Source organism: Planktothrix mougeotii LEGE 06226, assembly GCF_015207485.1.
GTDB lineage: Bacteria > Cyanobacteriota > Cyanobacteriia > Cyanobacteriales > Microcoleaceae > Planktothrix.
In genome coordinates, this window is the sequence record NZ_JADEWU010000006.1 from 1 (window position 1) to 57,671 (window position 57,671).

The following is a 57,671-nucleotide window of genomic DNA, read 5'->3' on the forward strand; positions in this document are numbered from 1 at the left end:
AATGCCTGTTGGCAGAGGGGTTCGGCTTCCGAGTAGCGTCCTTGGGAGTCGTAGAGTGTTGCCAAGTTATTCAGACTGCTTGCCACATGGGGATGGTCGCCCTGAAATAGGCGTTGCCACATCTCTAATGCTTCTAGGTAGAGAGGTTCGGCTTTCTCGTCGCGTCCTTGGGAGTTGTACAGAGATGCCAAGTTATTCAGACTGCCTGCCACATCAGGATGGTCGCCCTTAAATAGGCGTTTTCTCATCTCTAATGCCTGTAGGTGGAGGGGTTCCGCTTCTGAGTAGCGTCCTTGGGACTTGTAGAGTTCTGCCAAGTTATTCAGACTGAGTGCCACATCAGGATGGTCGCCCTGAAATAGGCGTTGCCACATCTCTAATGCCTGTTGATAGAGGAGTTCGGCTTTTTCGTGGCGTCCTTGGGAGTTATGGAGATGTGCTAAGTTATTCAGACTGGTTGCTACATAAGGATGATCGCCCTTAAATAGGCGTTGTGTCATCTCTAATGCCTGTTGGTAGAGGGGTTCGGCTTTCTCATAATATCCTTGGTTGTCGTAGACTATTGCCAAGTTATTTAGACTGGTTGCCATACGACGGTGATCACCTGGGTAAAGGGATTGAGCTAAAGTTAAGCTTTCTTCAGCAATCTCTATCGCTTCATTAGATTTGCCTTCGTTACAAAGCTGTTTAAATTGTTGATTTAGCTGTTCCCAAGTATTTTGTTGTTTGTTTGACTGAGCAACTGGATCGGATTGAGATAATTTATCCTTCAGTTGAATAACTAACTTAACAAAACGATCTGCTGCGTCTCGTTCTCCTCGGTTTGCTAAAACAACAATAGCTTGTTTCATTATGATAATCAAATTTTCATCAATTAAATGAGGAAATTGATTTAAAATTTGCCATTCCTCACCAAGTGGAGAATCCTTAACTGCCTTAATTAACTGAGTATAGAGTGCAATTTGTTCATCATTCATATTGTGTAAATTCCTTTTCACCCTCTAGTATTCTTCATAAGTCATAAAAGACATCTTGTTGCATCATGTTTCGCTGATAAAGCCAGTTCACTGAGCAAAAAGCAAATTACTGTTTTATGCCTTAGCAATCACTAAATATTCCGTATATAACACATCAGCGTTAGGTTGCTGCTGCAAATAGTCCAACACTTCTGCTAAATGGTCTGGACTCAGTTCTAACGCTTCTTGGCGGCTATCCTCCAACCACTGCAACGGGGGTAACTCAGGCGTAATCACCGCAACCAGTTGTTCCCAGCCTAGCTCATCGGAGCCAAAATATTGATATTCGGAGTTGGGATGGGGTAACTTCGTCTCTTTCCCCGGATACTCGGACTCTGGGGCAAACTCGGAAGGACACAAACAAACAATGGTTCCGTTCGGTTCCCGTTCAAATAACATTAAATGCCCTAGTTTCGGAAAATCAACCCGATAAATTAAATTGCTATTAACCGGAATTTCGTGGCGTTTGCGGTTGGGTCTAGCCCCCATATTTCCTAAAGCGGGTATTTCGACGGTTAATCCTTTTGGATGAGCAACTTTTTCCTTTAATTCCTGCCAACATTCATCAATGGATTTCGGTTTGATTAAACCCTGTTCTTTTGCCCATTGCGGAAACATAACCTCCCGTAACCAGCATCGGCAATTTTTCCAGCGCTCCGCACCTTTACTGGCTGGACATCCGATTTCTTCAAGTTTATCACAAATTGCAGCTAAGGTTTGCCGAAAAATTTGACCTGGATCTTGTTTTTCCTGATCAATTAAATATTTTGTCAATTTATCAGCAAGTTTCTGATGAAGGCAGCCATCATTATCTTTAATAAAGCGTTTGCGAAAAACTACTTCTTGTTTCCCCGAAAACTTAAAGCGATTAACCATCCCATCAATAAAATCGCCTTCATATTCATCATACAATTGCGTTAACGTTTTCATTGTTTTCAATTCCTTTGTAAATACCCATTAACCGTAGCAGATAACCTCAGAGAAACCGGGTTTCTCTTGGAGATTGATTGTATCCCTTTAAGATTTGTTCAGAAACCCGGTTTCTGGGAGCGATCGCACATAATCAAGAAACCGGGTTTCTCTTGGAGATTGATTGTATCCCTTCAAGATTTGTTCAGAAACCCGGTTTCTGTGTTCCCATCTGTCCGAGAATTAAATTGTTATTCTTTTTATAGCATTTAGCTTTTCAAGTATCAAGGATAATTACAAAAACCGACAAAAATCGACATCGACAAAAATCGACAAAAACAGATGCTTTAAACTTGCTATTTCAAGTTAAGAACGCTAGATTAAAAGTGCCTCGAAAATATAGATTCGTAGGTCAAAGTTATTAATACAATCAACGGAGGAATCCCCATGTCTGGTAACTTTAACTATTGTCCAACTCATGGATTAAACCACTGTCACGGTCATCACCACCGGCACTATCCCCATCCCCATATTCACGTTCATCAACCGACGTGGGTAATAGTAACAAAATGGGGTATTGTGGGTGCTGCTCTTGTTTGTACAGTGACGGGTTTTGCTCCTGGTGCTGCCATTGCTGCGGGAATTGCAAGTGCTTTAGGGGGTGGAAAACAGTAGGTTTACTGTTGTTTAAACCGACTGACTTTCCGATTGATTTTACCTATTTAATATGATGCTTTATAGCTAAAAATAAACGAATTATCGTAGAGGCTATAAAAGCATCATCACCTCAAGTTTTTGCTACTACACAGAGCTATAAATTCAGGAGAAACATATTATGCAACATCATCTCGTACATCAAGATCCTCATACGGCTGCGGTTCAAACTGCATTTTTCGGGCCGATTAAACTAGGGGCTTGGGCTGGTTCTGCTGTTGGTGGCCCTGTTGGAGCGACTGTTGGAGGAATTTTGGGCGGTGTCATCGGCGCTGTGATGGTTTCCTCTATGTTTGAAAATCACCAACACTCTTACTATCAGAAAAAATTCCATTAGGGCGATCGCCAAGACTCAAGAAACCGGGTTTCTCCTTGAGATTAATTCTATCAAATCCAGATGGTTTTAGAAACCCGGTTTCTGGAAGCGATCGCATTATCCTAACTATAATTTGTAGGGTGCGTAAGCAACGCGCACGCACCATCTACTATCATTTTAAAATTAAGATGGCACTAAAGTGCAACAACTAGGATCTTAAAATTAAGATGGCACTAAAGTGCAACAACGGGGTTAGGGTTTTATAGCAATAATTGTCCGATGGCGAGGGTCACTGGGAACTGTTATTTTATAATCAAACCCAACCTCTTTTAAGGTATTTTCTACATCAAAAGTGTAATATTCATCACTCCAGGGTTCGGTACTTTTCATCAGAATAAATAACGCTGGTGGTAAATTTTGAATCACTTCTGATTTCGGATTATTATCGACAATGGCTAAACACCCCCCCGGACGTAAAATTCTGAGTGCTTCTTGAAAAATATCTCGACTGGGTTTATTCGGGAGTTCATGTAATAGAAATTGCAGGGTAACAATATCAAAACTATTATCGGGGAAACTCGTATTTTCAGCGAGTTCCTGTCTCCATTCGGCAATTTCTCCCTGTTGATCTCGAACTTTTGCAACTGCTAACATATAAGGGGATAAATCTAACCCCACTGTTCTAATATTATCACCATATTTCTGTACTAAATAACGATGTAATGGCAGAGTTGACATCCCCACAGAACAACCAATATCTAACACATTTTCCACCTTTTCAGGACAATATTTGCCTAGGATTTCATGGAAGCTAGACCGTAACCGATGTTCTGCGGTTTCCCAGGTAATTTGTTCCTTTGGCCAGACTCGTAACCCCATTGCTTTTGTTGCAGGTTCAGCTTCATAAGCGGCTAACCAGCATAGATTTCCTTCATCATAAGCATGAAAGGGAACTTGATAATAATCGGGATATTTAATATTAGGATTTGTGACACTTTTTAACAGTTCTTTTGCTCCTGATGTGTCTAATTCTTGACAAGTTTTCCGCCACTGAACCCCATTTTTTTCGGCGGTTTTAATTAAAACTTGTCTCGCTTGAAGTTTCATTAAACTGTAAAGCGGTTTGGTTTGGATTAAAACGTTAACAATTTTAGACAGAAAATCTTCTCCTGCCCAGTCTGGTTTGAGTTTGGCGTTAATCATGGTTTGAAAATGATTGAAAACAAGGGATTAATTTATCATAAAATAGAATGAGATCAGAAAAAGTTACAGGCTATCCCATTTTTTTAGGGTAATTTGCTGGCCTAAAATATCTTCAACCTCTCGAATCATAATTCGCAACTGAGGAACAGAATATTCATCATTAGAGGGAACAGTAAGACGATGGTTTTCATAAATCATAAACTGATGTTTACTTCCTGAAAAAGGGCCAGAAAAGCCAAGCTTCTGTAATTTCTGAATAAACTCCCGTCGTTTAGAAGGTTTCCATCGGCTCAAGTTGAGGCTCCTGATTCAAATCAATATTATTAATAATGGGTAATGGATGCCCCAATTTGATCCCCAATAAAATCCAATCTTCTAAAGTTGAACGCAATTCTTGTTCACATTGTTTTAAGGTTGAACCAAAAGCAATAACTCCTTTACAAATAGGGATTTTTCCAACAAAACTCTGATCTTCCAGTTTGTCATAAACTGCTTCAGCCATTGCCTGTTCAACATAATCACTGAGGATATACTGTACAGCCATTGCTCATCCTAAATTGATTGCATTTTTCTTATTATAGAATATCTGAGTCAATGTATTTATGAAGTTTTATTCCATGTATCCTGTCTTTTTCAACCATTGGCGAAGTTCAGTAAAAAATTGGTTTCTATCGGGGGTTTGATACATTTCCTCAATAGTTTTCCAGCCTGCGTCTGCTTGACCGAGTAAATACTGTTGCGCTAAATAAGCAGCTAAAACTGCTTTTAAATCTTGTTTGAGGCGACGACGTTTATTAATTTCTTGCAATAAAACAGCGTTATGTTCTTCGAGGAATTCAGAATATTGTTGGGTGACATCTTGAAATTCTCCAAACTGATATTGAAAAATCTGTAAAGGTAATTGTTCAGGAGTATAGACTTGAAATTCTTTGCTAAATCGTTGATCATAATGAATCAAAATCGGGGTTTCTAGGTTCTCTGTATTCAGTCGATAGGACGTTAAACCCCATTTTTGTTGCACATCTCTATATTCTTTTTTTATGGGGCTATATCGATAAATAACCGAAGAGTAACTTTTACGATTGTTATCCTCATCAATTAATAAATCTACTAAAATTTCAGGTTCTTTATCATTATCTAAATCTAACACTTTAAAATCAAGGACTCTCCCCGTTTTAACGGTTTTAACCCCCGGTGCTGCTAAAGTTGCCATTGACACAACATCTTCAGAAACTAAATCTCCTTTTCGGCTAATTTTAATTTGCATTAACTGAATTGTACTCTCGGAATCTGCTAATAATTCAGCTTTAATATCCCCTAATTTTGCTATTTTTTGCACCTTTAAATCCTTAATTTCGGGATAGGATTCCGGTCTGGATTCAATGGGAGGGGTTGTTTGGGGTTGCATTGTAACCGCAGGGGTTGATGGTTTGGGTTTGGGTTCTGACTGGGCTTGTGAAGGTTCAGAAATTGCTACTCTAGCAATATATTGAGTGGGAACTAAAGCTTGTTTTTGATCTGCGGAAATGGCTTGACAAACGAAAGTCGCAACTTCTGCACGAGTCGCAGGTTTATTGGGGTTTAATCGTCGAACATTGGGATAATTAACGACTAACCAATTTTCTGTTGCTGTTGCGATCGCTTTTTTTGCATATTCAGGAATATCTGACCCATCCTCAAATATTTGGGTTAATTGTTGAGAGGAAACTTGACTGGGTTTATAATCTAAACCATTAACTAAGGCGACTAAGGCTTGTACTCTAGGGATATTTAATAACGGATTAAAAATACTGCCTAAATATCCTGACATAAACCCTCTTTGATTAACATTTTGGATGGCTTTATAAGCCCAATAATCCGTAGGAACATCCACAAAATCAATGGCTTTTTCAGTTTTAGGAATTTTAGGAAAAGCTTGACTGATAATCGCAGCAAATTCTGCTCGATTTACGGGTTCGTCAGGGCGGAAAGTATCATCTTCATAATAGCCTTTAACAATATTTTTTTGAGCTAATTCTTCAATACAGTTTTGCGCCCAATGACCTTTTATATCCTCAAAGGTTTTAGGATTTTGGGCTAAAACGGGATAAACTAAGGGTAAAGATTTATGAGTTAAGATGACTCCTAAAACAACAACAATAAATAATTTAAGCTGGGGAAGGTAAAATTTTCTGTTCATATTACTCCTAATTTAAACAAATTGATAAACAGCACCGACACTCGCCAAGGTTGTATCCAAACCCGGAACACCCACCAATATAAGATTACCAACACTGGTAACAGATGCTCCAAAATTCAAGTCTGTATCGGAATTATCCGTAACGGGACTTAAATAAGTTTGGAGTAAATTTCCGGTTCTTAATTCATAGCGGAATGTTCCTCCTAAATTTGCTAATCCATAACCTGGGGAACCGATTAAAACATCATTTCCGATTAAGGATAAAGCTTGACCAAATTGATTATTATCCTCTATTTGAGGCGCATTATAGGTTTGTAAAACCGCCCCTGTTATACCATCCAATAAAAACGTTGTTCCGGTATTAATTCCTCCTGAGTCATCTCCAGGTGCACCGATTAAAATATCTCGACCAATTCCCGACCAAGCGACGGAATAACCAAAATTATCTAACCCTAGATTAGGATTTCTAAAGGTTTGTAAAAGTTGTCCGGTAACACTATCAAAAATATAAGCTTCACCGGGTTGCTGACCTCCTCCTGGTGTTAAACTAGCAGGTGCGCCAATTAATATTCTATCTCCACCCACCGCAGCAACAGAAGCTCCAAAAAAGTCATTCGGTTGAGGGTTAGGATTGAAAAAAGTTTGTAATAATTGACCCGTATTTCCCTGAAATAAATAAACTGTTCCTCCTCCGGGGACTAATGTGGAATCATTGGGTGCTCCGACTATAATATTATTACCGATAGTGGCAACGGAATAGCCAAATAAATCAAAGACATCTGGGGTCGGATTATTTAAGGCTAAATAGGGCGTTCCTGTGGCGGTACTAAAGGCATAAACCGCCCCTGAATTGGGTGCTAAACTATTATCTTGAGGAGCGCCAATAATGACATTATCTTCTAATGTTGTCGTAACAGATTGACCCAAAAATGAATTACCAGCGCTGGGGGAAGGGTTACGAAAGGTTAATGTGGGTTGTTGAGTCGTCAGATCAAATAAATAAGCAATTCCTTGATTATTAGTTTGACCCGGTGCACCGACTACCGCAAAATTATTACTAACTCTGGATAAAGCCGAACCAAATTCAGCAGAGGTTTCAGGAATGGGATTGATTAAAGTTCCTACAGAAGCAGGGGGAATTTCATCATCAATAATGTTTAACAAAGCTTGATTAGGGGTTCCCAGTTGAGCAAAATTTGTGGGATTTTCTAAGGTTAAACGAACATTGGCTGCATAATTAGGAACAGTATTATTAGCAATGGGAATCGTAATAATTTTGGGGGTATTATCTCCATTTCCAAACTTAACAACAATGGGATTTGTATTAATTTGATGATCAGGGGGTGTTAAGGGAGTACGAACCGGAACAACGGTGACGCTAATTTCTCCATCATTTCCACTATTTCTAACAACAGTAACGGGAGTGATCGCTGTCCCATTTTCATTAACCGCAAATTCATTAGAACTAAATTCTACAACTCCAGGAATAATAAAGTTAGATCGATTAATTTGATCCGGTTTAATACCTTGTAATACCGCAACAATTCCTCCAGATTTTGCTTCTAAAATAGTGCTATTTTCCGTTCGAGGGTCAGGTTTAGGAGTTAAATCTTCAAATCCTAAATCCCCCGTTAAAAAAATAATATCTTCTCCGGGTTTATAATCTACAATTATTTCCGATGATTCCGGGTTATTACCTAATTGACTACTCTCTATAACAAAAATATCTTTGCCATCTCCACCCATTAAAGTATCAATTCCTTCATCCCCAGACAGGCGATCATCTCCTGCATCTCCGGTCAATTGATCATTCCCTTGACCCCCAAATAAAGTATCATTTTCTGTTCCCCCCGATAGCTGATCATCTCCAGTATTTCCTGTCACTAAATCATTTCCCGCATCCCCTCGAACCTGATCATTTCCATTCCCTCCAGAAACTGTATCATCCCCATCTTCTCCTCCAATAAAATCATTACCGTCATTACCTTCAATGATATCATTTTCTAACCCCGCTCTTAATTCATCATCGCCTTGACCTCCGAATATTAAATCCTTGCCTTCATTCTCTCGAATTTGATCATCTCCTGACCCCGCATAAATGGTATCATCTCCTTCAAGACCTGCTAATTGAGAAGGATTATCTGGATTTACAAACCCAAAAAATTGATCATTTCCATCTTCTCCAAATAGGAGATCATTACCCAGATTTCCTAAAATTTGATCGTTTCCCTGACCTCCAAAAAGGGTATCATTTCCCCCTTCTCCAAATAAAAGATCATTATCTCTATTTCCATAAATTCGTTCAGGATCAGATGACCCTCGAACGGTATCATCTCCTCCTAATAAAAAAGCACCTAATGGAAATACTGCTAATTCTCCAGGGAAGAATCTCACATCTTCGGGGGTATTATCTCCAACTAAGCGAAGTTGACCTGTTGTAAGATCGGTTTCCGGTTTTAGCACCATGATATCATTGGGTGAACTGAAATTAAAACACTAACATTGCTGATCATATCACTGGTTTTGCTGACTGCCAAAATTTAGGAATTGTTACAAATCGATAGTTTTGTTCTAACAATTTAGGAATAATTTTTTCAGCCGTTTTTGCGACATCTTTTCCCCCGTAATCCCCATCATGGAGGACAATAATTGACCCATTTCGGGTTTGTTTGATCACGCGATGAGTCACCACATCAACCCCAGGATGCACCCAATCTTCGGGTACAACACTCCACATCACCGGACGATATCCCCAGCTTGTTAATAAAGTCAATGTTTGCGGTAAAAATAATCCGTTGGGAGGACGAACATCTAAGACCAATTCAGGCTCAAGACCACAGGCTTTTAAAATAGCATCTTGGGTTTTTTCTAAGCTATTTTTTAATTCTATTTCTGTTAAGAAAGGGAAGGATTGATGTTGATAACCATGTAATCCAATCCAATGACCGCGTTGATAAACCGCTTGGGCAATTTTAGGATAGCGCTCTACCGATTGTCCTAACCAAAAAAAACTGGCTGGAATCTGATAGGAATCTAAAACTTTTAATAATTCTAAAGTATAGTCTGGATGGGGCCCATCATCAAAGGTTAAGCAAATTTCAGGTTGAGATAAATCCCCCGTCCATAAACAACGGGGAAAAGTTGGGGTTAAAAGCGGATGTAAATAGGGAAAAAAGGGAGCCAATTGCAGTTTAAAATGGAAAGGATGTTTCATGGTAATTAAAGTTTACAAAACTTTGCATAAATAAACTCGAATAGAGTTACAAAAAATGTACGATATTGATCAGCAATTTATGGACAAATTTAACCATGAAAAAGTATGTTTGTACAGTCTGTGGCTATACCTACGATCCCGGATACGGTGATCCAGATGGCGGTATTGATCCAGATACACCGTTTGAAGAGATCCCCGAAGATTGGATTTGTCCGCTTTGCCAAGCTGAAAAAAAAGATTTTGAAGTAATAGAAGAATAGAGGATTAATTTGTCTAGTTTACATCCGGTAAAAGTGATTGTAATTGGCGGCGGGGCGGCTGGTTTTTTTGGCGCCATTACTTGTGCAACTTACCACCCCCATACTCAAGTCATTTTGCTAGAAGCCGGACAGCAACCCCTTGCCAAAGTTAGAATTTCTGGAGGGGGGCGCTGTAATGTCACCCATGCTTGTTTTGAACCGACTCAATTTGTGCAGAATTACCCCAGAGGAAGTAAAGCATTACGGGGGGCTTTTAGTCGATTTCAAGCTAAAAATACTGTTGAATGGTTTACTCGTCAGGGGGTGCAATTAAAAACAGAATCTGATGGGCGAATGTTTCCGACAACGGATGATTCTGCTACAATTGTTAATTGTTTAATGCGGGTTGCAGAACAGGCAGGCGTTAGGATTAAAACTCAAGTTCCTGTTACTGCTATTTCTCATCATAATTCTAACACTTATCCCTTTAAAATTCAACTGAAAACCGGAGAAATTTTAGAAAGCGATCGCCTCTTATTAGCAACGGGAAATAACCCCTCTGGTTATCGCTTTGCCCAAGCTTTAGGACATACAATTATTCCTCCCGTTCCTTCTTTATTTACCTTTAATATTAAAGATCAAAGGCTGCAAGATTTAGCCGGAGTTTCCGTTAGTTCAGTGCGGGTTAAATTGCCTCAAGCGAAACTAGAACAAACGGGGCCGTTATTAATTACCCACTGGGGATTAAGTGGGCCAGCAATCTTAAAATTATCAGCTTGGGGGGCACGGGTTTTATATGATTGTGGTTATAAATCTCCGCTACAAATTAATTGGCTACCCCAGGAACATCCCGAACAATTAAAAGAGCAATTATTAGGTTTAAAATCTGAATTTCCTAAGCGGTTAATTGCTGCAAATTGTCCTGTTGATTTACCCCGTCGTTTGTGGAAACAATTAGTTAATTATATTGGTATTGATGAAGAAAAACGCTGGTCTGAAATTTCTAATAAATCTTTAAATCAACTGATTCAAGAATTAACCCAAGGAAGCTATAAGATTACAGGAAAAGGTGTGTTTAAAGAAGAATTTGTTACCTGTGGCGGTGTAAACTTAAAAGAAGTTGACTTTAAAACGATGGAAAGTCGTTGTTGTCCAGGGTTATATTTAGCCGGAGAAGTGTTAGATATTGATGGAATTACCGGAGGATTTAACTTTCAAAGTGCTTGGACAACCGGATGGTTAGCCGGACAATCTATAGGCAAATTAAAGGACATTTAATCATGATTCAACATCTCGTTTTGCTCAAGTTTAAACCCGAAGTTAGTCCCGATCAAATTGATCAGATATTTACTCATTTAGCTGAACTTAAAAACTTAATTCCGGGGATAATTGAGTTTAATGGTGGCTCCTATTCTAGTCCTGAAGGATTAAATCAAGGCTACACTCATGGATTTATTATGACCTTTGAAACAGCCGACCATCGAGATGCTTATTTACCCCATCCTGAACATGAGAAAGTTAAAGCAATGGTCTTAAATTATTTAGATGATTTGATCGCTTTTGATTTTGATGTTTACCCCTAATTCTCATCAAGTTAGGAGGGGCTTTAGCTATCATAAATCCCTATATAGCAATCCCCAATAGGTTGTAATATTTTATTGTAGGGGTTTGGTTTCCAAACCCTCTTTGCGCCTAGGTTTGGAGGGACATCACCCCTACAGAACTTTTTCATAAATCCTACACGGATTGCTATATCTGTCCATTAAAAATTTAGGTATTATGACTAGGTTAAGCTCATCCTAGATTAAAGTTGAGGCTTTCCATCCTGTTTTTCAGGAAGATTGGGACAGGAATTGGAGGTTTTTAACTGATAACCTTGTTTTTCCATTGTCTCTACAAAATGAGTCGGATTAAGATCCTCGTTAACGGCTAAGACTTCAGGAGGATTGTTTTTTAAATCTTGTCGTTTTTGTTTGAGTTTAGATTGTTTTCCCATGAATTTATCTCCTCAAAATTTTTATGAATCTGGCTTTAGATTAACCTATTTTTGAAGTTTAATTCTACGATCAATAATTTTCAAAATCAATAGGACGATAATAATACTAAACGCTAGACTTACCCCCAAATTATACAGGATTTCAGGACTTTGATCCAGCGCCCAACCGCATTAATAGAAAACGGCTATCTATTTGATACTATTAAGCGTGACTTTGAGACACAGGAATTGTAATCATAAATTCTGTTCCCACTCCTGTTTCCGATAAACATTGTAATTGACCTCGATGTTTTTCCGTAATAATTTGATAACTAATGGATAATCCTAATCCCGTTCCTTTTCCTAACGGTTTTGTTGTAAAGAAGGGATCAAAAAGCCGTTTTTGAGTGGATTCACAAATTCCGGGGCCATTATCTTTAATTCTAATTCTAATACTATCCTCAGCTACCCTTTGAAAGCGGTTAAATCGAGAATATAATCCTGAAGAAGCTAAAGGTTGACCTTGAATAAATTCCGTTTTAATTTTAATCCATGAGGGGTGTTCCTGAAGTTCTAATTCTGAACGGTGGCTATTATATTCTTCCGTTGCATCAATGGCATTAACTAAAATATTCATAAAAACTTGATTTAATAACCCAGCATAACATTCCACTTTCGGAAGATTACCATAATCTTTAATAATTTCAATGGGAGCTTTCTCAACCGAATTTTTTAGGCGACTTTGCAAAATCAATAACGTGTTTTCTAAACCTTCATGAATATCAATATTTTTAATCGGTGATTCATCTAAACGAGAAAAATTTCTTAAGGATTTAACAATACACTGAATTCGATCTGCACCCATTTTCATAGAATCAATTAATTTAGGAAAATCCTGTAATAAATACTCTAAATCAATGGCTTCAGTTTTTTCAATTACTTCTGGGTTGGGTTGATAACTGTGTTTATAAATCTCAATCAATTCAATTAAATTTTCGGCATATTCTTTAGCAAAAATAATATTACCATAAATAAAACTCACCGGATTATTAATTTCATGGGCAATTCCAGCCACTAACTGACCTAAACTTGACATTTTTTCACTTTGAATCAAATGCGCTTGGGTTTTTTGAAGTTCTTCTAAGGTTTGTTCAAGTTGCTGGGTTTTTTGTTTTAATTCCGCTTCCGAATTTTTGAGTGCTTTTTCTGCTAATTTTCGTTCGCTAATATCCATAACTGTTCCCAACAATCGAATTGTTTTTCCTTGGGAATTAACGGTTGGTTGACCTTTTCCATAGACATATCGAATCGACCCATCTATCCTCATCATCCGATAATCTAATTCAAAGCTATATCCTTCTTCAATGGCTTGATGAATCATCTCTTGATAGGTGTATTGATCATCAGGATGAATGAGTTGATAATAGTGATGAAATGTTAAATCATTATCTTCTTGTCCTAAAATTCTTAATAACTCATCAGAACAAGTAAAATTGTGGGTTCTTAAATCCCATTCCCAACTTCCAATATGAGCTAATTTTTGAGCTTCAGTTAGATTCGCTTCTCTTTGTTTTAACGCAGCAAAAGAAAGCTGTAATTGCTTCGCCATTGTATTAAAAAGTTGAGCTAAATTAAATAATTCCTTGGTTCTTCCGATAACAATTTTATTCCAGTCCCCTTGAGAAATTGCTGAAGCGGCTTGACTCATAGATTGAATTGATTGGGTTACCCAACGAGACGTAATTGAACCCAATAAAATGGCAACAAATAAAGCTGTAATACAGAGTAAAATCGTAATTCGAGTATTTTCATAGATTTTATCCATAAAATCTGATTCAGGAATGACCACGACGATTAACCATTGCAGTCCAGAGGAATCATTAAAAGGGACAACCTGAACAAATTGTTGTTCTCCATTTAATTTAAAATTCAGATTTTGAGTGGTTTTAATCTTGTGGAAATCTCTAAAGTTATTAAATAAAAATCGCATTGTCGATTGAATTAAATCCTGTTGATAACTTACAGAATTTGGAGACTGAAATAAAGCATTTTTGTCAGGAATAGAACTTGCAATTAATTTTCCACTTTGATCTAAAATAAAAGTCTGTCCTGATTGACCAATTTTTAAATTTTGTAAAAAGTGATTAATATGATTTAAAGAAATTTTAACCCCTGTAATTCCTAATAGATTTTGGTTCTCATCATAAAGGGCAATTCCTTGTATGATTGCTAATTGATCCTCAAACTCTAAATCTTCAGAAACTTGACTCCAAACGGTTTTACCTTTTCCATTAATAATATTTTTGTACCATAATTCTTGACGGGGATCAAGATTATCTATCATTTTATAACTCTTGATTTTATTCCACTTAGAATCCAAGTTATAGTAAAATAAAGAAAAATTAGTATCTGAGCTTGAACTAAAGAGAACGATCTGCTGATCAGATAGCTTTCTGGCTTCTATAAATACTTTTTCCTCGGAAGCGAATAAGATTGAATTAACGTTGGGAAATAATTGAAGATAATTCAATAAATGTTCTTCAATGAGAGCAGGTTCATTAATATTAAAACGAGGGTAATAAATGGCTTCGGAATTAATTTTATTAATCAGAGTAGGAAATTGAAGATAATAATCAAGATGTTGTTCTATTTTATTACTAATTTCCTGGCGAAGTTGAGTTGCGACTTCATTAACGGCTTCTTGACCATTTCGCAGGGATAACCATCCTGTTAAACCCACTGCAATAAAGGTTTGTAGAACAAAAGGAACGACAAGAATTGCTCGCAGAGGAACACCTCTAGCAATTTGATTTACCCATCTTTTCAGTAATCTTTTTGACATCTGAAAACAGCATAATGAGTGAGAATAATGTATAATACACCCTTACACTGAATTCATCGGGTCAATGCCCTTAGAATAGAGAATACTTGATTTGGACAACGGCTCAACTTCTAATTCCTATTACGGAGTCAAGCTTGAACCCAATCAACATCCAGATCTTGAATCTGCCTCTAATTTTAACTGAATTTTCAGCTAAAAATGTTTAGTTCATCGGCATTATTTTATTATTTTATATGATTGGCTCTCTCACAGGGATCATCGCAGATATTCAGAAAGGAAATGGAAATCGAGTTACGTTATTACTGGAGGTTAATAACGTCGGATACGAACTGCAAATTTTACCTCGTATGAGAATGGAATTACCCCCCTTGGGCGAGACCACACAAATCTTCACTCACCTACAAGTTCGAGAAGATCAAATGGTTTTGTATGGTTTTTCTAGTATGGCTGAACGAGATTTATTTCGCCAATTAATTAGCGTTAGCGGGATTGGAACTCAACTGGCCATCGCCCTTCTGGATACTCTGGGACTTCAAGATCTCATTCAAGCCATTGTTGGGGGTAATACTCGCGTTTTAGCTAAAACCCCAGGCGTCGGAAACAAAACCGCAGAACGCATCGCCCTGGAACTGAAAACCAAACTCTCGGAATGGCGAAATCAAGCGGGACTCCTTTCTGCTCCCTCTGGAATAGCCCCCCACATTCAGGAAGAAGTCGAAATGACCTTACTCGCCCTCGGTTATACTGGTGCTGAAGTCATGCAAGCGTTACAAGCGATTAGTCAAGATTCTAGCTTAGTTAAACAAACAAATTCTGACGAATGGATCAGGAGTGCGATCGCTTGGTTAAGTCAAGGGACTTGAAGATTTTTGTGTCTTTGTGTGTTTGGGGCTAGGATTATTATTAGCATGAAGACACAAGGACATAAAGAAATAAGTCTGTAATCAATTATAGTTGAAAAGCTATAACAATATCTCTTTTTTTACTACCATTTAATTTCCTCTCCATCTTCTAAGGTATATAGATCAGGTTCATGATTAAGAAAGTTAAATGTCCCTTCTGAATCGGCTAAATGTGCGATTTCTTCTGGGGAAGGGGAAGAGAGATCAAGAAATAATTTTTGTTCAAGGAGAATCCGTTCTTCCTTAGAAAGTGACTCAATAATTGTAATTAGAGATTCAACCCGTTTTCTGAACCCATATCTGCATCTCCTCTAGCTTGTGAACCGAATAAAATCAGGGTAAATAAGCGGTTTTGATAGAGTTGCTCAAATTCGGTTTTGAGTTTTTGTATAATCTGTTGGATTTTGGGGTTCATTTTTTTCTTTATGGTATAGAAATTCCAGGTATTATTCAAGTTGTCGCTGTCTAGTTTGGGATAGCTGACGTAACTTGTCTAAAATCGCTTCTTCCCAATACTGACTAACCGGAATAATTTGTGAGGCGGCAACTTCAATGGTAATATGCAGGACATCAAACCCTTCTAAACTATACCCATCTTCTTGATTATCCATTGGATAATACTCAACAATGGTAGCAATATCGCCTCGTTTGAGTTGATATTCGGGTAAATCTTCAGTTAGGGCGACTTGGGAAAATAGAGGATATTGTTGTTTCATTGATTTTCTCCTTTGTCTGGCACTAGAGTTACAAATCGGGTTGTATAGTTGTTAACTATCCATATTGTTAAGGTCTTGAGTTCAACATTATTTTGACCTCGAAGTGTTGCACGAATTATATATTTTTGACCATAACGGTTAGTTTCGACAAGTTCAGCAGGTTGGGTCAGAATTTGGTTTCTTAGGTCTTGTTCAAGTTGTTGCCAATTGTCTAATGAGGGGGGATCGATCTTCTATTTCAAGTTCAAGAGTTCAAAACTTGATAAATATAAGCCGAATTCAATCGGCTAATTTGGGGTGGCATATAAGATAGCCTATGTTGGAGGGTTGTGAAAGTAGTGAATCCCGAATATCCTTACTGGCTAGTGTTTAGATCAACGATAAACTGTACCTCACAGGGCTCGAAAGCAATATAAATCCTTTGTGACATCTGTTGGGAAGGCAATTTCAGCGATGAGGGATGAATTTTCGGAGCAAGCCACACCCCTGCAAAATTCCCGTAGACGTGAATAGACGCAAATAGCCTTGACTCAACTCATCCAGCATCAGCAACACCTGACACCCATTAAAACTGATCAAAAGTATGGTATTCTAAATGATTGTGGCAAATTACGGATTAACTTGAGATTCAACAACTATGGCTCTCACACAGCAGCGTAAACAAGAAATCATGTCCGAGCACCAAACCCATGAAACCGATACCGGTTCCTGTGAGGTGCAAGTGGCAATGCTGACCGAACGCATTAATAAACTCAGCGAACACTTAAAAATCAATAAAAAAGATCACTCCTCTCGGCGTGGACTTTTACTGATGATTGGCCGTCGCAAGCGTCTGTTAAGCTTCTTACAAGGTCAAGATAGAGAACGCTATAAAGCCTTAATTGCACGTCTGGGTATTCGGGGTTAGAATTCTGCGACTGGCGTAACAACCGAAGCCTTAATCTGTGACCTTAGCTTTCCTCCTGCATTTCCAGACCCATCTTTTAAACCTATGTCCTCTGAACGTCCTCCCGCACGTCCCGCCTTTGAACCGAGGAAAAATCGCAAAAAAAATAATAAAGCGACTTCAAAACCTCCTGTTAAGGCGGCTTCAGACCCTAAATCGACAAAACCTGATCAAAAGGTCAAGGCGACTGCTTCCTCTTCCCAACCTCAACCCCAAAAAACGAAAGACACTAAGCGTCGTTATACTCGTGAAGAAACGGCAATTCCAGAGCAAGTCAGTCAACGGATGCTCTCTCGAATGGTCGTTTTAGCGGGACTACCTTTGCTGATGGGCTTAGGAACATTCATTGGGAGTTATTTTGTAATTACCCAAGACTTGTTTCTCTTTCCCCATAGCATTGTTGTGATGATTAGTATGGGTTTTTTTGGGTTAAGTGTCGTGGGTTTAAGCTATGGCGTTTTGTCAGCATCCTGGGATGAAGACGTCTCAGGAAGTGTTTTAGGCTGGCAAGAATTTAAACTCAATTTAGGGCGAATGCAGGACGGATGGAAAGCTGCACGGCAAAAAAATCAGAAAAATTAAGAATTCAAAACTTTACGTCCAAAGTTGAATTGTAATACGCTAAATTTAGTTTAACGTCCCTGTATTTTCTGAAACAATTCCAGTTTTTTAAGTTTGATCAACCGATCATTCCAGGATAAATGATTATAGTAATGAAAGTCGGCACACCGGAAGCCGAAATTGAACGTTTAAATGCAGATCTCAACACCAGTTGGGGATTATCACCGGAAAAAATTGTTGGTAAACACAAAGTGGTGATTGGGTTAGTCGGTGAAACGGCAGACCTTGACCCCTTGCAACTGCGGGAAATGAGTCCTTTCATTGAGGATGTCTTACGGGTCGAAAAACCCTATAAACGGGTCAGCCGCACCTATCGTCAAGGAGAAGCCAGCGAAGTTACCGTTCCAACTCCGGCTGGAGATGTTACCTTTAGCGAACACCATCCCCTCGTTGTCGTTGCTGGGCCTTGCTCAGTGGAAAACGAAGAGATGATTATTGAAACCGCTAAACGAGTGAAAGCCGCTGGTGCTAAATTTCTGCGGGGTGGGGCCTTTAAACCTCGTACCTCTCCTTATGCGTTTCAAGGACACGGTGAAAGCGCCCTAGGGTTATTAGCAGCGGCACGGGAAGCCACCGGACTCGGTATTATTACGGAGTTAATGGATGCTGAAGATTTGGAAAAATTAGGAGAAGTCGCCGATATTATTCAAATTGGCGCTCGCAATATGCAGAACTTCTCTTTGTTGAAAAAAGTGGGAGCCCAAGATAAACCTGTTCTGCTAAAACGGGGAATGTCTGCCACCATTGAAGAATGGTTAATGGCCGCAGAATATATTCTCGCAGGTGGAAACCCAAATGTGATTTTATGCGAACGGGGCGTTCGGGGTTTTGACCGTCAATATACCCGCAATACTCTGGATTTATCCGTGATTCCCGTATTGCGATCGCTGACTCACCTCCCGATTATGATCGATCCCAGTCATGGCATTGGTGTCGCAGAATACGTTCCCTCCATGGCGATGGCCTCCATTGCCGCCGGAACCGATTCTTTAATGATCGAAGTCCATCCCAACCCAGCAAAAGCCTTGTCCGATGGCCCTCAATCTCTAACCCCAGATCGGTTTGACCATTTAATGCAAGAACTGTCTATAATTGGTAAAGCTGTCGGTCGTTGGCCGAAAGAACTGGCTGTTGTCGGTTAATTCCTTGACCCGGATGCTCAGATGCTCAGGTTGACCATCCGGGTCAAATTTTGAGAGTGTTGTTACCTTAAATTGGTTTTGATTTTCCACAGTTTAAAACTAATACTATTTTATTGGTAATCAAAATAAGAGTTTTTATTTTTTACATCTGTCTAAAGATAGATTTTTAAGCAGCTTGTGACAGTTTCTCATCTGGAATAATCTCTGAAAACTATATATAATAATAATGTTAAATTTCCTGAAATAATTATTGGTTGAGGAGTGCAATTACCGATGCCCAATCTCCATACAACGGCTTTTATAGGAACTGCGATAGCACTCACCCTAAATGGGGGTGAACTTTTAGCTCAAGAACTTTCCTCTCCATCCTCCTTACAAAATATTGTTGGATCTTCAGTAGAAATTGCGTCTAAAACGCTCTCAGAAACAACGGATTCAAATCCTGAACAGTTAGCAGTTGAAAGTACAGAACTTAATAATAACTCCGAGGAAGTTATTCAACAGCAACCGCAAACTTTATCAGAAGCTAAAACCACATTTCCCTCCACACAAGCCGCCGATTTAAGTAATAATTGGATGGAGCGAGTTGAGTGGAATATTGCTCAAAATTCAGATCAATCCTTACCCGTTACTCAACAACCTGAAGCAAGAGAAGAGAAACCCGAAGATCCCCGGAAAGCCGCTGATGCGAATGGTCGTCGCTTAAGTAATAACTATAATTATGTTGGACTCGGAGGAAATATTGGAATTACAGGAGATGGTTCAGGTTTAGGAGGAGGAGGTTTAATGAGCCTCTCCAAAACCGGATTTTCAGAAAACTTTTCCCTACATTCGGGTGGAATTATCATCGGAAGCGATAGCGCCAGTTTAGTTCATCTGACGGCTGATTTTCCAGTCAGAAGTGAAACAAATGCGGTTCGGTTTTCACCCTTTGTAGGAGCAGGAATTATCTACAAAGATATCTTTAATAATGACTTTAGCGTTGGCCCTTCAGCCGTAGCCGGAATTGATATTCCCATTTCTTACAGTTTCTTAATTACAGGCCGTGCTAGTGTGGGATATATTCGAGATGAAACAGATTTTGGGATTCAAATTGGTTTCAGTTATATTTACACGAAAGGACTACTGGGTTTAATTTTTGATTAATCTTCAGATAGCTGACGGTTGGCTGTTGGTTGTTAACCGTCAACCCTCAACCCTCTAAGGAGTGGTATCTGAATCTTGACCTTTTTGAATTAACGCTTCTGATTGTTGAACCATTGTTTTCAAAAGTTGATTTAATAACCGTAAATTTTCTGAGGATAAAGGCGTTACAGCAAGGCGAGTGCTAAGTTCACTGAGTTTATTTTGAAGTTGCTGCGTTAGCCGTAAAGCATCTAAACTCAATTTGGATAACTGTTGTTTTTGATAAAACTTTAAAGCAGCCCCTCGTAAAACCTGTAAGTTAGCTTCTTCTCCTAAGCTTCCGGGAGTAACTCTTAACCGCAATAATAGATGGGTATTTTGATAAACTCGTTCAATCTCAACTTGTTGAGGCTTATCAACGGGAATTAAAGGAAATTCGACTAATAATTTCAACTCATTAATTACCCCCTGAAATTGTTGATCTTCTAACCCCGCAACAACGGATTGTAAAACGCCATCCTGACTCCATAATATTCGAGATGAATTGGCTTCTTGGCGTTCAAAATAAAGTCGCCCAATCCCCCCCTTTAACACTCTTCCTAACAATTCTTGTAACAAATCATGGGGAGATAATATTGCTAAATCCTCCATCGGATTTTCTAAATCAGTTGTTTTAATCTCTAAAACTGAGGGTAAATTTAAGGAACCTGGAGATGCTAATTCTATCGGTTCCAGGGAAAACTTTTCGACCTCAGAAGAAAAATTAGCAACCAGTGACGGTAAAGATTCAAGAGGTTCTGACGGGGTAATATTTTTAGACTTAACAGAAGAATGAACTGCTGAATTTTGTATAAAAGTTTGGGAAGAAGTTTGAGGTTCAGAAGATAAGGTTTGTTCAACACTTGTTGAAATTGGTTCAGTTTTTTGAGCCTGTTGCGTATAATATAAATACGAAGACAACACAGATCTTTCTTCTTCGGAGGAAATAATCTGAGTTACAATTGAGCAATTCATATAAGATACAATCTTTTGAACATATTCTAAGGCGGATTCATCTTCTGAATCAACAACGCCCAAATATAATTGATTATCTTTGAGACAGAGCGGCAAAATTTGGTAATGCAAGCAAACTTCTAACGGTAAAATACTGTCAATTAAACCGAAAATTTGCTGCGCGTCCAACGGAATTGTTCCAGTGGCTTGAGATTTAGCTAACATTTTCTATTAATAGTGTCTTAGTCTAATATTCCCAGGTTTAGAGCTAATTCAGACTGAATTAGCTTCTCTGAAAAAGGCACTCCAACTCAAATTCCAGATCTGCAACCCGGGGAAGTGAAGAAGAGTGGATAGGTAACGGTTATCTTTATAACTTCAGTTTAACAGCCTTTAAGGAAATTACCTATATTGGCTAGAACGACAAGCAAAGCACCGGGAACAGTGAGAGCTACTCAGTTTGTCAAAAGTAATGATGTCGTCTTAAAATTATTTTTTTGCTCAATATAAACAGTGCAATGGTTAGAAGAAAAGGTTTTCTGAAACATTTCATAGCCGTTATTCTGGGGACAACGGTACTTTTAGACAAAGCTCCAAAGCCCGTGCTGGCGGTATCTGTTACCCCTCAAAACCCCATCCCTCTAGCACCATCCCCGGTTAAATTTTTAACCCCCAGAACCCCTAAATTTGCCACTTCTACCTTATTCCCCCCATTAAAACAACCCAGTTCTGATTCCATTCAAGTTAATTTGCAACTGGTGATTAAATTAAATGAACGTCGGGTTTATGTCTATCGCAATCAACAATTACAAACCAGCTATCCTATCGCCGTCGGTCGAGAAGGTTGGGAAACTCCAGTCGGTCAATATCAAGTGATTCAAATGATTACCCGTCCGACTTGGGAACATCCCCTTACCGGAGAAATTATTCCTCCAGGGCCAGATAATCCGTTAGGTCAGCGTTGGATTGGGTTTTGGACAGATGGAAAAAACTATATTGGATTTCATGGAACTCCGAATACTGAAACTGTTGGACAAGCCGCATCTCATGGTTGTATTCGGATGTTTAATCAAGATGTTTTGGCTTTATTTGAGATGGTAAAAATCGGAACCCCTGTGATTGTTGAACCTTAGTTACAAATAATCGGGATTTTACAGATTTTAAAGTTTAATTGAAAAAATGCTGTAAACTGAATTCTGGTTATTGAAAAATCCATATTCATGACAAACCCTGCTGCACCTGAAATTCATCCCAATCTTTGGCCGGAGTTATTACAACAACTGTTAGACCGCCAATCCCTATCGATAACCCAAGCTTCACAATTGATGCGGGGATGGTTGGAAGAAGCAGTTCCTCCTGTGCTGTCTGGGGCTATTTTGGCAGCTATCCAAGCTAAAGGGGTATCCGCAGAAGAATTAGCAGGAATGGCATCGGTGTTACAGTCCTGTAGTAGAGACGTGCCATGGCGCGTCTCTACAGAATCCTCTGTTTCTTACCGTGTCATTGATACCTGTGGAACCGGAGGTGATGGTGCTTCAACCTTTAATATTTCCACAACCGTTGCCTTTGTGGCAGCAGCGGCTGGGGTTCCGGTAGCCAAACATGGAAATCGGTCTGCATCGAGTAAAGTCGGGTCTGCGGACGTTTTAGAAGCTTTGGGGGTTAACTTAAAAGCACCCGGAGAAAAAGTTACCCAGGCGTTATCGGCGGTTGGAATTACATTTTTATTTGCTCCGGGTTGGCATCCGGCGATGAAAGCGGTTGTTCCCCTGCGTCAAACCCTAAAAGTCCGAACGGTGTTTAATTTATTGGGGCCCTTGGTGAACCCTCTGCGCCCCACGGGACAAGTTATGGGGGTTTTTGACCCAAAATTGCTCCCCACCATTGCTCAAGCTTTAAATGAATTGGGGACAGAAGTGGCGATTGTGTTACATGGACGGGAAAGACTGGATGAAGCGGGGTTAGGCGATATAACTGACTTAGCGATTTTATCCCAAGGTCAGATTGAACAAACCACCCTCAACCCTCAAGATGTGGGGTTAACTTCAGCCTCTATCACGGCTCTTAAAGGGGGAGATGTGGAAGAAAATGCTGAAATTCTTCGCAATTTATTACAAGGAAAAGGTACACAAGCTCAACAAGATGTCGTGGCTCTGAATGCCTCTTTAGCATTACAAGTGGGGGGTGCTGTGCCTATGGGTTGCCATCAAAAAGGGATCTCTTTAGCTCAAGAGATTTTGCAAAGCGGTGCGGCGTGGTCAAAACTCGAACAATTGGTACAATTCCTCAAGGATTAAGATTAGGCACGGGGGCGAAATTCAATCACATCTTGTTTAATGGTGAGATCGTATGTTCCAAAAAAGCCCTGTCCTAATAATCCGATTTCTAAGACCGGAGAAATCGACACTTCCACATTGCTCATTTGTAATCCCCCGACATTAATAGAATCTACACGACCCACCTGTTGATTGACCAATTGATCACTGGCGGTGTTAATGGGTAGATTTCCATAAGGTTGCACCTTTAAAGCATCTGCCATTGCAGGCGTAATTACAACTCCAGTTGCTCCCGTATCTAATAACATTTCAAAGGTATTTTGACCATTAAAATTAACATCAATAACGGGAATTCCTCCTTGTCGGCGTTTAATCGGAATTTGAAAAACTCCGGGTGTTGTTGGATTTGCAGATAGGGGATTTGAGGTCGGAAATAAACCACAAACCGACTGCGTTAAATTCTCAACATTTCCAGAGGGTTCACGAATAAAACAACCCGGATATTCTTGAGCCTTAACGGGAATTTCACTGAGCAAAACTCCCATCAAAAGGACAGAAAAACTTAGTCTAAGGGAATAGACATCAATTAAAATTACTTGGCTCATAATCTTACCCTGCTATTTTAGTTTAAGGATTAGAGCGTTCAATCTCTTCATTCGGTCTGGTAGGTGATGATGACAATCTCAGAACCTTAATTCACGAAGCAGTTATTTATTCTTTTATTGCCTAGCTCGAAATTCAACAATATCTGCTTTAATCGTAACATCATATTCTCCAAAGAAATCTTGACCCAGTAAACCCACATCTAAAGTCGGAGCGATCGCAACGGTGAGATTATTTTTAATAGCCCCAGCTACCTCCAGTTTCTGAATAGTACCCAAATCAAATTCCACATTTTTTTGACTGGGTGTATCTGCTTTACCTCGACCGGAGGGAATGACCCCTAAAAGTTCTGCCATCAGTGGAGTAATGACTGTTCCACTGGCTCCGGTATCAACCATCATTTCAAAGGGTTGTTGACCATTAAATACAACTTGGATGACCGGGATTCCTCCATCTCTTCTAACAATTTTAGCTTGATAAATACCGGGTGTTGCTAGGGGAGAAATCGCTGTTTTTGCATCAGTTTGTGGAAAAATACAAACTTGATTTAAAGAAAGCATCTGTCCGGTTTTTGTTTTCATAAAGCAACCGGGGTATTCTTGAGCGATCGCACCGAGAGGATCACTCAAGATAAAGCCTGTGGTTGATAATAAAATCGAAAACAGAGGGATTAACCGAGATAAACCGTGCCTTTGGGCTTGTTCAGCCAAAACCTTTAGATAATACAGCCATAGAGTTGCAAAAGCTGATAAGGGATGTGACCGGACTAAAGACGGGGAAGTATTCATATTTTACTGATAGTCAAGCGTTAGCTTTAATCGTTACAGAGATCTTAGTCAGCGTCAATTTTCCCGATCAAAGATTACCTTTAGCTATGTTCTGTGTTCTATCTTAAATGGGGAGTATGTCAACCTTTCGCGCTATCGTAAACAGCAGATCTAAAGTCAGTTTGTTTAAGGCAGTCGTGAAATACTTTTTTTTAACCGATGGATGGACAGTAGGACGAGTCTGGGGAGTAGGAGGTCTGTGGGATCAAAGCCTACGTCGCCGTCCACCCGAAATTCAAAAAATGAACCTCTGTATTTGGAATCAAACTCAACAGGAAAAGATGTGGCTGTATCGGGTTGAAGATGCTGTTTTGATGTTAGAAGTCAAACCCGATATTACCCCAATTAACAACCCCTCTAGCACCATTGGTCAAGTTGTTCTGACTCGCTTAATTACAGCCGATCAAGTCCTAGAACGCTTGGCAAGTGCTTCCACAGAATGTCAAATGAATAATAGTCTGTAATCTCACGGTTGAGTCGTGGGGAGTCAGTGTTCAGCCCAAGAATCTCCCAACAATCTCCCGACACAGTGAAGCTTGTCGGTGAGAGTGTCAAAACTATTGCATTTGGTTCTAACAATCGATACACTTCTTTAAGATAAGCTTCATGTTCGTGGAGATCCCGTTAATGATCTAACCGAAATTGATGACTTTTCAATTGAGGGACGATCAATTCGGGCGTATTCATAGCAAAGTTATAAAAAAGTAGACCATTATCAACTAGGAGGAGCGTAGTCAATGGGACTACCCTGGTATCGTGTACACACAGTTGTTCTGAATGACCCAGGACGATTGATCTCTGTACACCTGATGCACACCGCTTTGGTGGCAGGTTGGGCTGGATCTATGGCCCTTTATGAACTCGCAATTTATGATCCTTCTGATCCCGTCCTCAACCCGATGTGGCGTCAAGGGATGTTTGTCATGCCCTTCATGGCCCGCTTAGGGGTTACTCAATCCTGGGGCGGTTGGAGTCTCACCGGAGAAGCCGTTACCAACCCTGGTGTTTGGTCTTTTGAAGGGGTGGCTGCCACTCATATCATTCTGTCTGGTTTACTCTTCCTGGCTGCCGTTTGGCACTGGGTTTTCTGGGATCTGGAGCTATTTACCGATCCCCGAACAGGCGAACCTGCCTTAGATTTGCCTAAAATGTTTGGCATTCACCTGTTCTTATCAGGTCTGCTTTGCTTTGGTTTTGGGGCTTTCCACCTAACGGGCTTATTTGGCCCTGGAATGTGGGTGTCCGATCCCTATGGCATCACCGGAAGTGTGCAACCCGTTGCACCTGCTTGGGGGCCTGAAGGATTTAACCCGTTCAATGCAGGTGGTATTGTCGCTCACCATATTGCCGCCGGTGTTGTTGGCATTATTGCGGGTCTGTTCCACCTTTCTGTTCGCCCGCCCCAACGCTTATACAAAGCTTTGCGGATGGGGAACATTGAAACGGTGTTATCCAGCAGTATTGCTGCGGTGTTCTTCTCCGCTTTCGTTGTCGCTGGAACCATGTGGTACGGTTCTGCGGCCACCCCCATCGAACTGTTTGGCCCGACTCGCTATCAATGGGATAGTGGTTACTTCCAACAGGAAATTCAACGCCGGGTACAAACCAGTGTTGCCCGTGGGGATAGCTACGCTGAAGCTTGGGAAAAAATTCCTGAAAAACTCGCCTTCTATGACTATGTGGGCAACAGCCCAGCTAAAGGCGGTTTATTCCGGGTTGGCCCGATGAACAATGGCGATGGCATTGCTAAAACTTGGTTAGGCCATCCGGTATTCAAAGATTCTGAAGGACGGGAATTATCAGTTCGCCGTCTTCCTAACTTCTTTGAAACCTTCCCAGTAGTCCTCACGGATAAAGACGGTGTGGTTCGCGCTGATATTCCCTTCCGTCGGGCTGAGTCTCGCTACAGCTTTGAACAAGCTGGAGTGACGGTCAGTTTCTATGGTGGTGAATTAGATGGCAAAACCTTTAAAGATGCCCCAACCGTTAAGAAATACGCCCGTTTAGCCCAACAAGGGGAACCCTTCGAGTTTGATCGGGAAACCTTGGGATCTGACGGGGTGTTCCGCACGAGTACCCGTGGCTGGTTTACCTACGCCCACGCTTGCTTTGCATTATTGTTCTTCTTTGGCCATATTTGGCACGGTTCTCGGACGATCTTCCGCGATGTGTTCGCTGGGGTGGAAGCCGATCTCGAAGAACAAGTGGAATGGGGTCTGTTCCAGAAAGTGGGTGACAAAACGACTCGCGTTAAGAAAACCGTCTAGGATACCCCTAGTTCAGGCTTTTGCAGTCTTTTTGTCAACCTAATTTTTAGAGAGTTGGAGCTTTGTTCATAAAGTTTCCAACTCTCTCTTTATTTAGACGGATTCCATCTTCCTTAATCGCTCAATGGTAGACTGTTAGAAAACAATAAGTTTAGGAAACATTAACATGGAAAGTGTTGCTTACATCTTAGTTTTGACCTTGGCCTTAGGAGTTCTCTTTTTTGCAATTGCATTCCGGGAACCCCCTCGGATTGGGAAGTAACTGGCAATAAGAGAATCTTTTTCCGATCCAATACTGAGTGATGAGGATTTGGGGTAATCTATTTAACGTTCTGTACCGTCGCCAACCCAGAAAGGCTGGGATTGATTTCTGGAAACCGAAGGTTCACTCGTTGAACTAAAACCTTAAGTTCTCATGGCTGAGTATTGGACTGTTCAAACGTTACCCCCGTGCTTTGTACTCACTGTTCAGAAAACTTCTGTTCGGTGAACTCTATGCTCAAAGGACGTTAATCATGCAGTGTCCAGTTTGCCAGTATACCAATAGTCGCGTACTGGAGTCGCGTTCGGCTGAATCGGGTAAAAGCATTCGGCGACGTCGGGAATGTCTCCAGTGTCAGCATCGGTTTACGACTTATGAACGGATTGAATTTGTTCCCATTACGGTGATGAAGCGGGATGGGAAACGAGAATCCTTTGATCGCTCTAAATTACTGCGGGGAATGGTTCGAGCTTGTGAAAAAACAGGACTTTCTGCTTTAGATTTAGAATCAATTATTGATGAAATTGAAGCGGAACTGCAACAACGTTCCCAACGGGAATTTCCCACTCAGGAAATTGGAGAATTAGTTTTGCAACGACTCAAATCTTTAAGTGAAGTTGCCTATGTGCGGTTTGCTTCCGTTTATCGACAATTTCAAGGGATTCGAGATTTTGCCGAAGCGTTGAATCACTTTCAGAGTGATACTGAGCCTCAAAACGGGAATGAACCCACTTCAACCCAGGAAGATCCGACTTCCCCACAGGAAAGTTCACCGCTTGAAACCTCCCCTTCTTTGTGTTCTGCCTCCTGAGTTCCATCTCAATAGCAGAGTTATAATTTTTCATTTACCCCAATTAATCTTGAACTCTAGCCCCAACCGGATAAAACTTTGGGCAAGTCCTGACCCAAAATCGATCAGTTATGGCATAATAGATATGCTCTGAACAGTTATACTATTTAAGTTAACTCCATTTACCTGTTCCCCCTAGGCATCAACACAGCTTACCTGACACCTCCGGGTAAAGGTTTAGGCTGTATATTTAGGTTGATGGCCTTAATTATATAGGAGCTACTAGACTTGACGAGGCAATGCTCTGTTTATCTGTTTTCAGCAGATATTCTATGGGCTTCGGATGTCAAGTCAGCAGTTTTGATCGCCTAGAAATTGGCTGATCAGCCAGGATCAAAAACCTCTCTTAACTGCAAAGACAACCATTTAATAGGAGCAACTTTAGGACACAACTCGCATGATCAATCAGAAAACAAAACCAAAAGATGTGGGCTTCACCCACGAAGATTTTGCCGCCTTACTCGATAAATACGACTATCACTTTAGTCCCGGTGACGTAGTGGCGGGGACAGTTTTTAGTCTAGAGCCAAGGGGTGCTCTGATTGATATTGGTGCTAAGACCGCAGCATACATTCCACTACAAGAAATGTCAATTAATCGGGTGGAAAGTCCTGATGAAGTATTACAGTCCAATGAAACCCGCGAGTTTTTCATTCTGACCGATGAAAACGAAGATGGGCAATTAACTCTTTCCATTCGTCGCATTGAGTATATGCGGGCATGGGAGCGCGTCCGCCAACTGCAAGCGGAAGATGCTACCGTCCGTTCTCAAGTCTTTGCCACAAATCGAGGCGGCGCTTTAGTTCGCATTGAAGGATTGCGGGGCTTTATTCCAGGCTCCCATATTAGTACACGCAAACCCAAAGAAGAACTCGTTGCTGAAGAATTACCCTTAAAATTTCTAGAGGTTGATGAGGATCGCAATCGCCTCGTTCTAAGCCATCGTCGGGCTTTAGTTGAGCGGAAGATGAACCGCTTAGAAGTGGGTGAAGTGGTGACAGGAACCGTTAGAGGAATTAAACCTTACGGGGCGTTTATTGACATTGGTGGCGTGAGTGGTCTGCTCCACATCTCAGAAATTTCTCACGATCACATTGACACGCCTCATAGCGTCTTTAATGTCAATGATGAAGTCAAAGTCATGATTATTGACTTAGATGCAGATCGCGGCCGGATTTCCCTTTCAACAAAACAACTGGAACCCGAACCGGGAGCAATGGTTAAAAATCCTCAGCTTGTGTATGAGAAAGCTGAAGAAATGGCAGCCAAATTCCGGGAAAAACTCTTGGCGGCTCAACAAGGAACTGTCTCGATTGAAGTTCCCGCAGAACTGGATGAAGCAGATATTCCATCTGCCATTGATGATGAAATCCCATCGGCCATTGACGATGACATTCCAGAAGCCATCGAAGAAGACGTTGAACCTGTTGCCGAGGGAGTATAAGTTTCAACGGAACAAAAAGGAAGAGGGAATAGATTTTTTTCTGTTCCCTCTTCCTTTTTCCCTATTTTTTTTGGAGTTTTTAAGGTTGGTTACTCTTCAAGTTCAGACGGTTACTTTTTCTAATATCGCAGCCGTTATCTTCGATAAAGATGGAACCTTAGAGGATTCTACGGATTTCTTGAGGAATTTAGCTCAAAAGCGATCGCGTTTAATTGATGCTCAAATTCCGGGGATTGGGGAACCTCTATTGATGGCTTTTGGGGTTCAGGGAGATAGCCTTGACCCTACTGGATTGATGGCGGTGGGAAGCCGACGAGAAAATGAAATTGCAGCCGCCGCCTATATTGCAGAAACGGGACGAGGGTGGTTAGAGTCTTTAAATATTGCCCGTCGTGCTTTTGAAGATGCAGATTATTATCTCAAGTCTACTCCCCCTTCTCCTTTGTTTGTTGGGGGTTTAGACATTATCAAATCCCTATCCGATGCGGGGGTAAAGGTGGGGATTCTTTCGGCGGCGCCGACTGCACAAGTCCAACGTTTTGTGACACACCATCAACTCGAACCCTATATTCAATTACAAATGGGGGTCGATGACGGCCCAACAAAACCCGATCCGCGTTTATTTTTCAATGCTTGTCAAGCTCTTGGGGTTCATCCCTCTGTTACTTTAATGGTAGGAGATGCTCAGGGGGATATTGATATGGCGTTGGCAGCCCAGTCTGGGGGTTGTGTAGGGGTCTGCTGGAAGCCATCAAATTCTCAGCATCTTAAAGGTGCTGATGTGGTGATTGCTCAATTAGATGAGATTAAAATTTTAGCTTCTTCCGTAAGAAGCCCCACGTCTGACCCGTGATTTGCAGCGTGGGATGAATTGCGGTAGGGGTCTGTGCAATTCACCGATGACTTATTATGATCAAAAAAAGAAAAGGAGGTGATGCAAAAGTGTTGAAAGCAATTCAGGTTAGACTCTACCCGACATCTGAACAGGAATTAGCATTGGCTAAGTCATTCGGTTGTGCAAGATGGTATTGGAACTATGCCTTAAATGCCTGTATTCAACACTATCAAGAAACTGGAAAAAGTCTAAAATTAGCAACCTACAAAGGAATGCTCCCTCAACTCAAAAAAGAATATCCTTGGCTTAAGGAAGATTGTTATTCATCGGTTCTCCAATGTGTAGCAATTAACTTAGATAGGGCCTATAAAAACTTTTTTGAAGTCCGAGCTAAGTTTCCAAGATTCAAGTCCAAACATCATAAACAATCAATCCAGTATCCCCAGAGTGTTACTGTTAAGGGTGAATATCTAAAAGTCCCCAAAATTGGTGAAGTTAAAGCAGTAGTTATCAAAATCAATATCCGATGTGGGATGGGGAATGTTCATCAATTTTGTTGACTATAAACTTCAACAAAAACATGGCGAACTGATAGAGATTCATCGCTTCTTCCCCAGTTCCAAAGCTTGTTCGAGTTGCGGTCATGTCGTGGATACGCTACCTCTGAATATCAGAGAATGGGATTGTCCTAATTGTCATACTCATCATGACCGAGATAGTAACGCTGCACTCAACATCAGGAACGAAGGCATCAGAATTAAAAATCAAGGCGGAGGGAACCCCGTCTCTGCTGATGGAGCCTGTGTAAGACCCGCTCATTCTCGAATGATTAGGCATCGGGCTGAGAAATCAGAAGCCGACACTTACTCGTAGAGAAGTGTCGGTAGTTCACGTTAAGGGGATATCTATTGCCAAACGGTTGGGATCGTCGCAACTTTTCCCCCGTTAATCCGTCCCATTTGACAACGTACACACCCGTCTTGTCGTGTCTCTACCGAATTGGAAAATCTGTGATTTTAATTTTTGTCCTAGCTGTAGTAGTGTAATTTAAGGCAATGCCCTCACACTTACGCAGCAATCCCACTCGCCTACAAGGAGGAATGATTATTGTCTCGCCGTTACCTGTTTACTTCTGAATCCGTTACTGAAGGTCATCCCGATAAAATCTGCGATCAAATCTCCGATACGATTTTAGATGCCTTATTAGCCCATGATCCTAAAAGCCGCGTTGCTGCTGAAGTAGTGGTCAATACTGGCTTAGTGCTAATTACGGGTGAAATTACGACGACTGCCCATATCAACTATATTGATGTAGCTCGAAAAAAAATTGCGGAGATCGGTTATGTTGATGCCAACAATGGTTTTTCAGCCGATAGCTGCTCTGTTCTGATTGCCTTAGATAAACAATCTCCTGATATTGCCCAAGGGGTAAACCAAGCTCAAGAAGCAAGAGAACTGTTAAGTGATGAACAACTCGATGCGATTGGTGCTGGAGATCAAGGCATTATGTTTGGTTTCGCTTGTAATGAAACCCCAGAACTAATGCCATTACCCATTAGTTTAGCTCATCGCATTGCTCGACAATTGGCAGCAGTGCGGAAAAATGGCAAATTGCCTTATTTACGTCCCGATGGTAAAACCCAAGTCACTGTCCTGTATGAAGATGATCGTCCCGTTGGTATTGATACGATTTTAATCTCCACCCAACATACAGCGACCATTGGAGACATTACCGATGAGGCGGCAGTACAAAACAAAATTAAAGAAGATTTGTGGTTAGCGGTTGTCCAACCCGTATTTGATGATATTGCGATCAAACCTGATGACCAAACTCGCTTTTTAGTCAACCCAACGGGTAAATTTGTGATTGGCGGCCCTCAAGGGGACTCTGGTTTAACCGGTCGCAAAATTATTGTGGATACATACGGGGGCTATTCCCGTCATGGTGGCGGTGCATTTTCGGGTAAAGATCCCACCAAAGTAGACCGCAGTGCGGCTTATGCTTGCCGTTATGTGGCTAAAAATATTGTGGCTGCGGGATTAGCAGAGAAGTGTGAAGTGCAATTAAGCTATGCCATTGGGGTAGCTCGACCCGTCAGCGTGTTTATTGAAACCTTTGGAACTGCGAAGGTGGATGAAAACAAACTGCTGGAAGTTGTACAAGCGAACTTTGAATTGCGTCCGGCGGGAATGATTCAAGCGTTTAATTTACAAAAATTACCCGCAGAACGTGGCGGTCGTTTCTTCCAAGATGTGGCTGCATACGGTCATTTAGGTCGAACAGACTTAGATTTACCTTGGGAGAAGACGGATAAAGCACAGTTACTCAAAGAAGCCTTACTGCAAACGACTGCTGTGGTCGGTTAGTTACGGCTGTATTCTTTTCGACTGAAGTGAATCGTTCAGATAGTGATTGTTAAGTTGGCAAAAAAATAGAGATCTCTTTGTGATCAGATCAACCTTCACGGATTTAGAACTCGATTGAAATTCTTGACTTTGCTGTCTTCCTAACCCTTCAGGTTCAACTGAAGGGTTTTTTACATCTTTTATTTAATTTCTCTGATCAGTAGTAACACTAACACAGCCATGTCACAATTGTAGTTAGGGGGTTATACCCTGGAAGGAGATTGTGTTCTGACCAACCCCTATTATGTTCTAAAACGTCACAATTTAAGGATTGAGGTTGACAAGATGAACCAGGTAACTATTCTTTAGTCAAACGTAACTGGGAGGGAAAAGGAGTATAGGCTAATGCCATCTGAAGATTTAAAATCCACTACAACACACGAAGGTACTCACAGAGTTAGAACCCATTCTTTCAAGGGTTATATCGATAAATATAATCCTTTTCGACACCAGAACCCGTCAGAGCATCGCTGGTTTATTTATCAAAAGATTAGTTATGGCTATTTTTTAGCCATTTCTATTGGTTTTATGGGTTCAATTACAGGATTATTGCTGGCGGATGTTTACCAAAAACAGACTTATCATCAATTATCGGATGCTCATCAACAAGCACAATTATTCAGTAACTTTAATACAACGGTTCTCAAGATCCAATTGCAGAGTTATCACTTAATCTCTTCAGCAGATAACCCTAAAACTTGGAATCATGACCCAAAAAATATCCATCAAAATCTAGCTGAAATAGAACAGCTTGTTGGGCAAATTGAAAAGTTTATTGATCAAGAACCCAGTTGGTCAGTGGCTACACCCCTAGAAATAAAATCCTTCTTTAAAACCTATAAAAACAGTTTAAAAACCTATATTAAAAGGATTGAAACTTTAAAATCTATTTTACCGACCTTATCCCCGGATTCTAAAACCAAGGCGATTTATCAGTCCTTTAACTCTATCTCTAATCAACAAACCATTCAAACCTTAGAAACGCTGAATAATCAATTGACAGACTGGTTAAAAAAAGCTCAGATTCAAGAAGATATGAGCGAACTTGTGATCAAAAAAGCTCGAAAGCTAGAAAATTTAATTATTATTATTAGTGCTTTGTTATCGGTTTTAATTTCTATTATTACAGCGATTAAAACGACTCGTTCTATTACTCAACCCTTAAGTGTGACCCAGCAAGTGGCAGAACAAGTTGCACAGGAGTCTAATTATCAACTTCGGGTTCCTTTTCAGACGAATATTCATGAAATCTATTCTTTAGCTCATTCGGTCAACTCCTTAATTGAACAAGTTGATCAACAAACTCAGCAGTTAGAACAAGCGAAAGATTCAGCAGAATCTGCTAACATCGCTAAAAGTCAATTTTTAGCCAATATGAGTCATGAGTTAAGAACACCTTTAAATGCTATTTTAGGCTACAGCGAAATGCTGAGTGAAGATGCGAAAGATTTAGGTCATGAGGAATTTATTGGTGATTTAGATATGATTAATACCGCCGGAAAACATTTATTATCATTAATTAATGATATTTTGGATTTATCTAAAATTGAAGCCGGACGCATGGAACTTCATTTAGAAAATTTTGATTTAAAAGAATTAATTGAAAGCGTTGTTGCAACTGTTAAACCTTTAGTTAGTCAAAATGGAAATATTTTAACGCTGAATTATGATCCGGCTTTAACAATTATTCATGCGGATTCAACCAAAGTCAAACAAATTTTATTAAACTTACTGAGTAATGCCGCTAAATTTACACAGCACGGTGAAATTATATTAACCGTAACTGGTGAACTCCTGACTCCTGACTCTAATGATTTCAATTCTGAAAACGAGGATTTATTCGATAATCCTTTACCGTATTATCAAATTAATTTTTGTGTTCAAGATTCAGGAATTGGGATTCCCGAAGAACAGCAAAAATATGTTTTTGAAGCCTTTATTCAAGGGGATAATTCAACATCGAGTAAATATGGGGGCACAGGATTAGGTTTAGCGATTAGTCGCCATTTTTGTAAAATGATGGGAGGCGATTTAAAATTAGTTCAAAGTCAAGTGAGTGAGGGAAGTATTTTTAAGGCGAGTTTACAATCTTTAATTATACCAGAGAGTCAGGTTGCGATAATAAATCTTGAACATCATATAGAAGAAAATGGAAAAACTTGTAATCTGTAACAGAATATAGGGATTTTAGTAGAAATAACGGGAGAAATGCTACAAAGCTATCTTCTTGCCTTAACACAATTATTAATGGCTTATCAGATGATTAAACCTACCCAATTAGTTTAATTCAATAAGCATTTTTTACAGAGTTAAAGTTTCAGATAGATAGCTCTCTAGTAATTGCATATTTATCGGCATCCCAAAGACTCACGAGTTGAAACTCCTGTTGTGGGATTAATGCCACTGGCAACCTGACACAATTGTCGAATCTGTTCTCGATCTAATAAAGCATCAGTAAAATCAGCCCCTATAATTTTTGTATGATGAAAGGTTGACCCGAAAAATAAGGCTTCAACTAACACAGCATCACTTAAATCTGCTTCTGTAAAATCAGCTTGATCTAACATAGCATAGGTTAAGTTTGCTTGTTTTAAGCTGGCTTTTGTTAGAATTCCTTTACTAAAAATAGCTCCTTCTAAATCGGAATGATCAAATTTAGCTAACTCCATATTAGAATTCGCAAATTCAGCCGCAGGTAAAGACTGATTAGAAAAATCCCGTCCTTGTAATAAACTATGACTGAAAAACAGATGGGATGGATTTTGGGCTGCCCAGGAGGGAAGCGGTAAGGCCAACAGCACGACAACGACCGTTAAAATGATAGATTGCCAAAGTCTAATCATCTATTGATTACTCCACTTTAGGATCAACTGATTTATACTTATATTAGCTTCTCAAATGCCTAATTTTGCCATTACCTTGTAAAATTAGCTATCTCTCAGAAGTTTCCTTGAGGATCTCAAATTCCTCAAAAGCACCCCCATTTGGATTTTTATTCCTAGGAAACATCCATGCTAAATTTTTTTCTAACTTGGCTAATCTCTGCAATTTCACTTGGAATAACGGCTTATATTGTTCCGGGTTTTACCATTAGCAGTTGGCAAGCTGCCGCCGTTGGAGTGGTTGTAATGGCTTTAGTGAATGCCATTATTAAACCCATTATTACGATCTTTACCCTTCCCCTAACTATTCTAACGTTAGGTTTATTTTTATTCGTCGTCAATGCTATTTCTATTTCGTTAGTTGCTTATTTTACCCCCGGATTTTCAATTTCTAGCTTCTGGGCAGCATTATTGGGTTCAATCGTTCTTTCTTTAGTTTCTAGTTTATTCAATCAAATTTTAGGAAAGTCTAATAATCAATTAGATTAAACCTAAATTATCAAAAAATCAATCAGTAAATCTGAACCCTATCTGCAAAAGATGGGGATCAATATTTTAATGAGTCGAAAAAAATGACCATAATAGAAGATTATTTCAGAGTTCGTTCAATGACCCCGGATGATCTAAAATTAGCCTTAAGTTGGGCAGCTTCTGAAGGCTGGAATCCGGGTATTGATGATGTTGATAATTTTTATAGTGCTGATCCCGGTGAATTTTTAATTGGGGAATTAAACGGTCAACCCATTAGTTGTATTTCTGTTGTCCGATATCATAGCAATTTTAACTTTATTGGTCTTTATATTGTTAAACCGGAATATCGTCAACAAGGATATGGTTTGAAAACTTGGCAGGAAGCTTTTAAGTTAATTCCGGGTCAAAATGCAGCGTTAGATGCTGTTTTGGAACAAGTTAAAACTTATCAAAAATTTGGCTTTAAACCGTTTCATTCCCATCTGCGGTATCAAGGGATAATTTCAGGAACAATGGCTAATGATTTAGTAGATTTAAAAACAATTAATTTTGCTCAACTGTGTAATTATGATCGTCAATATTTTCCTGGTGATCGTCTTAATTTCCTTGAGAAATGGATTAATCAACCTCATGGACAAGGGTATGGAATTTTAAATCAGGAGAATTTAGTTGGTTATGGAGTGATTAGAAAAGCAACAGATGGATTTAGAATTGGGCCTTTATTTGCTGAAAATGAAGAGATAGCAGAAAAGCTGTTTCTGGCTTTAGCTTGTTATGCTCAGGGAGATTCGATTTATATTGATGTTCCCAATATTAATAACCCAGGAATTTCTTTAGTTGAACGTTATCAAATGCAATCCCTGTTTGAATGTGTTAGAATGTATACTGGACAGCAACCGAATATCAATTGGACAAATATTTTTGCAGTTACCAGTTTGGAATTAGGTTAAGCTTTACAAGCATAAAAGTTGAAAATTTATTTAAAGAATAGAAAAGGTCGGATGTCTGATTCGACGGTATTTATGTCATGCTTGATATAATTACTGATAACTGATAACTGATAACTGATAACTGATTATGACAGTTACAACCCAACAATTAAGTCAATGGAAACAGCAGGGACGACGCATTACAGTATTGACAGCCTATGAATATGCGATCGCTCAACTCCTCGATCAAGCCGGAGTTGATATTATTTTAGTGGGAGATTCTCTGGCAATGGTTGGGTTAGGATATGACACCACTTTACCCCTAACCTTAGATGAAATTATTCATCATGCTAAAGCTGTGCGACGAGGCGTGAAACAAGCTTTATTAGTTGTTGATTTGCCCTTTTTAACTTATCAAGAAAGTCCTCAACAAGCCATTCATTCAGCCGGACGAATTCTCAAAGAAACAGGTGCTCAAGGTGTTAAACTGGAGGGGGGATATCCAGCAATGACAGAAACAGTCACTCAGTTAGTCCAAGTCGGAATTCCGGTCATGGGTCATGTGGGTTTAACCCCCCAGTCCGTTCATCAATTTGGGGGTTATCGCAAACAAGGCAAAACCTCCGATGCAGCAGAACGCATTCTTTCAGAAGCGATCGCGTTAGAGCAAGCCGGAGCCTTTACAATTGTGTTAGAACATATCCCTTCAGATTTAGCCCAAAAAATTACCCAGCAATTAACCATACCCACCATTGGTATTGGGGCGGGGGCTAATTGTGATGGTCAAGTATTAGTCACCTCGGATATTTTGGGATTATCGTCCTGGCAACCTCCCTTTGCCAAAACATACGCCAATTTACAACAAACGATTACCCAAGCCGTTCAAGAGTTCTGTACGGAAGTGCGGGAGGGGAGTTTTCCCCCTGGGCATTAACCGTTTGGGTAGAGACGTTCTCTCAAACATCTCTACTCAGCAAAGGGTTTAGCCTTCGCCCCCTTCGCCCCCTTCTGGAGATGCTTCTGGACTAGAAGTTGCTTCTGGACTAGAAGTTGCTTCTGGACTAGAAGTTGCTTCTGGACTAGAAGTTGCTTCTGGACTAGAAGTTGCTTCTGGACTAGAAGTTGCTTCCGGGCTGGGTGAAGTGACAGGGCTGGGTGAAGTGACAGGGCTGGGTGAAGTGGCAGGACTAGAAGTCGCTTCTGGGGCGGGTGAAGTTGCTGGGGTACCCCCTTCTTGAGCAGCTGGGGCACAAGCACCTAAAGTAGCAGCTAAACCGACTGTGAGAAATAACTGAATTGTTTTGGATTGCATTTTGACACTCCTTGACTACACCAACAAAATTTAAGGTAAGATTAAGCCGTCTTTCAATATACCGTCAAGCTGACAAATTTGCACATTGTCAAGCTGGTTTTATAGAAACTTGCCGAAAAACAGAGGTGCAAACAGCTATCGGTTATTTAATGTTGCGCTTTTATCTCCTATGCTGTTCTCGATTGATGATATTTTGACATCAGAGGAATTAAAATTTTTTATTGATTGTCTCACTCAAGGGACGTTTGTTGATGGTAAAACAACCGCAGGTTGGCACGCCAAACTGGTTAAGAACAATCAGCAGCTTGATAAGAAAACGCCGGAAGCTCAAGCTTTGCGGGAACAAATTCAGTCGATTTTGAAAAAAAATGCGTTGTTTCAAAGTGCCGTTTTACCGAAAATTGTTCACTCAGTTTTAGCCAGTCGCTACGAAGATGGAATGTCCTATGGAACTCATACGGATAATGCGTTGATGGGAGATCAAGAATTTTGGCGTGTGGATGTTTCGTTTACGTTATTTTTAAGTGATCCTGAAACCTACACAGGTGGAGAATTAGTGATTGAAAATAGTGATGAAGAACGTCGCTATAAATTGAAAGCGGGTTCAATGATTGTTTATCCGTCTACAACGTTACACCGAGTTGAACCTGTAACGCAAGGGGTAAGATTAGCCATTGTGGGATGGGTTCAAAGTTTAGTTCGTGACCCTGCAAATCGAGAAATTTTATTTGATTTAGATACCACTCGTCGTTCTATTTTTGCGAAGGAAGGGAAAACCATTGAGTTTGATTTGGTTTCTAAAACTTATACGAATTTATTGAGAAGATGGGCAGAATAAACTTAAGGTTAAGGGGTTTGTTGATTTGCTCTCACTGGAAGCCCTGAAGGGCTTACTACATTGATTACGTTTGAACACTAAATCCAAAAATTCCGGCTAAACTGCCATGATGAGTTAAACCCACTGCAAACCGGGGGAAAACACATCCGGGATCTCCCATATCTTCGGTAAATTTATCTTGATTATATTGATCTTGATATAATGCCTTATAGTCACCAATGCGAACAAATACTGTATCTTTAAAACTGTCTTGAGTTTGAAACCAAGCCATCATTTCTCGCCAAGGTTGTAAATACTCTTCCTCGTCACTTCCATCTGCATCTTCTAAGACTTCTGACCACCAGATTCCTGCTTCTTCTAAAGGTTCAACGGTTATTGTTGCGGGGGGAAAAATTGTCCCGGCAAATTTTGAGCGAATCAATTCGATATCTATTTTTTCAGGAATGGGATCATCAATATTAGCAACAATATAGAAAGGTTGAAAGGGGGTAGAAGATTCTGAACCCATCCCCACATCAATATCTCCCATAATTTGACCAACTTGATCTGCTAATTGTTGACATAATTCTAACTCTTTGGGGTCAACATTATGATTAACAATTTCACCTTGTTTGGCAATCACACCACTGCCATAAACAACGGTTTTTTTAGAAATTATATTATTTGTCCATTCACTATTTCCCTCATCAATCCCATAGTCAGCGATACATTCTGCTAAGACGGCTAACCGTTGGGGGTCAGGAGTAAAATCTTTCAAGGTTAATTGACTCATGGGTAATCTATTCTATCCTAATATTAAATTTATTCCTTTTATTTTAATCTACAACTTATTATTTTAATAAATCTTCAATTAAATTAACTAAATTATCGTCAATTTCTAAGGGTGAAATTAAATAAAATTCAACGGTGGGGTATTCTTGAGAAAACTGTTGAAGGGATTGGGCGATCGCATCGCTGATGCCACCGGAAAACATAAAATAAGAAATAATTCCAATCTGGTAAACTCCCGATAAAATTAAGGCTTTAATTTGAGTTTCAAAATTCAAAGAAACTGACCAATAGGCGGGAATTGCCTTGATTTGAGTTGCTAATTGTTCAATGGGTTGATTTCCCCCTGGATGGCGACTACCATGAGCGATTAAAATCCAATGTTCAATCTCAACCGTTGCCATTTTTGTGGCGATTAAAGCCGCTAAACGATTAATTTTAGATCCAAAATAAGGTAATAAATTGAGTTGAATTTCTGATCCAAGTTGTTCCTGAGCGATCGCAATTTCTGCGGGTAAATCGGCGTTAACATGAACACCTGACGAGAGAAATAACGGTAAAATTTGGATTTGAGAATATCCCCAAGATTGACTTAACTTGGCAAACTCTTGAATCTGTTGATGGAGGGGAAGGAGTGCTAATTCTAAGGTTGCAGTTCCAACATTAGGAAAGCCTGAACGTTCCCCTAAGCGTTTTGCCAATAGATTTAAACCTTGTTGGGGACGAGGATCTCGGCTACCGTGAGCAACTAGCAAAGATGTAGATAGCAAGGGTTGGGATTAATCCTGAACGTAAAGTTAACGACTGATATTGTATCGAAAATTGCTCATTTCAGGATCTATCTATAAAAAGGAAAAATGGGTAACGGAAACTCTATTGATGAAAATTTTTGATTAAAACAGGGTGCTGATCAACTACAGATCTACTAACTTCACCCACCCCCGACGAACATTGTACAGTAATCGGTTAATAATCGCCTTTTCATCATCAGTCAAACTCTCACCTAAAATGGCGGAACGCAAGTGTTGACGATCACTGCGAGTCACGACACTAGAAAACATAATTTGACCAAAAAGTTCTTCAAGGGGTACTGGACGATATGCCATCATAAATCACCTTTCCTTGGGATGTGTTACTCAGAGGTTGATCAAAGTCCATCGTTTATCTGGATTAATTATGAACTTTTTCTTCTGAATATTAAGTGACTCAACGCTTTGTAAATTTGTGATTAACTGCGATAAGTTTTGTGATTTAGATCAACTGTGTTGCCAAACTGTCTAGGCAATTTCCACACTGATAACTGATAACTGATAACTGATAACTGACTACCTAAAGGCATTTTTCCAAGGTTTCTACAACGGATTGAGATAAACTGGGCAAATCATAGCCTCCTTCAAGTCCAAAGATAATTTTAGAGGTGAGTTGTAAACAATATTCAGTGAACAGTCCGTAGTCTTGTGGTTGTAGAGAAATACTGGCTAAGGGATCATCCTGGTTGGCATCATATCCCGCACTTACAATTAGTAAATCCGGTTGTACCTGTTGTAAAAAGGGCAAGATATAATGTTGAAAGGCAGGTTTGTAGAGTTCAATGGTACTACCCGGAGACATAGGAAGATTCAGCACATTATTGTGAGAGCCACGTTCCTCTGGATATCCCGTCCCCGGATAACAGGGAGATTGATGTAACGAACAGTAAGCGATCCGAGGATCATCTTCCACTAACGCTTGAGTTCCATTGCCATGATGGACATCCCAATCTAAGATAGCGACTTTCTCAATTCCCGGTTGTTCTAAGGCATAATAAGCGGCGATCGCTGCATTAGAAAATAAGCAAAATCCCATCCCTCGATCAGCTTCGGCGTGATGTCCGGGGGGACGCGCTAAAACAAAAGCCGGATGTGCCGTTGTCAAGACTTGATCCACCCCATCCAACCAGGCACTCACCGCCAACAGTGCCACATCATAACTTTCAGCCGAAATGGGGGTATCTCCATCCAAATAACCGCCCTCCTGAGCGGCGATCGCTTTAACTCGTTGAATATGGGAAGAGGTATGTACCGTTTCCAATAACCTCATCAAGGGTTGCTGGCGATCCATCACCGGAGTCGGTTCTTTCCAGTCTAACTGCTCGGCCCAAGATACCGATTTTAGGGCATTTACAATCGCGGTTAACCGTTCTGGCCGTTCTGGATGGAATAATCCCGTCTTATGGTTGAGGAATTTGTCAGAATAAATAACTGTTAGCATTTGTCAAGAGTTTATTGTCAATTTTAATCCCAGATTTCACCCCCAAGAAGAAGGCAAATTATGGTATAATTTTAAGCATTAGTCACTGATTTTAGAGCCTATACCGAAGATGATTTTATTTCTCCTAATATTTTCGGTTAAAGGTGACTAATTTTAAATTGTAATGGAGTTTTTGAAGGTATGAGTACCTCTGAGTCGAGAATTATCCCGACGGATCTGAGAAATGAAATGCAGCAATCCTACCTCGAATACGCCATGAGCGTAATTGTAGGGCGGGCACTGCCAGATGCGCGGGATGGTTTGAAACCCGTTCATCGACGGATTTTATACGCCATGAACGAACTGGGCTTAACCCCTGATCGACCCTTCCGTAAATGTGCCCGTGTGGTGGGGGAGGTACTCGGTAAATATCACCCTCATGGGGATGTCGCCGTTTATGATGCCTTAGTGCGGATGGCGCAGGATTTTTCCATGCGATCGCCGTTAATTAACGGTCATGGGAACTTCGGATCAGTTGATAACGATCCCCCGGCTGCCATGCGGTACACCGAATGTCGTTTGCAAGCCTTAACGACTGATTCCCTCCTACGAGATATTGACGCAGAAACCGTTGAATTTGGCGATAACTTCGATGGTTCTCAACAAGAACCGTTAGTTTTACCCGCACGAATTCCCCAATTATTATTAAATGGATCGTCAGGAATTGCGGTTGGGATGGCAACCAATATTCCCCCTCACAATTTAGGGGAATTAGTCGATGGTTTAGTAGCATTAATTCATAATCCTGAGATTACCATTGCTGAATTAATGCGTCATATTCCGGGGCCGGATTTTCCCACGGGGGCGCAAATTTTAGGGACATCGGGAATTAAAGAAGCCTATACCGATGGTCGGGGTTCGATTACCATGCGTGGGGTTGCTACCATTGAAACCATCGAACATAAAGGAAGACCCGATCGAGATGCGATTATTATTACTCAATTGCCTTATCAAACCAATAAAGCGGCAATGATTGAACGCATTGCAGAAATGGTTAATGATAAGAAATTAGAGGGAATTTCTGATATTCGGGATGAAAGCGATCGCGATGGAATGCGGATTGTAATTGAACTCAAACGGGATGCTTATGCCCGTGTAGTTCTCAATAACCTCTACAAACAAACGCCCTTACAAACCAATTTTGGGGCTAATATGTTGGCGTTAGTCAATAGCCGCCCGGAAATTCTTAACCTCAAACGCTTCTTAGAAGTATTCCTCCAATTCCGCGAACAAACGATTCGCAGGCGCACGGAATATGAACTCAGGAAAGCCCAAGAACGAGATCATCTTTTACAGGGGTTATTAATTGCTTTAGACAATTTAGATGCCATTATTGCCTTAATTCGTCATGCGGCTGATATTCCCATCGCCAAACAAGAATTAATGACCAACTATGGGTTATCTGAACAACAAGCCGATGCAATTTTACAAATGCAATTGCGACGGTTAACCGCTTTAGAAGCTCAAAAAATTGACCAAGAGCACCAAGAACTGCAAATTAAAATTGCTGATTTGTACGATATTTTAGCGCGCAGGGAACGAATCTTAGAAATTGTTGAACAGGAAGCCCTAGAACTCAAACAAAAGTTCAATACCCCTCGGCGGACTATAATTGAACATACCGAAGGGGAGTTAGATGAAACCGATTTAATTGCCAATGAAAAAGCCTTAATTCTGTTAACAGAACAAGGTTATATGAAACGAATGCCTGTGAATACTTTTGCCGCCCAAAGTCGAGCCACAAAAGGTAAACAAGGCACCAAAATGAAAGAGGATGATGAAGTTCAACACTTTATCACCTGTTGCGATCATGATACTGTCTTATTCTTTAGTGAACGGGGTGTTGTTTATAGTATCAAAGCCTATCAAATCCCCGTTGCTTCCCGCACCGCGCGAGGAGTTCCCATCGTTCAAATGTTACCCATTCCCAAGGAAGAACGGATCACCTCTATTGTTCACGTTAGCGAATTTAGCGATGATGAATACTTGGTGATGTTAACCAAAGGAGGATTTATTAAGAAAACCCAATTATCCGCCTTTAGTAATATTCGGACTAATGGTTTAATTGCCATTTCCTTAGAAGAAGGAGATGAATTACGCTGGGTGAGACGGGCAAAAGTTGAAGATGGAATTATTATTGGTTCCCGTCATGGCATGGCAATTCATTTTAAAGCCAATGATAAACAATTGCGACCGTTAGGACGGGCAACCCGAGGCGTTAAATCCATGAAATTGAAAGGAGATGATACCTTAATTAGCATGGATATTTTGCCCAGTGCGATTATTTCTAATCTGGCGGAAGCCGAAGGTGAAGAACCGGAAACCGATGAAGAATTAATGGTAATAGCCACAGAAACCACCGAGGAAAATGAAACTGAAACTGAAGTTGTAACGGAGGGAACCGCTCAAGGATTATCCGTTTTAGTCATCACCGCCAGTGGTTATGGAAAACGGGTTCCGGTGTCTCAATTCCGCTTACAAAATCGAGCAGGGAAAGGCATTATTGCCACTAAGTTTAAACCCCATGCCAAAAAAGATGAAGTTGTCGCCTTAAAAGTTGTGGATGAAACCGAGGAGTTAATGTTAATTAGCAGTCGTGGAATTATTATTCGTCAAGTGGTGAATGCCATTCCCCTTCAGTCTCGAAGTGCGACCGGGGTTCGAGTTCAGCGCTTATACGAAGAAGATTCAATTGCGGCGGTTGCCATTGTTCCAGCCTCTGGAGAAGATGCGGAAACTTCATCAACTTCAGAAGAATCGGGAGAAGAAGAATAAATCCGGTTGATTTTTAATCGTAGGGTGGGTAACACGAGAAAGACAAGGATCTCAACATCAATTGATCAGTGGTCACCCACCCTACAACCTTTTGGCGAAAGCATTGGTTAATGTAAGAGTCGCCCTAAAACAAAAGAGAAGGGTGAAAGTTTAATTCGCATCTCATCTTTTACTAAATGAAACACTCCACCCGATATAGTCATTAATATATCGGCTCCGCAAAACTCCCCATACCAATGAGGAATCTTGAAAGCTTCCTCTAACAATGGATTCGGCCCCAAATTAAAAGCAATAAATAAAGGGTGTTCGTTAGCTATACCATGAATCAGTACACACCATAAACCATTATTTTTAGAATGTAACAAAGTTCGAGTTCCACTTTGAAAAAGCCGGTGTTGAAATCGAATTTTTGCTAATTGTCGAATCAGTAAAAAAGTCGGGTGGTTTCTGCTATAGGGGTGAAAAATTTTGCGGTTAATTACACCAAATTTCCAATCGCAAGCAGGATTATCAAACATATCCTCACGCACATAGCAATCATGACCAATAGATTCTTCTTGACCTTCTTCTTCATGCCATCCTAATGCACCATCAAATTCCTGTTCTGTTCCTTGATAAATAGAAGGTATTTGCGGCCCTAATATCAAACAAGCTAGGGCAAAATGTACACGGATACGCGCTTGTTCTCGGTTGTGAGTACGATTCCAAAATTCATGAAAAATTCTACTGGTGTCTTGGTTATCCAAGAACATAATATTATTCTGCCAACCCGCATAATATGACTGTGATGGCTTGAGAAAACCACAAAAATAATCTGCCAAACCCCACAACCAATTACCATTGCCTAAAGAATGTTTGACAATATAATAGGTAGGGTAGTCAATCAAACCAGAAAATTTGGCATTATTATATTCAATGACTTGTTCGTGGGTACTCCCTGCGTGTTCGGCTATTTGCAGAAATTCTTTTTTTCCGAAAATCCCAGCATATCTTGATATTTCTTCGACACAAGGTTGCCAAAAGTCTAAACCAACGTGACGTGCAGAATCGTAGCGAAAACCATCAATATCAGTTTCGGCAATCCAGTATTTTAGGTGTTGAATTAATAATTCACGAACATAAGGTGTTTCTGTGCGCCAGTCTTCTAAAAATCCAAACAATCTTTGATTCACCATATCGGTGTATTCTGGCCCGTGAAAGAGTGATGTATTCCTGGCTTCGATAGGAAACGGTAAAACGGCGGATTCTTCACCTTGCACATATTTGAATTCTCCTCCTGGTGGGCCGCCATATTCTTCCCAGTTAATGCTATCAGCAATGTGATTGTTTACTACATCTAAAATGACAGCAATATCAGATTCATGCGCTTTTTTTACCAGGTCTCGTAAAGTTTGAATTGTACCCAGACGCGGATCAACCATCAATAAATGAATGGGATGATAGCCATGATAACCATCAGGAGCATTGACGTATACAGGAGTAAGAATAATTGCTCTAACTCCCAATGACTTGAGGTATTCTAAATGCTCAATTATACCTTGAATTGTGCCTCCATGACTGGAATGGGGGCAAGATGGATCATATTTAACAGGGCTTAGAGGAGTACGAGTTGTGTCTTTACTCAGAGCAAATCTATCAATAATAATGGAGTAAAATAAACGAGAACCCCAATCTTTGCTAGAGGTCATCGGTACAGATGGTTTGGGACCGTATACAGGATAATGATTGACAATTCCTAAAAATATAGAGGGAATTTCTGTCATTGAACGTGGGGCTTCATCGCAGACTAACAAAAATTGCGATCGCTCACTTGTATGTTCAATTCCATCAGTATCCACATAGCCTAATCTATATTGATATCCTCCCCCATTACTAACAGGTGGGAGAATCACTGAAAACATCTGGAAGCCATTTTCGCTCACACTTTCGGTTTGTGTTCTGATGCGCTCTACATCACAATATCCTTGACCATCATTTAACTCATAGACTATTTGACCATAATCGGGATGTTTAGATAGGTGAACACCAAATCTAATACAGATTTTTTCGTGACTTCTAAATACCCAATTATAGGGCGCAATGCTAGGGTCTAAATGGACTTCGCAGTATTCCTCAAAATAGCGCATATAGCATTCCTATGAGTTAAAGGTGGTAGGTCGAAACTTTAGAGATAGATGCGTAAGTCCTACAAGTTTAAATAGATAGCTTTTGAGGATTAATACATCTAGTTTTCAGGAGTATAATGCAGTTTTAAATGTATTATATAGCAATCCCAAATCGGTGTTCCCTCTTCAAGTGGCGCTATAGTTTTATTGTTTCTGAGCAACTACCACCATATCAATTAAGTGCATTTTCTTTAAAGTATCATTCTCATTAACTAGGTGTTCAAGTTCTAATATCTCTTCTACACTCTCAATTGGTTTAATAGGTCGATAGAGACGAGCTTGAATTTGTGGATATTCAATATATGTACCAACTGCCATAGTTTTATGAGTATAAAACTCAGAGTGGTAAGCTTCCCATTGCTTAATGGTAAATAGCGGTGTTATTGGCAGTTGATAATATTCGGATTTAGATTTAAATTCCTCTGGAAATATCTCTTTTAAGGTGGGATTAAAGGGATGATTTAAAAGGGTTTGTAACAGTTCAAAAGGTATATATCTAATTCCTAATCCTGTGGCTGGACTTCCTTGGCAAATTTCGGCAAATTCTGATCGTGTAATCAGAAGATTTTGATGATCAAATTCCTTAGTGAGACGGACGTGATAAAGAATAGGAGACTTACAAGCAAATATTACTAAAGAACCATTGGGCTTGAGGAAATTATAAAAAGCCGCAATACTTTCTTGGATAATGTCTAAAGAAATATGCTCAAAAATATGGGAACAAACAATCAGGTCAAAAAGTCCATATTGGGCAATATCTGGACTTTGCATGACATCATTGATCAGATGAACTTTTTCACTGTTCACGGGTGATGTATGGGCTGCTTCCAGTAAACTCTCGTATTCATCGGTTTGCCAAAAATCGTCATCTTTTAATTTTTCTAATAGTTCTTGGTCGTCATTTAATAGACACTGAGCAACCACAGAAGCGTGCAGAAATCTCCTGCGGTCAGGTTCGACCAAAACAATCTTTTTCGCTGGCCAGAAACGAGGCAATAATCTTCCTAGTCCACATCCAGCATCCAGAATCACAGCATCCGGGGTAATCAAGTCTTGAATGTTGTTAACCCAAACTTCCTGATCTCTGGCTTTCCAAGCTTGATGTGCAATATCTGTCACCCACTGGTAGGGGTCAATGGTGTCATAGACTGTAGCAGTAATTTTTGCCATGTTATAGATACCTGAATGAAGCAAACACTCAATTTATTCTCAGTAGTTATTCTACCAAAACCGCCGTCGCACTCAACATATTTTTTAGTGACTTCTAAACTCCGAGGGAAAGGATATATTATAGGTGTTTCATCTGATGTCTCCTGTTGGCTAATACTTGTATTCTTTCATTTGAATTACCAAAGTTATTAATCTGTTAATTTGTGGGTTTTTATGAAGAAACTAATGGCTTTTTTTGAAGCGATCGCTATGCAATCTTTCCTGTACCAGTGTTACCCGCACGGGAATTTTATAAGACTCTAATTTGTCTTGACAAAAAGCTCGTAATCTGATGCGAAAGTTACGCAAAGATTCATCGGTTGTCAGCCGTACCTTTGCGGTCACTATATTACCAGTAATGGGATTTGCCTCACCTTTAACTGAAACCTCCGCTACCCCTTCCATAGCTTGTAAAACACTCTCTACTTCAGCCGGATAAACCTTTTGACCACCAACGTTAATTATTTCCGATTTACGTCCGAGAATCTTGAGCCACTCCCCGTCAATTTCCACCACATCCCCTGTCATATACCAACCATCTGGAGTAAAAGGTGCGGGAGCGTTTAAGTATCCAAGCATGGCGCTTTTGGCTTTAATTTCCAGCATTCCGTTAACAATTCGGGTTTCATATCCTTCCCCACCCACCTTGAACCATAAAGAATCAGATGATCGGGATTTTGAACGCATGATCCCCAGTTCTGTAAGTCCGTAGGTTTGATGAAAGCGGATTTGAGGAAAAAGTTGGTTTAAGCTACTAAGAACGCTTTCTGGCATGACTTCTGTACCATAGGTGATAATTTCTAAGGAACTCAGGTCATATCGCTGGTGAACACCACTCAGAAGTAGGAGTGTGAGAAAGGTCGGTGAAGTAGGTAATACCTGTACTCGATATTGGGCGATCGCAGATGCTACTGTTTCGCAAGAGTGATCTAAGGGTATAACCGCACATCCCCCATTTGCTAAAATATGCAACAAGGTATTAATACCGCCAATATGATCAAATAGTAAAAATAACAATGTCCTCTGAGCAGGTCTGAGGGTTTGGAACTTCTCTTGCATCAGAGCAAAATCATGAATAGCGGCTTTACTCTTACCTGTAGAACCCGATGTGAAAATGATTAGTCCTGGATGTTGGCGATCGCGCAGTTGACACAGAAGCTCATGTGTCGCTTGAGTTCCCGTTTTTTCTATGCTCACATCATCTTCTGGATCTATCTTGATAATCCATTCTACTTCTGCAATCTGACGCAACTCAGCCCGACTGGTTTTCATCTCGGCTGTTAAAACAGCTACTATACAATTATGCTGAAGTAAAGCTAATAACAAAGCCACCGCATTAGGTGAAAAATCTGCTTCCAAAGTGACAACTGCACCTTTAGGAATTAACTCTGTGTGTAAACGTTCCTGCCAAAATTTCACCAGTTGACTCAGTTCACCATAAAGCAGTGAGTGATCGCGCCAAATTAAGGCTTCCTCATCTTTAGTGTGCTCAAACCTGTCTAGCAGAAATTCAATAGCCATTAAACAACCCCAGAAACAGTAATATTATCAATATGATTAACAATGTAATTAGTGAGTGTGCCTACAGTAGCCAGTGGATGGGTGCTACTGGGTGTAATTTCAGTAATTGTGCTCGTTAAATTAATTGTGAATCCTAACTCTGCCTCAATATCCTGTTCGATCGCGACCAGTAATGAGGTCAGTCCTAATGAATCAATAAATCCGCCCCCTGCCAAAATATTAGCCGCCTCACCTTGTTCAATCTGAATGCGACCCCAACCTTGGGCAATTACTTCTTCAATACAGGCTAGGACAATCTTCTGAACATTGTCATGAAGCTCAGATCGTTCTTTCATTGTTTTTTTTGCTTAACCAAGTTTGAATCTGACCATGAAAGTCTTGCTCCTTCTGGATCACCTGCGCCAGAAAATCTATAAATTTCTGGACTTGGGCTTGATCAACGGCAGACTTTTTCCGTATAAGAGTAAGAAATGTTTTATAAACCTCTTCCCATAAGTCAATCACCTCCAGCATCTCATGACAAATTTCTGAAAGAGGAAAATTAAATTCTTGCTTTAGATTTTGCAGCAAGTCCCGCAGATAATAGCGACTCCAACGCATATCAAACAGGCATTTTCCCAGAGATTGGGGTATTTCTCCTGTCTTGAAGTAATAAGAACTAAAAGTTTCATAGATATAATTACTTAAAGCCACCCCTGACAAATAAATCCTACCCGGTCTACTTCTTGTCCTTCCTGCCAAAAAGGCGCTATTCACACGATTGAGAATATTAATTGCTAGTTGATCTAGCTTTTCATTTTGATAATTGGCGGCGAATGTCACGTTAATAATACCGTAACTGACTAGCAAGGAAAAGCCTCTAGCTTGAGTAAAAACCTCAAACTGGACATTACCGCGCCAAAATTTTGCTAATGCTTCCAGGGAAATAGCACCAAAAAATTTGTTGGGTATAGGATCATAAAGTAAAACTTCGTCAGATCCTAATCCAATCACAGATATATAGTGATCAGCAATCTGAAAAGCACCACCTAAAGCAGAAGTGGTGTGCGGTTTGAGATAATTGGGATTGTGGAAATCTGGACTATATGGGAGTTCGTAGGTCGTTCCGGTGATGATTACAGGTTCATTGCGTTGGATACGGGTGCTGATTTGAGCCAGTCCTTCCTCAAAAGAAGATGCACAGGTGATATTTAACTCAAATAAGTCCATTTCCTCCTTAAACAGCTTTTCCCTACTAATGATGACGGGATTCGGCACTAAATCATCGGTTTCCACCCTAAAGACAGGAACACTCCAAAATTCGGAGTTAGCTAATAAACTGAGCATACTTTGACCCGTCATCTGGCGCAGATGCAAATCCACTAACGGGTACTGACACTGATAATAAGGAGGAACTTCCAGCCTGAGTTCTGATGCCAGGGTAATTTGATCCATATCATTTTTTTCTTCTAGGAGTGAAATCTTATAATTGCCAGCTAAAACTTAGTTACATAAGTTCAATCTTATATTCTAGTTCTGTATCTTCCCGTGCTTGTAATAACCGCAGTGGCATCGGTGAACCGTCCTTTTGTCGCTCAAAGTTACCCATCCCACAGCTAAAAACATCTGCTAAGGTAAAATCCCTTGGCAAGGTATATTTGCCTTCATAGATAGTTGCACTCACGCGCTGTAAGGGCAATGTGCCAAAATATATCTGTTCAACCTCTGGGGTTGACCCCAGAACATGGGCGCGGAGGCGAACTTGCACTTGATCAGGCAGACTGGAGACAACTTTGTAACTACGCGATGTTTCTAACCTTTGAGAAGAGAAAGACACTTTTGTTACACCAGGGGAAAGTCCAATCAAGCGGTTTCCCGGCTCCACAGCAATCATCTGGGGTTGCTCAATCTGATAATTACCCATAAAATCGGTACATCGGAAGCCAGTGTCATATTCCACAATGGGATTAACCGTTAGTGGTTTACTTCCTACCCCTAAAATGTCTTCACCCTGTAGCTTTACTGAAACTGGTTGACCTTTGTTACCAAAAAATAGCAACAATGGATTCTTCAGACGTTTACCCCAGTAGGTTTCATGATGAGCCGCATCGGGTTCTAGGTAGTAAAATAGGTCAGTATTAGGGACGCAACCTTGTTCTATCAGTGTATCAACCCATTCTCTAACCGGATGGGTGTAAATTCCTTCCGCATCGCCAACATCTATCCAAAGTTGAAATTGGGGTTTGTGCATCGGCCAGGAGTACAACCCAGTATTCGTATCAAAACTACGGACAGCAGGTGAGAGCATCCCGACTTTGCTAAAGATCTGGGGGTGGCGTTCGGCGATATTATAACTGACAGTTGCACCAGAACAAGCTCCAATCATGGCAGTGTGAGAGCGATCGCTCAATGTCCTAAAATTTTCATCTATAAAGGGCTTTACCTCTTGCACAATAAAGCGTTCGTAGACATGACCTGTCAGTGATTGATATTTATACAAGGGTGCATAGTGCCAAAAATCAGATGTTACAGTAGCAGCCGCAGCAGCAATACCAACAACAATAATTTCATCAATTAAATTAGCATCCAGTAATTGCTCAATAGTTTCATGTACCCGCCAAGATTCACGATCCGGTTTTTGGGGTTCAAACAGGTGCTGCCCATAGTGCATATAAAGCACCGGATAACGCTGTTGAGAGTTATTTTGATAACTAGGAGGCAGATAGAGATATAACTTGCGAATACAACCAAAAACTGTTGAGTATAACTCAATTTTTTCTAGCCGCCCTCTAATTTTTTGGGGGCTGTTTTGCTGACAATCTAGGTTCATAAGTCTTCTACGATTTCTCTACCCGGAACTATTAATTTCTCAGTCTCATTTGTTTCTTCATTAATATTTTTCCAAGCAAAATAAGTATACAACATGATGGCTATAGTAAAAATTAGCAGTCCTGCTAATACGAGCAAAAATCCAATTCCTCGCCCTTGGCCAGTTTCAATTAAAGTTCCGATACTGTTAGCTAATAACCCATCATCTGATAACATCGGTTCTAACAATTTATCGGTTAGTGGACTGGCACTGAGATTACCCAAAGCCAAAGCCAAACCTATAAATGTGCTATACAGTGCAATCACCCGTCCTTGTACATTGGAATTGACGCTAGTTTGCCAAATTGTCATATTCGTACCGAGAATAATGGGTAAGGTTAAAAAGGACAGAAACAGACCCAAGGCAATGATAGGAATGGAGGGTTTAAGCCCCGCAATCATTAAACCTATACCATTTAATGCTGCAAAAGTAAACAAAGTAGAAATATATTTTTTTCCTCCTCCCCAAATAGTCATCAATATGCTACCAATTACCATTCCACAACCAGCAATTGACATGACGCTACCAAAGACTTTAGCTGAAGAAAAGGATAAAATTAGGGGATTAATCAAAACCGTTGTCATGCCATCTACAAAAAAATGAATGGTCATGAATGCTAGTAAAATTGGCAAAACAGCGTTAGTAGAAATAATTTCCCAACCGTAGGAAATATCATTAAGAATAGTATCGATTTGGATACCCTGAGATGATGTAATTCTAGGTTCGGGTTGGGGAATTTCAATCATTAAGAGAGTCAACAAACCAACTAGATAGGTAGAAAAATCAACCATTAGCAAGCCTTCAAGTTGTATACTAGCAATGAGTATACCTGCTAAAATTGGTGCGGTTAATTGTCCGACGGCTGTGCTAAAATGAATCAGTCCATTAGCTCTTCCCATTTGATCTTTTTTTACCATCATTGGTAAAGCGGCACCCTTAGCAATCATTTGAAAACAACCGCAAACTGATGTAAAAAATGCTGTAATATAAGTATGCCAAACTTGTAGATGATCAGTGAATAGAAGAAAAGCAAGGGTTAGTGTCACCGTTGCTGCGGCTAAATCACTAAAAATAATTGTCCATTTGCGATTCCACCTGTCTACCAAAGCACCCACAAAGGGAGTCATTAATACACCGGGTAAAGTGGTGAAAAATATGACTAAACTTAAACCTGCAACTTGGTGAGTGTTTTGATAAACCCAAATTCCCAAACCAAATCCTGTTAAACGATTTCCAATTTCTGATAAAGATTGCCCCAACCAAAAGATAGTAAACTGACGTAGAGACTCGCCTGGGCGAAGCGATGCCGAAGGCTTTTGGCCCGTCTGTACACGAATAAATTCAATCAGTTGATCTACATAGTTTGTCATAATTACAGTAGATTGCAGGTAAATAATGAACATTTTATTACTTTTCTTTCGTCTTCTGTTAACATTTCTTCATCTCCTACAGAGAACCCAGCGAACAAAAAGACTATAATCCTCTGTGGAGTTAACTCTTCCCTGTTTACTCTGCCTGAGTTACTCTAGGAGTGCTGCGTCAGTTGCGTAAGTCCTGTTATTGTTAAGGCGTGAACCCCTTAAGATTTTTATGAATCAACGTGAAATGATTAAAGGTTTATTATTAACTGGAATCGGTGGGGTTTTAATGGGGTTAGCCACAGAACCTTGGGGACTTTGGGGGTTCGCTTGGGTGGCATTAGTTCCCCTTTGGGTTAATGTTTTGATTGTGGCTAAAAATAACCTGGAAACCTATCCTATATTGTCTCTACAGCGTTTAAAACTCCCGTTAATATTCGCGTTAGTTTGGGGAATTGGTTATTACGGAATTGCTTTATTTTGGATTACTGGAATTCACCCCATGACTTGGTTAGGAATTCCCGGGTTAGCGAGTTTAGCCATTGCTTTATTTTGTTGGACTTTTATTACCCTTTGGGGAACAGCTTTAGTGATGGTTTGGACAGGATTATTTTTAATTTTATCCGCTAAACTTTCTCAAAAATATTCGGCTATTTCCCTGGTTTTAACACGGGTTTTAATTGGAACAGCCTTATGGTGTGGATTAGAATCTTTGTGGAGTTCTGGGGCCTTATGGTGGTCTTCTTTATCCTATACCCAAAGTTTCGGAAATTTAATCATTTTACATTTAGGTCAAATTTCTGGCCCTACAACAGTTACAGCTATTTTGTTAATTGTTAATGGATTAATTGCCGAAGGATTAATATTTGAACAGCATCAAAAAACCGTTAAATTATTAATTTTAGCGTTAATATTTTTTATCAGTTCTCATATTTTAGGGTTAATCTTATATAATCGTCCTTTGAATAATAACCCCGAACAAGCTTTAAAAGTAGGAATTATTCAAGGCAATATTCCCAATGAAATTAAATTAAATCCGGTAGGCTTTTTGCAAGCTTTACAGGGTTATACCACTGGATATATTACCTTAGCTAATCAAGGCGTAGATTTTGTATTAACCCCCGAAACAGCCCTACCTTTTTTTTGGACTGACCCCATTCAACGACACAATAGTTCTTTTTATCAAGCTATTTTACAGGAAAAAGTTCCGGCTTTAGTTGGCAGTTTTGCTTTAAAAGAAGAAGGATATACCAATAGTTTATTTTCGATTAATCAGGACGGGAAAATTATCAGCGAATATGATAAAATCAATTTAGTTCCGTTAGGAGAATTTATCCCCTTTAGTGAAATTTTAGGGCCATTTATTCGACGATTATCTCCCTTAGAAGCCACTTTAATTCACGGGAAACCCGGTCAAACATTTCAAACCCCTTTCGGTCAAGCAACGGTAGGAATTTGTTATGATTCTGCATTTGCCAGCCATTTTCGCAAGCAAACGGCTCAAGGAGGAGAATTCATCATCACAGCATCCAATGATGCCCACTATTCCTCAACCATGTTAGCTCAACATCATGCCCTTGATGTGATGCGCGCCATTGAAAATGATCGCTGGACAATTCGAGCCACTAATACAGGATATTCAGCCGTTGTTGATCCTCATGGTAGAACTCTCTGGCTTTCCCATCACAATACTTATGAACTGTATGCTGATATAATTTATCGTGATCAGACTCAAACTCTCTATGTGCGTTGGGGAAATTGGCTTATGCCTGTATTATTAATAATAGGGATAACTGTATTTTTTACAAAAATCGATCTTTTCCCCTAAATTTTATCACACTGTCTGAATAATTCAAGGTCATACAGATATCTCTTAAAAATAAGCGGTGAGAAGTTATCTTCCCCTGATTAAACTTCAAATTGCGTATGAATTTTTATTGAAAATCAACAAATAGCCATGATCAAGTCGGACTCAATTCTGATTGTGGATGATGAACCGGATGTCTTTGACGTTCTCGAAGGAATTCTATTTCGAGAAGGATATCAATTACATTATGCCTCCAGTGGATTTGAGGTGTTTAAATTTTTAGAATGGGGTAAACCCGATTTAATCTTATTAGATGTGATGATGCCTGACTGTGATGGGATGGATATCTGTCGCCAAATCAAACAAATTCCTGAATGGAATTCGATTCCCATTATTATGATTACGGCACTCAATTCTAAAGAAACTTTAGCACAATGTTTAGAAGCTGGGGCAGAGGACTTTATTGGAAAACCAGTGAGTGCGCTGGAAGTTAGAGCCAGAGTTCGTTCCATGCTGCGACTCAAAAAACAGCACGATGAGTTAGAAAAATCCCGTCAAAAATTAGAACACTTATTGCAATTACGCGAAGATATGGCCTATGCTGTCATTCATGATCTGAGGAATCCAGTAGTGGCGATTACATTAGCTTGTGAACTGTTGACCCTCACGGATTTAACAGAAAAACAATCTCAAAAAGTCGAGCAAATTGCCATTTCAGGAAAACATTTAAACAACCTGATTAATTCTTTATTGTTAATGGCAAAGCTAGAATCTGGTAAAGCACTGCTGAATCCTCAACTGGTAAATCTCTCGGCTATGGTTCAAGAGGTTGTTAATGAATTTGAAGCTCAAACGATTAAAAAGAAAATCAACTTAACCGCTACTATTCCCGAAGCAAAACGGTTAGTCATGGCTGATCCAGATTTAATTAAACGGGTACTTGAAAATTTACTCAATAATGCAATTAAATTCTCCCCGACCAACAGTTGGGTTTCAATGGAAGTTGAATATCCTCCCGATGCTAATATCGTTAAAGTTTATATTCGAGATTCGGGAAGGGGGGTGAAAGATGAACTCAAGCAAAGTATTTTTCAAAAATATGAGATTGGTCAACGTTTTGAAGGCGTTAATCAAACCGGATTAGGATTAGCCTTTTGTAAAATGGTGATTGATGCTCATCAAGGCTGCCTTTCCTTGACGGATAATCAACCCAAAGGCTCAATTTTTACCTTGGAATTAAACACCGAATATCACTCCCTTCTTAATTCTTAATTCTATGTCTAGCGATTCTGATAGCCTTTTTATTTTACCTCTGCAAAAAGCCATTATTCCCAATCCTCTGACGGTGAAACCACAGACTAGATTAATAGATGCGATCGCCCTCGTCAACCAATCTCAAACCACTTGTTCCTTAACGTTTGATTCCTTGGGGTTGAATTCCGCGAACACCTGTTTAATTGTGATTGAAAATAACCGACCTGTGGGAATATTAACCCATCGAGATATTGTTCGCTTGATTGCTCAAAAAATCAAGATTGAAAATTTCAGTGTTGGTGAAGTGATGAGTCAACCTGTGATTACTCTCGAACACAGTAAATTGACCCATCTGAATGCAACTTTAAACTTATTACAACACCATCAAATCCGTCATTTACCTTTAGTAGATTCTGAGGGAAA

59 protein-coding genes (1 of these 59 running past the window's edge) are annotated in these 57,671 nt (G+C 40.0%); 30 read left to right on the plus strand and 29 right to left on the minus strand.

From position 1 onward, the window contains the following. Together IQ236_RS04210 and IQ236_RS04215 are read right to left on the minus strand one after the other, a co-directional pair. On the minus strand, positions 1-977 hold a 977-nt coding region (locus tag IQ236_RS04210; protein WP_228041414.1), incomplete at its 3' end, for a tetratricopeptide repeat protein. 114 nt (positions 978-1,091) lie between these two features. Next, on the minus strand, positions 1,092-1,946 hold the full coding sequence (locus IQ236_RS04215) for a DUF4384 domain-containing protein (RefSeq protein WP_193868112.1): 855 nt from the start codon (positions 1,944-1,946) through the stop codon (positions 1,092-1,094). Between the two features lie 426 nt (positions 1,947-2,372). On the opposite strand from IQ236_RS04215, the gene IQ236_RS04220 reads away from it, so the two are divergent. Both IQ236_RS04220 and IQ236_RS04225 read left to right on the plus strand, forming a co-directional pair. Further along, complete coding sequence (locus tag IQ236_RS04220; protein ID WP_193868113.1) at positions 2,373-2,600, plus strand: hypothetical protein; 228 nt, start codon at positions 2,373-2,375, stop codon at positions 2,598-2,600. A gap of 160 nt (positions 2,601-2,760) precedes the next feature. Beyond that, positions 2,761-2,976: a hypothetical protein gene (locus IQ236_RS04225; protein WP_193868114.1), complete on the plus strand. Its 216-nt coding sequence runs from the start codon at positions 2,761-2,763 to the stop codon at positions 2,974-2,976. A gap of 231 nt (positions 2,977-3,207) precedes the next feature. Here IQ236_RS04225 and IQ236_RS04230 read toward each other — a convergent pair whose 3' ends face one another. From IQ236_RS04230 to IQ236_RS04255, 6 genes are all read right to left on the minus strand, one after another. Then, positions 3,208-4,158 (minus strand): class I SAM-dependent methyltransferase, encoded by a 951-nt coding sequence (locus IQ236_RS04230; RefSeq protein WP_228041415.1) that lies wholly within the window; start codon positions 4,156-4,158, stop codon positions 3,208-3,210. A gap of 63 nt (positions 4,159-4,221) precedes the next feature. Beyond that, positions 4,222-4,452 carry a type II toxin-antitoxin system HicA family toxin gene (locus tag IQ236_RS04235; protein WP_193868115.1) on the minus strand — a complete coding sequence of 77 codons (231 nt, stop codon included), beginning with the start codon at positions 4,450-4,452 and terminating at the stop codon, positions 4,222-4,224. Then, positions 4,430-4,702 carry a type II toxin-antitoxin system HicB family antitoxin gene (locus tag IQ236_RS04240; RefSeq protein ID WP_193868116.1) on the minus strand — a complete coding sequence of 91 codons (273 nt, stop codon included), beginning with the start codon at positions 4,700-4,702 and terminating at the stop codon, positions 4,430-4,432. Before IQ236_RS04240 ends, IQ236_RS04235 begins: the two co-directional genes overlap by 23 nt. 66 nt (positions 4,703-4,768) lie before the next feature. After that, positions 4,769-6,337 carry an S-layer homology domain-containing protein gene (locus IQ236_RS04245; protein WP_193868117.1) on the minus strand — a complete coding sequence of 523 codons (1,569 nt, stop codon included), beginning with the start codon at positions 6,335-6,337 and terminating at the stop codon, positions 4,769-4,771. 12 nt (positions 6,338-6,349) lie between these two features. Next, complete coding sequence (locus tag IQ236_RS04250) at positions 6,350-8,803, minus strand: Calx-beta domain-containing protein (RefSeq protein WP_193868118.1); 2,454 nt, start codon at positions 8,801-8,803, stop codon at positions 6,350-6,352. A gap of 43 nt (positions 8,804-8,846) precedes the next feature. Then, on the minus strand, positions 8,847-9,551 hold the full coding sequence (locus tag IQ236_RS04255; RefSeq protein ID WP_228041416.1) for a polysaccharide deacetylase family protein: 705 nt from the start codon (positions 9,549-9,551) through the stop codon (positions 8,847-8,849). A 95-nt stretch (positions 9,552-9,646) separates the two neighbouring features. On the opposite strand from IQ236_RS04255, the gene rd reads away from it, so the two are divergent. Genes rd through IQ236_RS04270 form a run of 3 tightly spaced genes read left to right on the plus strand, consistent with a single transcriptional unit; the run spans position 9,647 to position 11,373 of the window. Beyond that, positions 9,647-9,811 (plus strand): rubredoxin, encoded by a 165-nt coding sequence (gene rd, locus IQ236_RS04260; protein ID WP_072717232.1) that lies wholly within the window; start codon positions 9,647-9,649, stop codon positions 9,809-9,811. 9 nt (positions 9,812-9,820) lie between these two features. After that, the gene (locus IQ236_RS04265) at positions 9,821-11,068 is read left to right on the plus strand and encodes a BaiN/RdsA family NAD(P)/FAD-dependent oxidoreductase (RefSeq protein ID WP_193868119.1); all 1,248 of its coding nucleotides are present in this window, start codon (positions 9,821-9,823) and stop codon (positions 11,066-11,068) included. Positions 11,069-11,070: 2 nt separating this feature from the next. Further along, on the plus strand, positions 11,071-11,373 hold the full coding sequence (locus IQ236_RS04270; protein WP_193868120.1) for a Dabb family protein: 303 nt from the start codon (positions 11,071-11,073) through the stop codon (positions 11,371-11,373). A gap of 221 nt (positions 11,374-11,594) precedes the next feature. Here IQ236_RS04270 and IQ236_RS04275 read toward each other — a convergent pair whose 3' ends face one another. Both IQ236_RS04275 and IQ236_RS04280 read right to left on the minus strand, forming a co-directional pair. Further along, a complete protein-coding gene (locus IQ236_RS04275; RefSeq protein WP_193868121.1) occupies positions 11,595-11,786 on the minus strand; it encodes a hypothetical protein in 192 nt (63 codons plus the stop codon). 202 nt (positions 11,787-11,988) lie between these two features. After that, positions 11,989-14,607 (minus strand): ATP-binding protein, encoded by a 2,619-nt coding sequence (locus tag IQ236_RS04280; RefSeq protein ID WP_193868122.1) that lies wholly within the window; start codon positions 14,605-14,607, stop codon positions 11,989-11,991. Positions 14,608-14,840: 233 nt separating this feature from the next. On the opposite strand from IQ236_RS04280, the gene ruvA reads away from it, so the two are divergent. Continuing rightward, positions 14,841-15,470 (plus strand): Holliday junction branch migration protein RuvA, encoded by a 630-nt coding sequence (ruvA, locus tag IQ236_RS04285; RefSeq protein WP_193868123.1) that lies wholly within the window; start codon positions 14,841-14,843, stop codon positions 15,468-15,470. A gap of 307 nt (positions 15,471-15,777) precedes the next feature. On the opposite strand, the gene IQ236_RS04290 is transcribed toward ruvA, so the two are convergent. From IQ236_RS04290 to IQ236_RS28295, 3 genes are read right to left on the minus strand one after another with little or no spacing between them, the layout of a single operon-like run. Further along, complete coding sequence (locus IQ236_RS04290; RefSeq protein ID WP_193868124.1) at positions 15,778-15,924, minus strand: nucleotidyltransferase domain-containing protein; 147 nt, start codon at positions 15,922-15,924, stop codon at positions 15,778-15,780. Between the two features lie 31 nt (positions 15,925-15,955). After that, positions 15,956-16,225 (minus strand): DUF4926 domain-containing protein, encoded by a 270-nt coding sequence (locus IQ236_RS04295; RefSeq protein WP_193868125.1) that lies wholly within the window; start codon positions 16,223-16,225, stop codon positions 15,956-15,958. After that, positions 16,222-16,455: a DUF6883 domain-containing protein gene (locus tag IQ236_RS28295; protein ID WP_407676140.1), complete on the minus strand. Its 234-nt coding sequence runs from the start codon at positions 16,453-16,455 to the stop codon at positions 16,222-16,224. Before IQ236_RS28295 ends, IQ236_RS04295 begins: the two co-directional genes overlap by 4 nt. A 407-nt stretch (positions 16,456-16,862) precedes the next feature. On the opposite strand from IQ236_RS28295, the gene rpsO reads away from it, so the two are divergent. The 4 genes from rpsO (at position 16,863) to IQ236_RS04315 (ending at position 20,080) form a co-directional block, all read left to right on the plus strand. Next, entirely contained in the window at positions 16,863-17,132 is a 270-nt protein-coding gene (gene rpsO, locus IQ236_RS04300; protein ID WP_072717223.1) for a 30S ribosomal protein S15, read from the plus strand. 84 nt (positions 17,133-17,216) lie between these two features. Continuing rightward, on the plus strand, positions 17,217-17,753 hold the full coding sequence (locus IQ236_RS04305; protein WP_193868126.1) for a PAM68 family protein: 537 nt from the start codon (positions 17,217-17,219) through the stop codon (positions 17,751-17,753). 119 nt (positions 17,754-17,872) lie between these two features. Continuing rightward, entirely contained in the window at positions 17,873-18,934 is a 1,062-nt protein-coding gene (gene aroF / locus IQ236_RS04310; protein WP_193868127.1) for a 3-deoxy-7-phosphoheptulonate synthase, read from the plus strand. 273 nt (positions 18,935-19,207) lie between these two features. Beyond that, complete coding sequence (locus IQ236_RS04315) at positions 19,208-20,080, plus strand: hypothetical protein (protein WP_193868128.1); 873 nt, start codon at positions 19,208-19,210, stop codon at positions 20,078-20,080. 54 nt (positions 20,081-20,134) lie between these two features. Here the strand turns inward: IQ236_RS04315 and IQ236_RS04320 are convergent, their stop codons facing one another. Next, positions 20,135-21,277, minus strand: a complete 1,143-nt coding sequence (locus tag IQ236_RS04320; RefSeq protein ID WP_193868129.1) for an ATPase, T2SS/T4P/T4SS family — start codon at positions 21,275-21,277, stop codon at positions 20,135-20,137. A 293-nt stretch (positions 21,278-21,570) separates the two neighbouring features. Here IQ236_RS04320 and IQ236_RS27595 point away from each other — a divergent pair, with 293 nt between their 5' ends. After that, complete coding sequence (locus IQ236_RS27595) at positions 21,571-22,185, plus strand: L,D-transpeptidase (RefSeq protein WP_228041417.1); 615 nt, start codon at positions 21,571-21,573, stop codon at positions 22,183-22,185. A gap of 87 nt (positions 22,186-22,272) precedes the next feature. Next, positions 22,273-23,349: an anthranilate phosphoribosyltransferase gene (trpD, locus tag IQ236_RS04330; RefSeq protein WP_193868130.1), complete on the plus strand. Its 1,077-nt coding sequence runs from the start codon at positions 22,273-22,275 to the stop codon at positions 23,347-23,349. Between the two features lie 2 nt (positions 23,350-23,351). On the opposite strand, the gene IQ236_RS04335 is transcribed toward trpD, so the two are convergent. Beyond that, complete coding sequence (locus IQ236_RS04335) at positions 23,352-23,933, minus strand: retropepsin-like aspartic protease family protein (RefSeq protein WP_193868131.1); 582 nt, start codon at positions 23,931-23,933, stop codon at positions 23,352-23,354. A 114-nt stretch (positions 23,934-24,047) separates the two neighbouring features. After that, positions 24,048-24,719: a retropepsin-like aspartic protease family protein gene (locus IQ236_RS04340; protein WP_193868132.1), complete on the minus strand. Its 672-nt coding sequence runs from the start codon at positions 24,717-24,719 to the stop codon at positions 24,048-24,050. A gap of 176 nt (positions 24,720-24,895) precedes the next feature. Between IQ236_RS04340 and IQ236_RS04345 the strand changes: the two genes are divergently transcribed. The 10 genes from IQ236_RS04345 to IQ236_RS04385 all read left to right on the plus strand — a co-directional run bounded on the left by IQ236_RS04345 (position 24,896) and on the right by IQ236_RS04385 (position 34,994). Next, on the plus strand, positions 24,896-25,222 hold the full coding sequence (locus IQ236_RS04345; RefSeq protein WP_190521817.1) for a hypothetical protein: 327 nt from the start codon (positions 24,896-24,898) through the stop codon (positions 25,220-25,222). A gap of 273 nt (positions 25,223-25,495) precedes the next feature. After that, positions 25,496-27,025: a photosystem II chlorophyll-binding protein CP47 gene (psbB, locus tag IQ236_RS04350; RefSeq protein ID WP_193868133.1), complete on the plus strand. Its 1,530-nt coding sequence runs from the start codon at positions 25,496-25,498 to the stop codon at positions 27,023-27,025. 166 nt (positions 27,026-27,191) lie between these two features. Then, the gene (locus IQ236_RS04355) at positions 27,192-27,287 is read left to right on the plus strand and encodes a photosystem II reaction center protein T (protein WP_006619121.1); all 96 of its coding nucleotides are present in this window, start codon (positions 27,192-27,194) and stop codon (positions 27,285-27,287) included. Between the two features lie 253 nt (positions 27,288-27,540). Then, a complete protein-coding gene (nrdR, locus tag IQ236_RS04360) occupies positions 27,541-28,098 on the plus strand; it encodes a transcriptional regulator NrdR (protein ID WP_190521813.1) in 558 nt (185 codons plus the stop codon). Between the two features lie 436 nt (positions 28,099-28,534). After that, a complete protein-coding gene (locus IQ236_RS04365; RefSeq protein WP_072717213.1) occupies positions 28,535-29,581 on the plus strand; it encodes a 30S ribosomal protein S1 in 1,047 nt (348 codons plus the stop codon). A gap of 85 nt (positions 29,582-29,666) precedes the next feature. Further along, positions 29,667-30,434, plus strand: a complete 768-nt coding sequence (locus IQ236_RS04370) for an HAD family hydrolase (RefSeq protein WP_193868134.1) — start codon at positions 29,667-29,669, stop codon at positions 30,432-30,434. Between the two features lie 56 nt (positions 30,435-30,490). After that, positions 30,491-30,976, plus strand: a complete 486-nt coding sequence (locus IQ236_RS28150) for an RNA-guided endonuclease InsQ/TnpB family protein (RefSeq protein ID WP_322744082.1) — start codon at positions 30,491-30,493, stop codon at positions 30,974-30,976. Beyond that, on the plus strand, positions 30,957-31,289 hold the full coding sequence (locus IQ236_RS28155; RefSeq protein ID WP_322744083.1) for a zinc ribbon domain-containing protein: 333 nt from the start codon (positions 30,957-30,959) through the stop codon (positions 31,287-31,289). Before IQ236_RS28150 ends, IQ236_RS28155 begins: the two co-directional genes overlap by 20 nt. Before the next feature lie 234 nt (positions 31,290-31,523). Continuing rightward, the gene (gene metK / locus IQ236_RS04380; protein ID WP_193868135.1) at positions 31,524-32,783 is read left to right on the plus strand and encodes a methionine adenosyltransferase; all 1,260 of its coding nucleotides are present in this window, start codon (positions 31,524-31,526) and stop codon (positions 32,781-32,783) included. 384 nt (positions 32,784-33,167) lie between these two features. Continuing rightward, positions 33,168-34,994, plus strand: coding sequence for a sensor histidine kinase (locus IQ236_RS04385; RefSeq protein WP_193868136.1), 1,827 nt, complete (start codon positions 33,168-33,170; stop codon positions 34,992-34,994). A 176-nt stretch (positions 34,995-35,170) separates the two neighbouring features. Here the strand turns inward: IQ236_RS04385 and IQ236_RS04390 are convergent, their stop codons facing one another. After that, positions 35,171-35,665: a pentapeptide repeat-containing protein gene (locus IQ236_RS04390; RefSeq protein WP_193868137.1), complete on the minus strand. Its 495-nt coding sequence runs from the start codon at positions 35,663-35,665 to the stop codon at positions 35,171-35,173. Between the two features lie 168 nt (positions 35,666-35,833). Between IQ236_RS04390 and IQ236_RS04395 the strand changes: the two genes are divergently transcribed. The 3 genes from IQ236_RS04395 (at position 35,834) to panB (ending at position 38,038) form a co-directional block, all read left to right on the plus strand. After that, positions 35,834-36,193, plus strand: coding sequence for a phage holin family protein (locus tag IQ236_RS04395; RefSeq protein ID WP_193868138.1), 360 nt, complete (start codon positions 35,834-35,836; stop codon positions 36,191-36,193). A gap of 83 nt (positions 36,194-36,276) precedes the next feature. Then, complete coding sequence (locus IQ236_RS04400; protein WP_193868139.1) at positions 36,277-37,125, plus strand: GNAT family N-acetyltransferase; 849 nt, start codon at positions 36,277-36,279, stop codon at positions 37,123-37,125. A 127-nt stretch (positions 37,126-37,252) separates the two neighbouring features. Next, positions 37,253-38,038: a 3-methyl-2-oxobutanoate hydroxymethyltransferase gene (gene panB / locus IQ236_RS04405; protein ID WP_190521795.1), complete on the plus strand. Its 786-nt coding sequence runs from the start codon at positions 37,253-37,255 to the stop codon at positions 38,036-38,038. A gap of 48 nt (positions 38,039-38,086) precedes the next feature. Here panB and IQ236_RS04410 read toward each other — a convergent pair whose 3' ends face one another. After that, complete coding sequence (locus IQ236_RS04410; RefSeq protein WP_193868140.1) at positions 38,087-38,416, minus strand: hypothetical protein; 330 nt, start codon at positions 38,414-38,416, stop codon at positions 38,087-38,089. Positions 38,417-38,585: 169 nt separating this feature from the next. On the opposite strand from IQ236_RS04410, the gene IQ236_RS04415 reads away from it, so the two are divergent. After that, entirely contained in the window at positions 38,586-39,254 is a 669-nt protein-coding gene (locus tag IQ236_RS04415) for a Fe2+-dependent dioxygenase (protein ID WP_193868141.1), read from the plus strand. 64 nt (positions 39,255-39,318) lie between these two features. Here IQ236_RS04415 and IQ236_RS04420 read toward each other — a convergent pair whose 3' ends face one another. The 4 genes from IQ236_RS04420 to IQ236_RS04435 all read right to left on the minus strand — a co-directional run bounded on the left by IQ236_RS04420 (position 39,319) and on the right by IQ236_RS04435 (position 42,272). Next, positions 39,319-40,026 (minus strand): hypothetical protein, encoded by a 708-nt coding sequence (locus IQ236_RS04420; protein WP_193868142.1) that lies wholly within the window; start codon positions 40,024-40,026, stop codon positions 39,319-39,321. Between the two features lie 58 nt (positions 40,027-40,084). After that, complete coding sequence (locus IQ236_RS04425; protein ID WP_193868143.1) at positions 40,085-40,792, minus strand: sirohydrochlorin chelatase; 708 nt, start codon at positions 40,790-40,792, stop codon at positions 40,085-40,087. Positions 40,793-40,936: 144 nt separating this feature from the next. After that, complete coding sequence (locus IQ236_RS04430; RefSeq protein WP_407676139.1) at positions 40,937-41,131, minus strand: hypothetical protein; 195 nt, start codon at positions 41,129-41,131, stop codon at positions 40,937-40,939. 220 nt (positions 41,132-41,351) lie between these two features. Then, on the minus strand, positions 41,352-42,272 hold the full coding sequence (locus tag IQ236_RS04435; RefSeq protein ID WP_190521782.1) for a histone deacetylase family protein: 921 nt from the start codon (positions 42,270-42,272) through the stop codon (positions 41,352-41,354). Positions 42,273-42,452: 180 nt separating this feature from the next. Here IQ236_RS04435 and gyrA point away from each other — a divergent pair, with 180 nt between their 5' ends. Further along, positions 42,453-45,086 (plus strand): DNA topoisomerase (ATP-hydrolyzing) subunit A, encoded by a 2,634-nt coding sequence (gene gyrA, locus IQ236_RS04440; RefSeq protein ID WP_193868144.1) that lies wholly within the window; start codon positions 42,453-42,455, stop codon positions 45,084-45,086. Positions 45,087-45,193: 107 nt separating this feature from the next. Here the strand turns inward: gyrA and IQ236_RS04445 are convergent, their stop codons facing one another. The 7 genes from IQ236_RS04445 to IQ236_RS04475 form a co-directional block, all read right to left on the minus strand. Next, entirely contained in the window at positions 45,194-47,212 is a 2,019-nt protein-coding gene (locus IQ236_RS04445; RefSeq protein WP_193868145.1) for an alpha-amylase family glycosyl hydrolase, read from the minus strand. 183 nt (positions 47,213-47,395) lie between these two features. Beyond that, positions 47,396-48,421: a class I SAM-dependent methyltransferase gene (locus IQ236_RS04450; RefSeq protein WP_193868146.1), complete on the minus strand. Its 1,026-nt coding sequence runs from the start codon at positions 48,419-48,421 to the stop codon at positions 47,396-47,398. A 222-nt stretch (positions 48,422-48,643) separates the two neighbouring features. After that, positions 48,644-49,981: an ANL family adenylate-forming protein gene (locus IQ236_RS04455; RefSeq protein ID WP_193868147.1), complete on the minus strand. Its 1,338-nt coding sequence runs from the start codon at positions 49,979-49,981 to the stop codon at positions 48,644-48,646. Continuing rightward, complete coding sequence (locus IQ236_RS04460; RefSeq protein WP_193868148.1) at positions 49,981-50,316, minus strand: acyl carrier protein; 336 nt, start codon at positions 50,314-50,316, stop codon at positions 49,981-49,983. Before IQ236_RS04460 ends, IQ236_RS04455 begins: the two co-directional genes overlap by 1 nt. Further along, positions 50,300-51,415 carry a hypothetical protein gene (locus IQ236_RS04465; RefSeq protein ID WP_193868149.1) on the minus strand — a complete coding sequence of 372 codons (1,116 nt, stop codon included), beginning with the start codon at positions 51,413-51,415 and terminating at the stop codon, positions 50,300-50,302. The genes IQ236_RS04460 and IQ236_RS04465 overlap by 17 nt, the downstream gene beginning before the upstream one ends. A gap of 52 nt (positions 51,416-51,467) precedes the next feature. Next, the gene (locus tag IQ236_RS04470; protein ID WP_193868150.1) at positions 51,468-52,790 is read right to left on the minus strand and encodes an alpha/beta hydrolase; all 1,323 of its coding nucleotides are present in this window, start codon (positions 52,788-52,790) and stop codon (positions 51,468-51,470) included. Beyond that, entirely contained in the window at positions 52,787-54,199 is a 1,413-nt protein-coding gene (locus tag IQ236_RS04475) for an MFS transporter (protein WP_193868151.1), read from the minus strand. Before IQ236_RS04475 ends, IQ236_RS04470 begins: the two co-directional genes overlap by 4 nt. A gap of 220 nt (positions 54,200-54,419) precedes the next feature. Here IQ236_RS04475 and lnt point away from each other — a divergent pair, with 220 nt between their 5' ends. The 3 genes from lnt to IQ236_RS04490 all read left to right on the plus strand — a co-directional run. Continuing rightward, complete coding sequence (gene lnt, locus IQ236_RS04480) at positions 54,420-56,015, plus strand: apolipoprotein N-acyltransferase (RefSeq protein ID WP_228041418.1); 1,596 nt, start codon at positions 54,420-54,422, stop codon at positions 56,013-56,015. A gap of 129 nt (positions 56,016-56,144) precedes the next feature. After that, on the plus strand, positions 56,145-57,266 hold the full coding sequence (locus IQ236_RS04485; protein ID WP_190521765.1) for a hybrid sensor histidine kinase/response regulator: 1,122 nt from the start codon (positions 56,145-56,147) through the stop codon (positions 57,264-57,266). Between the two features lie 4 nt (positions 57,267-57,270). Beyond that, a protein-coding gene (locus IQ236_RS04490) for a PAS domain S-box protein (RefSeq protein ID WP_193868152.1) crosses the window boundary here: on the plus strand, positions 57,271-57,671 show its start. 4,747 nt of this gene lie beyond the right edge of the window; 401 of the gene's 5,148 nt are visible here — the first part of the coding sequence; the start codon lies at positions 57,271-57,273; its stop codon lies off the right edge, out of view.

What these genes read in the sequence shown, in the direction of transcription:
- IQ236_RS04215 (WP_193868112.1), bottom strand. Translation starts at nt 1,946, where the DNA reads ATGAAAACGTTAACGCAATTGTATGATGAATATGAAGGCGATTTTATT.
- IQ236_RS04220 (WP_193868113.1), top strand. Translation starts at nt 2,373, where the DNA reads ATGTCTGGTAACTTTAACTATTGTCCAACTCATGGATTAAACCACTGT.
- IQ236_RS04225 (WP_193868114.1), top strand. Translation starts at nt 2,761, where the DNA reads ATGCAACATCATCTCGTACATCAAGATCCTCATACGGCTGCGGTTCAA.
- IQ236_RS04230 (WP_228041415.1), bottom strand. Translation starts at nt 4,158, where the DNA reads ATGATTAACGCCAAACTCAAACCAGACTGGGCAGGAGAAGATTTTCTG.
- IQ236_RS04240 (WP_193868116.1), bottom strand. Translation starts at nt 4,702, where the DNA reads ATGGCTGTACAGTATATCCTCAGTGATTATGTTGAACAGGCAATGGCT.
- IQ236_RS04245 (WP_193868117.1), bottom strand. Translation starts at nt 6,337, where the DNA reads ATGAACAGAAAATTTTACCTTCCCCAGCTTAAATTATTTATTGTTGTT.
- IQ236_RS04250 (WP_193868118.1), bottom strand. Translation starts at nt 8,803, where the DNA reads ATGGTGCTAAAACCGGAAACCGATCTTACAACAGGTCAACTTCGCTTA.
- IQ236_RS04255 (WP_228041416.1), bottom strand. Translation starts at nt 9,551, where the DNA reads ATGAAACATCCTTTCCATTTTAAACTGCAATTGGCTCCCTTTTTTCCC.
- rd (WP_072717232.1), top strand. Translation starts at nt 9,647, where the DNA reads ATGAAAAAGTATGTTTGTACAGTCTGTGGCTATACCTACGATCCCGGA.
- IQ236_RS04270 (WP_193868120.1), top strand. Translation starts at nt 11,071, where the DNA reads ATGATTCAACATCTCGTTTTGCTCAAGTTTAAACCCGAAGTTAGTCCC.
- IQ236_RS04275 (WP_193868121.1), bottom strand. Translation starts at nt 11,786, where the DNA reads ATGGGAAAACAATCTAAACTCAAACAAAAACGACAAGATTTAAAAAAC.
- IQ236_RS04280 (WP_193868122.1), bottom strand. Translation starts at nt 14,607, where the DNA reads ATGTCAAAAAGATTACTGAAAAGATGGGTAAATCAAATTGCTAGAGGT.
- ruvA (WP_193868123.1), top strand. Translation starts at nt 14,841, where the DNA reads ATGATTGGCTCTCTCACAGGGATCATCGCAGATATTCAGAAAGGAAAT.
- IQ236_RS04290 (WP_193868124.1), bottom strand. Translation starts at nt 15,924, where the DNA reads ATGAACCCCAAAATCCAACAGATTATACAAAAACTCAAAACCGAATTT.
- IQ236_RS04295 (WP_193868125.1), bottom strand. Translation starts at nt 16,225, where the DNA reads ATGAAACAACAATATCCTCTATTTTCCCAAGTCGCCCTAACTGAAGAT.
- rpsO (WP_072717223.1), top strand. Translation starts at nt 16,863, where the DNA reads ATGGCTCTCACACAGCAGCGTAAACAAGAAATCATGTCCGAGCACCAA.
- IQ236_RS04305 (WP_193868126.1), top strand. Translation starts at nt 17,217, where the DNA reads ATGTCCTCTGAACGTCCTCCCGCACGTCCCGCCTTTGAACCGAGGAAA.
- aroF (WP_193868127.1), top strand. Translation starts at nt 17,873, where the DNA reads ATGATTATAGTAATGAAAGTCGGCACACCGGAAGCCGAAATTGAACGT.
- IQ236_RS04315 (WP_193868128.1), top strand. Translation starts at nt 19,208, where the DNA reads ATGCCCAATCTCCATACAACGGCTTTTATAGGAACTGCGATAGCACTC.
- IQ236_RS04320 (WP_193868129.1), bottom strand. Translation starts at nt 21,277, where the DNA reads ATGTTAGCTAAATCTCAAGCCACTGGAACAATTCCGTTGGACGCGCAG.
- IQ236_RS27595 (WP_228041417.1), top strand. Translation starts at nt 21,571, where the DNA reads ATGGTTAGAAGAAAAGGTTTTCTGAAACATTTCATAGCCGTTATTCTG.
- trpD (WP_193868130.1), top strand. Translation starts at nt 22,273, where the DNA reads ATGACAAACCCTGCTGCACCTGAAATTCATCCCAATCTTTGGCCGGAG.
- IQ236_RS04335 (WP_193868131.1), bottom strand. Translation starts at nt 23,933, where the DNA reads ATGAGCCAAGTAATTTTAATTGATGTCTATTCCCTTAGACTAAGTTTT.
- IQ236_RS04340 (WP_193868132.1), bottom strand. Translation starts at nt 24,719, where the DNA reads ATGAATACTTCCCCGTCTTTAGTCCGGTCACATCCCTTATCAGCTTTT.
- psbB (WP_193868133.1), top strand. Translation starts at nt 25,496, where the DNA reads ATGGGACTACCCTGGTATCGTGTACACACAGTTGTTCTGAATGACCCA.
- IQ236_RS04355 (WP_006619121.1), top strand. Translation starts at nt 27,192, where the DNA reads ATGGAAAGTGTTGCTTACATCTTAGTTTTGACCTTGGCCTTAGGAGTT.
- nrdR (WP_190521813.1), top strand. Translation starts at nt 27,541, where the DNA reads ATGCAGTGTCCAGTTTGCCAGTATACCAATAGTCGCGTACTGGAGTCG.
- IQ236_RS04365 (WP_072717213.1), top strand. Translation starts at nt 28,535, where the DNA reads ATGATCAATCAGAAAACAAAACCAAAAGATGTGGGCTTCACCCACGAA.
- IQ236_RS28150 (WP_322744082.1), top strand. Translation starts at nt 30,491, where the DNA reads ATGATCAAAAAAAGAAAAGGAGGTGATGCAAAAGTGTTGAAAGCAATT.
- IQ236_RS28155 (WP_322744083.1), top strand. Translation starts at nt 30,957, where the DNA reads ATGTTCATCAATTTTGTTGACTATAAACTTCAACAAAAACATGGCGAA.
- IQ236_RS04385 (WP_193868136.1), top strand. Translation starts at nt 33,168, where the DNA reads ATGCCATCTGAAGATTTAAAATCCACTACAACACACGAAGGTACTCAC.
- IQ236_RS04390 (WP_193868137.1), bottom strand. Translation starts at nt 35,665, where the DNA reads ATGATTAGACTTTGGCAATCTATCATTTTAACGGTCGTTGTCGTGCTG.
- IQ236_RS04395 (WP_193868138.1), top strand. Translation starts at nt 35,834, where the DNA reads ATGCTAAATTTTTTTCTAACTTGGCTAATCTCTGCAATTTCACTTGGA.
- IQ236_RS04400 (WP_193868139.1), top strand. Translation starts at nt 36,277, where the DNA reads ATGACCATAATAGAAGATTATTTCAGAGTTCGTTCAATGACCCCGGAT.
- panB (WP_190521795.1), top strand. Translation starts at nt 37,253, where the DNA reads ATGACAGTTACAACCCAACAATTAAGTCAATGGAAACAGCAGGGACGA.
- IQ236_RS04410 (WP_193868140.1), bottom strand. Translation starts at nt 38,416, where the DNA reads ATGCAATCCAAAACAATTCAGTTATTTCTCACAGTCGGTTTAGCTGCT.
- IQ236_RS04415 (WP_193868141.1), top strand. Translation starts at nt 38,586, where the DNA reads ATGCTGTTCTCGATTGATGATATTTTGACATCAGAGGAATTAAAATTT.
- IQ236_RS04420 (WP_193868142.1), bottom strand. Translation starts at nt 40,026, where the DNA reads ATGAGTCAATTAACCTTGAAAGATTTTACTCCTGACCCCCAACGGTTA.
- IQ236_RS04430 (WP_407676139.1), bottom strand. Translation starts at nt 41,131, where the DNA reads ATGATGGCATATCGTCCAGTACCCCTTGAAGAACTTTTTGGTCAAATT.
- IQ236_RS04435 (WP_190521782.1), bottom strand. Translation starts at nt 42,272, where the DNA reads ATGCTAACAGTTATTTATTCTGACAAATTCCTCAACCATAAGACGGGA.
- gyrA (WP_193868144.1), top strand. Translation starts at nt 42,453, where the DNA reads ATGAGTACCTCTGAGTCGAGAATTATCCCGACGGATCTGAGAAATGAA.
- IQ236_RS04445 (WP_193868145.1), bottom strand. Translation starts at nt 47,212, where the DNA reads ATGCGCTATTTTGAGGAATACTGCGAAGTCCATTTAGACCCTAGCATT.
- IQ236_RS04450 (WP_193868146.1), bottom strand. Translation starts at nt 48,421, where the DNA reads ATGGCAAAAATTACTGCTACAGTCTATGACACCATTGACCCCTACCAG.
- IQ236_RS04455 (WP_193868147.1), bottom strand. Translation starts at nt 49,981, where the DNA reads ATGGCTATTGAATTTCTGCTAGACAGGTTTGAGCACACTAAAGATGAG.
- IQ236_RS04460 (WP_193868148.1), bottom strand. Translation starts at nt 50,316, where the DNA reads ATGAAAGAACGATCTGAGCTTCATGACAATGTTCAGAAGATTGTCCTA.
- IQ236_RS04465 (WP_193868149.1), bottom strand. Translation starts at nt 51,415, where the DNA reads ATGGATCAAATTACCCTGGCATCAGAACTCAGGCTGGAAGTTCCTCCT.
- IQ236_RS04470 (WP_193868150.1), bottom strand. Translation starts at nt 52,790, where the DNA reads ATGAACCTAGATTGTCAGCAAAACAGCCCCCAAAAAATTAGAGGGCGG.
- IQ236_RS04475 (WP_193868151.1), bottom strand. Translation starts at nt 54,199, where the DNA reads ATGACAAACTATGTAGATCAACTGATTGAATTTATTCGTGTACAGACG.
- lnt (WP_228041418.1), top strand. Translation starts at nt 54,420, where the DNA reads ATGAATCAACGTGAAATGATTAAAGGTTTATTATTAACTGGAATCGGT.
- IQ236_RS04485 (WP_190521765.1), top strand. Translation starts at nt 56,145, where the DNA reads ATGATCAAGTCGGACTCAATTCTGATTGTGGATGATGAACCGGATGTC.